Annotated in this window: 55 protein-coding genes (2 of these 55 only partly in view); 31 read left to right on the top strand and 24 right to left on the bottom strand. The window is 59.6% G+C overall.

Annotation, left to right across the window (positions count from 1 at the left end; genetic code table 11):
• Positions 1-653 carry the final stretch of a pilus assembly protein TadG-related protein gene (locus tag AC1DF8_RS19835; RefSeq protein WP_478154534.1) on the top strand. Its footprint begins 721 nt before the window's first position, so 653 of the gene's 1,374 nt are visible here — the last part of the coding sequence; its start codon lies off the left edge, out of view; its stop codon occupies positions 651-653.
• A gap of 38 nt (positions 654-691) precedes the next feature.
• On the opposite strand, the gene AC1DF8_RS19830 is transcribed toward AC1DF8_RS19835, so the two are convergent.
• From AC1DF8_RS19830 to AC1DF8_RS19820, 3 genes are all read right to left on the bottom strand, one after another.
• Positions 692-1,441, bottom strand: a complete 750-nt coding sequence (locus AC1DF8_RS19830) for a TerC family protein (RefSeq protein ID WP_113015456.1) — start codon at positions 1,439-1,441, stop codon at positions 692-694.
• A gap of 100 nt (positions 1,442-1,541) precedes the next feature.
• Positions 1,542-2,381, bottom strand: coding sequence for an AraC family transcriptional regulator (locus tag AC1DF8_RS19825; protein ID WP_183890223.1), 840 nt, complete (start codon positions 2,379-2,381; stop codon positions 1,542-1,544).
• A gap of 104 nt (positions 2,382-2,485) precedes the next feature.
• A complete protein-coding gene (locus AC1DF8_RS19820) occupies positions 2,486-3,166 on the bottom strand; it encodes a TetR/AcrR family transcriptional regulator (RefSeq protein ID WP_113211891.1) in 681 nt (226 codons plus the stop codon).
• Between the two features lie 152 nt (positions 3,167-3,318).
• On the opposite strand from AC1DF8_RS19820, the gene AC1DF8_RS19815 reads away from it, so the two are divergent.
• The 6 genes from AC1DF8_RS19815 (at position 3,319) to AC1DF8_RS19790 (ending at position 10,917) form a co-directional block, all read left to right on the top strand.
• Positions 3,319-4,521 (top strand): HlyD family secretion protein, encoded by a 1,203-nt coding sequence (locus tag AC1DF8_RS19815; protein WP_478154531.1) that lies wholly within the window; start codon positions 3,319-3,321, stop codon positions 4,519-4,521.
• A 22-nt stretch (positions 4,522-4,543) separates the two neighbouring features.
• Complete coding sequence (locus AC1DF8_RS19810; RefSeq protein WP_183890219.1) at positions 4,544-6,145, top strand: DHA2 family efflux MFS transporter permease subunit; 1,602 nt, start codon at positions 4,544-4,546, stop codon at positions 6,143-6,145.
• Between the two features lie 157 nt (positions 6,146-6,302).
• A complete protein-coding gene (locus AC1DF8_RS19805) occupies positions 6,303-7,328 on the top strand; it encodes a LacI family DNA-binding transcriptional regulator (RefSeq protein ID WP_112968732.1) in 1,026 nt (341 codons plus the stop codon).
• 21 nt (positions 7,329-7,349) lie between these two features.
• Entirely contained in the window at positions 7,350-8,804 is a 1,455-nt protein-coding gene (gene xylB / locus AC1DF8_RS19800; protein WP_478154529.1) for a xylulokinase, read from the top strand.
• A gap of 35 nt (positions 8,805-8,839) precedes the next feature.
• Positions 8,840-10,150, top strand: a complete 1,311-nt coding sequence (gene xylA / locus AC1DF8_RS19795) for a xylose isomerase (protein ID WP_112544306.1) — start codon at positions 8,840-8,842, stop codon at positions 10,148-10,150.
• A gap of 146 nt (positions 10,151-10,296) precedes the next feature.
• On the top strand, positions 10,297-10,917 hold the full coding sequence (locus AC1DF8_RS19790) for a class I SAM-dependent methyltransferase (RefSeq protein WP_478154526.1): 621 nt from the start codon (positions 10,297-10,299) through the stop codon (positions 10,915-10,917).
• A gap of 19 nt (positions 10,918-10,936) precedes the next feature.
• Here the strand turns inward: AC1DF8_RS19790 and AC1DF8_RS19785 are convergent, their stop codons facing one another.
• Positions 10,937-11,323: an ester cyclase gene (locus AC1DF8_RS19785; protein ID WP_112968735.1), complete on the bottom strand. Its 387-nt coding sequence runs from the start codon at positions 11,321-11,323 to the stop codon at positions 10,937-10,939.
• Positions 11,324-11,416: 93 nt separating this feature from the next.
• Positions 11,417-12,448 (bottom strand): LacI family DNA-binding transcriptional regulator, encoded by a 1,032-nt coding sequence (locus AC1DF8_RS19780; protein ID WP_112544300.1) that lies wholly within the window; start codon positions 12,446-12,448, stop codon positions 11,417-11,419.
• A 164-nt stretch (positions 12,449-12,612) separates the two neighbouring features.
• On the opposite strand from AC1DF8_RS19780, the gene AC1DF8_RS19775 reads away from it, so the two are divergent.
• The 5 genes from AC1DF8_RS19775 (at position 12,613) to AC1DF8_RS19755 (ending at position 18,783) form a co-directional block, all read left to right on the top strand.
• Positions 12,613-14,139: a sugar ABC transporter ATP-binding protein gene (locus AC1DF8_RS19775; RefSeq protein WP_478154524.1), complete on the top strand. Its 1,527-nt coding sequence runs from the start codon at positions 12,613-12,615 to the stop codon at positions 14,137-14,139.
• Between the two features lie 84 nt (positions 14,140-14,223).
• On the top strand, positions 14,224-15,228 hold the full coding sequence (locus AC1DF8_RS19770) for an ABC transporter permease (protein ID WP_478154522.1): 1,005 nt from the start codon (positions 14,224-14,226) through the stop codon (positions 15,226-15,228).
• 87 nt (positions 15,229-15,315) lie between these two features.
• Positions 15,316-16,263 (top strand): substrate-binding domain-containing protein, encoded by a 948-nt coding sequence (locus AC1DF8_RS19765; protein WP_112544295.1) that lies wholly within the window; start codon positions 15,316-15,318, stop codon positions 16,261-16,263.
• A gap of 249 nt (positions 16,264-16,512) precedes the next feature.
• Positions 16,513-17,568 carry a sugar phosphate isomerase/epimerase family protein gene (locus tag AC1DF8_RS19760; protein ID WP_007817498.1) on the top strand — a complete coding sequence of 352 codons (1,056 nt, stop codon included), beginning with the start codon at positions 16,513-16,515 and terminating at the stop codon, positions 17,566-17,568.
• A gap of 27 nt (positions 17,569-17,595) precedes the next feature.
• Entirely contained in the window at positions 17,596-18,783 is a 1,188-nt protein-coding gene (locus tag AC1DF8_RS19755; protein ID WP_113204580.1) for a Gfo/Idh/MocA family protein, read from the top strand.
• 80 nt (positions 18,784-18,863) lie between these two features.
• Here AC1DF8_RS19755 and AC1DF8_RS19750 read toward each other — a convergent pair whose 3' ends face one another.
• On the bottom strand, positions 18,864-19,271 hold the full coding sequence (locus AC1DF8_RS19750; RefSeq protein ID WP_113145476.1) for a DoxX family protein: 408 nt from the start codon (positions 19,269-19,271) through the stop codon (positions 18,864-18,866).
• 243 nt (positions 19,272-19,514) lie between these two features.
• Here AC1DF8_RS19750 and AC1DF8_RS19745 point away from each other — a divergent pair, with 243 nt between their 5' ends.
• Entirely contained in the window at positions 19,515-20,888 is a 1,374-nt protein-coding gene (locus tag AC1DF8_RS19745; RefSeq protein ID WP_478154519.1) for a GH1 family beta-glucosidase, read from the top strand.
• A 38-nt stretch (positions 20,889-20,926) separates the two neighbouring features.
• Here the strand turns inward: AC1DF8_RS19745 and AC1DF8_RS19740 are convergent, their stop codons facing one another.
• Together AC1DF8_RS19740 and AC1DF8_RS19735 are read right to left on the bottom strand one after the other, a co-directional pair.
• Positions 20,927-21,391: a hypothetical protein gene (locus AC1DF8_RS19740; protein WP_478154518.1), complete on the bottom strand. Its 465-nt coding sequence runs from the start codon at positions 21,389-21,391 to the stop codon at positions 20,927-20,929.
• Positions 21,388-21,858 (bottom strand): MarR family transcriptional regulator, encoded by a 471-nt coding sequence (locus tag AC1DF8_RS19735; protein ID WP_183890204.1) that lies wholly within the window; start codon positions 21,856-21,858, stop codon positions 21,388-21,390. Before AC1DF8_RS19735 ends, AC1DF8_RS19740 begins: the two co-directional genes overlap by 4 nt.
• Positions 21,859-22,051: 193 nt before the next feature.
• On the opposite strand from AC1DF8_RS19735, the gene AC1DF8_RS19730 reads away from it, so the two are divergent.
• Positions 22,052-24,241 carry a bifunctional diguanylate cyclase/phosphodiesterase gene (locus AC1DF8_RS19730; protein ID WP_478154515.1) on the top strand — a complete coding sequence of 730 codons (2,190 nt, stop codon included), beginning with the start codon at positions 22,052-22,054 and terminating at the stop codon, positions 24,239-24,241.
• 9 nt (positions 24,242-24,250) lie between these two features.
• Here the strand turns inward: AC1DF8_RS19730 and trhO are convergent, their stop codons facing one another.
• The 4 genes from trhO to AC1DF8_RS19710 all read right to left on the bottom strand — a co-directional run bounded on the left by trhO (position 24,251) and on the right by AC1DF8_RS19710 (position 27,177).
• Entirely contained in the window at positions 24,251-25,180 is a 930-nt protein-coding gene (gene trhO / locus AC1DF8_RS19725; RefSeq protein WP_478154513.1) for an oxygen-dependent tRNA uridine(34) hydroxylase TrhO, read from the bottom strand.
• A 72-nt stretch (positions 25,181-25,252) separates the two neighbouring features.
• On the bottom strand, positions 25,253-25,729 hold the full coding sequence (locus AC1DF8_RS19720) for a VOC family protein (protein WP_478154511.1): 477 nt from the start codon (positions 25,727-25,729) through the stop codon (positions 25,253-25,255).
• A 73-nt stretch (positions 25,730-25,802) separates the two neighbouring features.
• The gene (locus AC1DF8_RS19715; RefSeq protein WP_478154509.1) at positions 25,803-26,711 is read right to left on the bottom strand and encodes a CHAD domain-containing protein; all 909 of its coding nucleotides are present in this window, start codon (positions 26,709-26,711) and stop codon (positions 25,803-25,805) included.
• A complete protein-coding gene (locus AC1DF8_RS19710) occupies positions 26,689-27,177 on the bottom strand; it encodes a CYTH domain-containing protein (RefSeq protein ID WP_037103413.1) in 489 nt (162 codons plus the stop codon). Before AC1DF8_RS19710 ends, AC1DF8_RS19715 begins: the two co-directional genes overlap by 23 nt.
• Positions 27,178-27,328: 151 nt before the next feature.
• Between AC1DF8_RS19710 and AC1DF8_RS19705 the strand changes: the two genes are divergently transcribed.
• From AC1DF8_RS19705 to AC1DF8_RS19695, 3 genes are all read left to right on the top strand, one after another.
• Positions 27,329-27,967: a 2-dehydro-3-deoxy-phosphogluconate aldolase gene (locus tag AC1DF8_RS19705; RefSeq protein WP_478154508.1), complete on the top strand. Its 639-nt coding sequence runs from the start codon at positions 27,329-27,331 to the stop codon at positions 27,965-27,967.
• 131 nt (positions 27,968-28,098) lie between these two features.
• A complete protein-coding gene (locus AC1DF8_RS19700) occupies positions 28,099-28,818 on the top strand; it encodes a tellurite resistance TerB family protein (RefSeq protein WP_113204572.1) in 720 nt (239 codons plus the stop codon).
• A gap of 105 nt (positions 28,819-28,923) precedes the next feature.
• Positions 28,924-29,130 carry a hypothetical protein gene (locus AC1DF8_RS19695; RefSeq protein ID WP_112544486.1) on the top strand — a complete coding sequence of 69 codons (207 nt, stop codon included), beginning with the start codon at positions 28,924-28,926 and terminating at the stop codon, positions 29,128-29,130.
• A 2-nt stretch (positions 29,131-29,132) separates the two neighbouring features.
• On the opposite strand, the gene AC1DF8_RS19690 is transcribed toward AC1DF8_RS19695, so the two are convergent.
• The 3 genes from AC1DF8_RS19690 to AC1DF8_RS19680 form a co-directional block, all read right to left on the bottom strand.
• Positions 29,133-30,203 carry a nickel/cobalt transporter gene (locus AC1DF8_RS19690; protein ID WP_478154507.1) on the bottom strand — a complete coding sequence of 357 codons (1,071 nt, stop codon included), beginning with the start codon at positions 30,201-30,203 and terminating at the stop codon, positions 29,133-29,135.
• The gene (locus AC1DF8_RS19685; protein WP_113205775.1) at positions 30,197-30,838 is read right to left on the bottom strand and encodes a DUF1007 family protein; all 642 of its coding nucleotides are present in this window, start codon (positions 30,836-30,838) and stop codon (positions 30,197-30,199) included. The genes AC1DF8_RS19690 and AC1DF8_RS19685 overlap by 7 nt, the downstream gene beginning before the upstream one ends.
• 101 nt (positions 30,839-30,939) lie before the next feature.
• Positions 30,940-31,833: a LysR family transcriptional regulator gene (locus tag AC1DF8_RS19680; protein ID WP_112544266.1), complete on the bottom strand. Its 894-nt coding sequence runs from the start codon at positions 31,831-31,833 to the stop codon at positions 30,940-30,942.
• A gap of 530 nt (positions 31,834-32,363) precedes the next feature.
• On the opposite strand from AC1DF8_RS19680, the gene odc2 reads away from it, so the two are divergent.
• The gene (gene odc2, locus AC1DF8_RS19675) at positions 32,364-33,497 is read left to right on the top strand and encodes an ornithine/lysine decarboxylase (protein ID WP_112544264.1); all 1,134 of its coding nucleotides are present in this window, start codon (positions 32,364-32,366) and stop codon (positions 33,495-33,497) included.
• A 96-nt stretch (positions 33,498-33,593) separates the two neighbouring features.
• Positions 33,594-34,184: a GNAT family N-acetyltransferase gene (locus tag AC1DF8_RS19670; RefSeq protein ID WP_478154506.1), complete on the top strand. Its 591-nt coding sequence runs from the start codon at positions 33,594-33,596 to the stop codon at positions 34,182-34,184.
• Between the two features lie 57 nt (positions 34,185-34,241).
• On the opposite strand, the gene AC1DF8_RS19665 is transcribed toward AC1DF8_RS19670, so the two are convergent.
• Positions 34,242-35,207: an NAD-dependent epimerase/dehydratase family protein gene (locus tag AC1DF8_RS19665; protein ID WP_478154505.1), complete on the bottom strand. Its 966-nt coding sequence runs from the start codon at positions 35,205-35,207 to the stop codon at positions 34,242-34,244.
• Positions 35,208-35,505: 298 nt separating this feature from the next.
• On the opposite strand from AC1DF8_RS19665, the gene AC1DF8_RS19660 reads away from it, so the two are divergent.
• Entirely contained in the window at positions 35,506-36,663 is a 1,158-nt protein-coding gene (locus AC1DF8_RS19660) for a GGDEF domain-containing protein (RefSeq protein ID WP_478154504.1), read from the top strand.
• 14 nt (positions 36,664-36,677) lie between these two features.
• Here AC1DF8_RS19660 and cysE read toward each other — a convergent pair whose 3' ends face one another.
• The 5 genes from cysE to AC1DF8_RS19635 all read right to left on the bottom strand — a co-directional run bounded on the left by cysE (position 36,678) and on the right by AC1DF8_RS19635 (position 41,036).
• Positions 36,678-37,490, bottom strand: a complete 813-nt coding sequence (cysE, locus tag AC1DF8_RS19655; RefSeq protein WP_478154503.1) for a serine O-acetyltransferase — start codon at positions 37,488-37,490, stop codon at positions 36,678-36,680.
• 40 nt (positions 37,491-37,530) lie between these two features.
• Positions 37,531-37,962, bottom strand: coding sequence for a GNAT family N-acetyltransferase (locus AC1DF8_RS19650; protein ID WP_478154631.1), 432 nt, complete (start codon positions 37,960-37,962; stop codon positions 37,531-37,533).
• A 56-nt stretch (positions 37,963-38,018) separates the two neighbouring features.
• Complete coding sequence (locus AC1DF8_RS19645) at positions 38,019-39,011, bottom strand: WD40 repeat domain-containing protein (protein WP_478154502.1); 993 nt, start codon at positions 39,009-39,011, stop codon at positions 38,019-38,021.
• Positions 39,011-40,102, bottom strand: coding sequence for a CobW family GTP-binding protein (locus AC1DF8_RS19640; protein WP_113205860.1), 1,092 nt, complete (start codon positions 40,100-40,102; stop codon positions 39,011-39,013). Before AC1DF8_RS19640 ends, AC1DF8_RS19645 begins: the two co-directional genes overlap by 1 nt.
• A gap of 142 nt (positions 40,103-40,244) precedes the next feature.
• Complete coding sequence (locus AC1DF8_RS19635) at positions 40,245-41,036, bottom strand: creatininase family protein (RefSeq protein WP_113205782.1); 792 nt, start codon at positions 41,034-41,036, stop codon at positions 40,245-40,247.
• Positions 41,037-41,119: 83 nt separating this feature from the next.
• Here AC1DF8_RS19635 and AC1DF8_RS19630 point away from each other — a divergent pair, with 83 nt between their 5' ends.
• The 4 genes from AC1DF8_RS19630 to AC1DF8_RS19615 all read left to right on the top strand — a co-directional run bounded on the left by AC1DF8_RS19630 (position 41,120) and on the right by AC1DF8_RS19615 (position 45,046).
• Positions 41,120-41,629: a MarR family transcriptional regulator gene (locus AC1DF8_RS19630; RefSeq protein ID WP_183890182.1), complete on the top strand. Its 510-nt coding sequence runs from the start codon at positions 41,120-41,122 to the stop codon at positions 41,627-41,629.
• Positions 41,630-41,748: 119 nt separating this feature from the next.
• Complete coding sequence (locus AC1DF8_RS19625) at positions 41,749-42,771, top strand: LacI family DNA-binding transcriptional regulator (RefSeq protein WP_112544249.1); 1,023 nt, start codon at positions 41,749-41,751, stop codon at positions 42,769-42,771.
• A gap of 24 nt (positions 42,772-42,795) precedes the next feature.
• A complete protein-coding gene (locus AC1DF8_RS19620; protein ID WP_478154501.1) occupies positions 42,796-43,752 on the top strand; it encodes a 2-hydroxyacid dehydrogenase in 957 nt (318 codons plus the stop codon).
• Between the two features lie 262 nt (positions 43,753-44,014).
• On the top strand, positions 44,015-45,046 hold the full coding sequence (locus AC1DF8_RS19615) for an aldo/keto reductase (RefSeq protein WP_478154500.1): 1,032 nt from the start codon (positions 44,015-44,017) through the stop codon (positions 45,044-45,046).
• Positions 45,047-45,100: 54 nt separating this feature from the next.
• Here AC1DF8_RS19615 and AC1DF8_RS19610 read toward each other — a convergent pair whose 3' ends face one another.
• The gene (locus AC1DF8_RS19610) at positions 45,101-45,880 is read right to left on the bottom strand and encodes a gamma-glutamyl-gamma-aminobutyrate hydrolase family protein (protein ID WP_112544245.1); all 780 of its coding nucleotides are present in this window, start codon (positions 45,878-45,880) and stop codon (positions 45,101-45,103) included.
• A 333-nt stretch (positions 45,881-46,213) separates the two neighbouring features.
• Here AC1DF8_RS19610 and AC1DF8_RS19605 point away from each other — a divergent pair, with 333 nt between their 5' ends.
• From AC1DF8_RS19605 to AC1DF8_RS19585, 5 genes are all read left to right on the top strand, one after another.
• Positions 46,214-47,380 carry a toxic anion resistance protein gene (locus AC1DF8_RS19605; RefSeq protein WP_478154499.1) on the top strand — a complete coding sequence of 389 codons (1,167 nt, stop codon included), beginning with the start codon at positions 46,214-46,216 and terminating at the stop codon, positions 47,378-47,380.
• 23 nt (positions 47,381-47,403) lie between these two features.
• Complete coding sequence (locus AC1DF8_RS19600; protein ID WP_007817429.1) at positions 47,404-48,111, top strand: TerD family protein; 708 nt, start codon at positions 47,404-47,406, stop codon at positions 48,109-48,111.
• Positions 48,112-48,123: 12 nt separating this feature from the next.
• A complete protein-coding gene (locus tag AC1DF8_RS19595; RefSeq protein WP_478154498.1) occupies positions 48,124-49,161 on the top strand; it encodes a hypothetical protein in 1,038 nt (345 codons plus the stop codon).
• Complete coding sequence (locus tag AC1DF8_RS19590; RefSeq protein WP_478154497.1) at positions 49,158-49,937, top strand: VWA domain-containing protein; 780 nt, start codon at positions 49,158-49,160, stop codon at positions 49,935-49,937. Before AC1DF8_RS19595 ends, AC1DF8_RS19590 begins: the two co-directional genes overlap by 4 nt.
• Positions 49,938-50,165: 228 nt before the next feature.
• Positions 50,166-51,272, top strand: coding sequence for a TRAP transporter substrate-binding protein (locus tag AC1DF8_RS19585; RefSeq protein WP_478154496.1), 1,107 nt, complete (start codon positions 50,166-50,168; stop codon positions 51,270-51,272).
• Between the two features lie 67 nt (positions 51,273-51,339).
• Here the strand turns inward: AC1DF8_RS19585 and AC1DF8_RS19580 are convergent, their stop codons facing one another.
• Both AC1DF8_RS19580 and AC1DF8_RS19575 read right to left on the bottom strand, forming a co-directional pair.
• Entirely contained in the window at positions 51,340-52,830 is a 1,491-nt protein-coding gene (locus tag AC1DF8_RS19580) for a TRAP transporter large permease (RefSeq protein WP_478154495.1), read from the bottom strand.
• 21 nt (positions 52,831-52,851) lie between these two features.
• On the bottom strand, positions 52,852-53,391 hold the full coding sequence (locus tag AC1DF8_RS19575; protein ID WP_113211914.1) for a TRAP transporter small permease subunit: 540 nt from the start codon (positions 53,389-53,391) through the stop codon (positions 52,852-52,854).
• Positions 53,392-53,708: 317 nt separating this feature from the next.
• Here AC1DF8_RS19575 and AC1DF8_RS19570 point away from each other — a divergent pair, with 317 nt between their 5' ends.
• Positions 53,709-56,012 carry an EAL domain-containing protein gene (locus AC1DF8_RS19570; protein ID WP_183890168.1) on the top strand — a complete coding sequence of 768 codons (2,304 nt, stop codon included), beginning with the start codon at positions 53,709-53,711 and terminating at the stop codon, positions 56,010-56,012.
• Between the two features lie 141 nt (positions 56,013-56,153).
• On the top strand, positions 56,154-56,285 hold the beginning of the coding sequence (locus AC1DF8_RS19565; protein ID WP_112544232.1) for an N-acyl amino acid synthase FeeM domain-containing protein. It continues 621 nt past the right edge of the window; 132 of the gene's 753 nt are visible here — the first part of the coding sequence; the start codon lies at positions 56,154-56,156; the stop codon falls past the right edge of the window.

The raw sequence follows: 56,285 nt of genomic DNA, 5'->3' as shown, positions 1-56,285 counted from the left end.
TGGATGACGTCACCAGTCTGCGCACCTCACCGGACCAGTTTCGCGTTGCCGCCTACAGCTTCGGCAAGGCGGCAAAGGAACCGGGTTATGGCATCATGAAGGTTTCGGCACCGACCATCGACATGGCAAGTATCGCCAATGCGGTTGGGCAGGTGACGCTGATGACGACCGACCATCATGGTTATAACGAGGATGCGCTGACGAGCTTCGATACGGCGCTGACCAATATGGGCAACGAGATCAAGGGAAATGGTGGCACCGGCACCAGTACCAGCGATCGCCAGACTGTCATTTTCTTCGTGACCGACGGCCTGGGCGACAGCCGCAAACCATCAGGCTGCACTGGTTACCTCGGATGGGCCGATGCCGACCGCTGTCTCGAACCGATCGACCTGAAGTATTGTTCGCAGCTGAAAAGCCGGAACATCAAGCTCGCGATCCTTTACACGACCTATCTTCCGATCCCGACGGACCCGATCTGGAACCGGGCGATCAATCCGACTTTCGGCACGCAGATCGGCCCGAAGCTCAAGCAATGTGCTTCCGACGATCTGTTCTTCGAGGTGAAGCCCGGCGACGATATGAAGCAGGCGATGTCGGTTCTGTTCAGTAAGGCCGCCGGTGCTGAGAAAAATCTCCGCCTCACCCAGTGAGGCGGAGCCGCTCAGCGAGGATTGAACCGAGGGGCGACCTAGTGGCCGCCTTCGCGCTTTCGTTTGCGGGCGTTTCTCGCGAACATGTTCAGCACCTCGACGAGGGCCGAGAAGGCCATGGCGGCGTAGACGTAGCCCTTCGGCACGTGGAAACCCATACCGTCTGCAATCAAGGTCGTACCGATCATCAAGAGGAAGGCGAGCGCCAGCATGACGATCGTCGGGTTGCGCTCGATGAAATTGGCGAGTGGCGTTGCGGCGACAAGCATGACCGTGACGGCGGCGATGACAGCGACGATCATGATCGGCAGGTGCGGGGTCATGCCGACGGCGGTGATGATGCTGTCCACCGAGAAGACGAGATCGAGCAGCAGGATCTGGCCGATCGCCGAGGCGAAACTCGTGCCTGTCGCGCCGGCGATGAAATTCTCCTGTTGATCCTCAGGATCGACATTGTGGTGGATTTCCTTGGTGGCCTTCCAGACGAGGAAGAGACCGCCGGCGATCAGGATGAGATCCTTCCAGGAGAAACCATGGCCGAAGAGCTCGAAAAGCGGTTCGGTGAGCTGGACGATCCAGGCGACGGTGCCAAGCAGGGCAAGACGCATGATGAGGGCTAGGGCGATACCGGTCTTGCGAGCCCTTTCCCGATGCTCAGGCGGTAGCTTGTTGGTGAGGATGGAGATGAAGATCAGGTTGTCGATCCCGAGAACAACTTCCATCACAACCAGCGTGACGAGCGCCACCCAGGCAGCCGGGTCCTGAATGAGCGTCATGATATCCTGCATCGGCATATTTCCCCTTGCGTCGCATATGGACGCGGACAATGTATCGTTGCGGACCTGTCGCGCAAGCACCGCAAGGGGATATACGAAAACGGTCGGGCTTTTATTCCTTGATCGGCAACCAGATTTCCGTCAGCCCCATTCCCGTATAGGGATCGAAACGCTCATCGTAGCGTTCGAACATGTCGGGCATGCTGCCATGTTCGAGGCCTGACGTCGGCCACCAGTTACCGAAGATCAGGTCCATCGTGGCCGGTATGCCGGAAACATGACCGCGGTGGGAGAAGACGGCGTAGCGCTGGGCCGGCAGCTTCAGTGTGGCAAAGCCTTCCGGCAGATCGTCGGCATCGGAGACCTCGGTCGCCGCCATATAGCGGAATTTCTCGGCCTCGCCGTCGATATGGGTACAGATCCCGTAGGCGACATTGCCCTTCTGGTTGGGAATATGGCCGAAATGCTGGTTGAACTTTTGCCAGAGCGAGGGGATCGCGGCATTCCCGCCATAGGCATAGGTTTCCTGGAGGCCGGCGAAAAGCATCGGCTGAAGGGTTTCGAAACGCGGCGGTTCAAGATCGTTGAGAGTTGCGGTTTTCATCCTGATGGGCTCCATCAATGCGAGATTGCGAATGTGCCCCTGTCGGCGCACCGCCTCGGGTGTCATGCCGAACTGGTCGCGGAAGGCACGGGTGAAAGCCTCGTGCGAGCCGTAGCCCGCGCCGAGGGCAACCTCGAGAATGCTCGATGAGCCCGAGATGAGCGATAGCGCGGCAACGCTGAGACGCCGTGCGCGGATATAGGTGCTGATCGAATGGCCCGTCACCAATCCGAAGACGCGGGACAGATGGTAGCGCGATAATCCGGCTGCCTCTGCGATCTCGTCGAGGGTTATTTCGGTTTCGAAATGGCTCTCGATGAACCATATCGCTCGTCCGATAGCGCTCATCTCTTCTCCCCTGGTTGCCGCTTCATTCCTAAAGGAAATGGTGCGGCCGGATTTGATCGCTATTGCGCAAATCCGGCAGAAAACCAATCAGGGTCAGGATGGGATCAGATGTTCTCGCGCTTGCGCACGCCGTAGGCGGCCATGAAGACATGGATTGCGCCGCGAATGACGCGTTCGATCTCGTTGCGCGGCGGCGGGCCTTCCATATTGCCGAAGAGGCGCAACTTGAAGAAACTGCCGCTTGCGAGGTCGAGGAACTGACCGGCGGCGAGATCGATATCGTCGATCTTCAGGGTGCCGGCTTGCACATGCCGCTCCAGGAAGTCGTGCATGATGGTGCGCAGGTTCTGCGGCCCCTTGAAGAAGCGCTGACAGAGAAGGGGCATTCGCTCACGCACACCGAGCACGGTACGCATGGCGTCGATGACCTTGTCTTCGGTCATGTGGGTAACGAAAGTTACCCCGAATTCGTACAGCCCTGCCTCGACGTCGTCGTGCTCAGCAAGGACCGTGCGCACGGCCGCGACGAAGGCGGCGCGCTCGGTCTCGACCATGGCGTGGAAGAGTTCTTCCTTGTTGGCAAAGTAGACATAGAGCGTTCCCTTGGAAACGCCGGCCTCGCGGGTCACATCATTCATGCTGGCCGCATCGAAGCCCAGTTTCAGGAACACGCGCCTGGCACCATCGAGGATCTGCTGGCGCTTGGCCGGATCCTCGCCCGCAGCAAAGCGGCCTCCCTGATTGGGTGGGCTCAATACGGCGGTATCCTCGGGCTTCAGTGTCATGTCTCCTTAACCGTCTTAGCGAATTCGTGTTTTCTTTTAAAGAAATCGAACCGATTGGTTCTATGCATCTTGATATGAAGTCAAAAACCCTTTATGTCAACTGAACCGAACCGTTCAGTTCGATTATTTTACTCCAGATCGGTAGCCTGTATATGTCGACAAACCAGAAAAGCAATGTCGCGCGCATCGTCAGCGAGAATGCCGGCGCCGAAGAGGTGAAAGCGGAAGCTGCAGCTCCTGCCGAAGCCCCGAAGGCCGAGGCACCGCAGACGGCTCCCGCGCAGCCTGCGCCTGCTGTCGCACCGGCTGCTCCAAAGAAGCGCCGCAGTTTCGTGCTGCCCGTCGTCGTGCTCGCTCTTCTGGGCGGCGCCGGCTGGTACGGCTACGACTGGTGGACCAACGGCCGCTTCCTCGTGTCGACCGACGACGCTTATATCGAGGGTGACATTGCGACGATCTCGCCGAAGGTCACCGGCTATGTCGCGAAGGTGAATGTTGTCGCCAACCAGGAAGTCAAGGCAGGCGAGGTTCTCGCTACCCTTGATAACGGTGACTACCAGAACGCCCTCGACCAGGCGAACGCGCAGATCGAAACCGAGCAATTGTCGCTCAGCCGCATCGATGCGCAGATCGAAGGCGCCAAGGCGAGCCTTGTGCAGGCCCAGGCCCAAAAGACTGCCCTCGAAGCCACAGTGCGCGGCGCGGAGATCAAGCAGAAGCGCCAGAGCGACCTGCAGGCGAAGTCGGTCGGCACTACCGCAGATCTCGATGATGCCAATACGGCTCTGGATCAGGCGAAGGCAAATCTTGCCGGCGGCGATGCCAACATCGTTTTCGCGCAGGCCAACATCACGATTCTCGAGGCTCAGCGCAAGGAAGCCGAAGGCTCCGTGCGCACGATGGAAATCCAGCGCGACAAGGCCGCCCGCGATCTCTCCTTCACCATTCTGAAGGCACCTTATGACGGCGTGGTCGGCAACCGTTCGGTTCAGGAAGGCGATCTCGTTTCGCCCGGTCAGCGGCTGATGGCGCTGGTGCCGACGCACCAGCTCTATATTGACGCCAACTTCAAGGAAACGCAGATCCAACATCTGGTTCCGGGTTCGAAGGTCAACGTCCATGTCGATGCCTACAGCGATTATCCTGTCGTCGGCACTGTCGAATCCATCGCGCCGGCCTCTGGCTCGGTCTTCTCGATGCTGCCGCCGGAAAATGCGACAGGTAACTTCACCAAGATCATCCAGCGGGTGCCGGTTCGCATCGCCCTGCCGCAGGATGCGCTTGATAGCGGCCGCCTGCGCRCCGGTCTCAGCGTTGTCGTCGACGTCGACACCCGCACGGCACCGGTGAAGTAAGCCCTAGGGCGGAGGTAGTCCCATGGCAGGGAGCGCGACAGCAACGGCGGGTTCGATCCCGGCAGCACCTGCGCACGCCGCCGATCGCATGGATCCCAAAAGGCTCATCGCTTTCTTCGCGATGGTGCTCGGCATGTTCATGTCGATCCTCGACATTCAGATCGTCTCCGCTTCGCTCGCCGAAATCCAGGCAGGCCTATCTGCCGGTTCGGACGAAATCGGCTGGGTGCAAACGGCCTATCTGATCGCCGAAGTCATCATGATCCCGCTGTCGGGCACGCTGGCGCGTATCATCTCAACACGGTATCTCTTCGCAATCTCGGCTGCCGGTTTCACCATGGCGAGCGCCCTGGCCGCAACGGCGACGAACATCGACCAGATGATCGTCTACCGTGTCATTCAGGGCTTCATCGGCGGCGGCATGATCCCCTCGGTCTTCGCGGCCGCCTTTACGATCTTCCCGCCGTCGAAGCGTGCGATCGTTTCGCCGATCATTGGCCTCATCGCCACGCTGGCGCCGACCATAGGCCCGACTGTCGGCGGTTACCTCAGCCATGCCTTCTCCTGGCACTGGCTGTTCCTGGTCAATATCGTGCCCGGTATCGTCGTCACGATCGTCACCTGGAATTTCATCGATTTCGACAAACCGGAACTGTCGCTCTTCAAGAAGTTCGACTGGTACGGCCTGCTGTCTATGGGTGTTTTCCTTGGCGCACTGGAATATGTGCTGGAAGAAGGCAATTCGAACGACTGGTTCAACGATAGCTATATCGTCATGGGAGCCGTCGCATCGGTTGTCGCCGGCATCGTCTTCTTCTATCGGGCCTTTACGGTGGAGTTCCCGGTGGTCGATTTGACGGCCTTCTCGAACCGAAACTTCTCCTTTGGCTCGGTTTTCTCCTTCGTCATGGGCATCGGCCTATACGGTCTTACCTATATCTATCCTGTATATCTCGGCCGCATCCGTGGTTACGATTCGCAGATGATCGGCGAGACGATGTTCGTGTCGGGCCTCGCAATGTTCTTCACGGCGCCGATCGCCGGCCGGTTGTCGACCAAGCTCGACCTGCGTTTCATGATGGCGATCGGTTTCGTCAGCTTTGCGGCAGGTACCTATATCATGACGCATCTGACGCAGGACTGGGACTTTTACGAGCTGTTCATCCCGCAGATCCTGCGCGGCTTCGGCCTGATGATGTGCATGGTGCCGATCAACAATATCGCGCTCGGCACCCTGTCGCCGCAGCGTATCCGAGGCGCCTCGGGTCTCTTCAACCTGACGCGTAACCTTGGCGGCGCCGTTGGCCTTGCTGTCATCAACACCGTGCTCACCACCCGGCAGGATGTGCATTACGAGCGGCTGCGCGAGAACGTTCATTGGGGCAATACGGCTGCAATCGACCAGATGAACAATATGACCGCCAATTTCAACAATTGGGGCCTGGATGGCGCTAATGTCGCGGTCAAGCAGATGGTCGGCCTTGCGACCAAGCAGGCAATGATCCTTTCCTTCAGCGATATCTTCCTGATGCTGACAGTGCTTTTCCTGGCGATGATCCTTGGCGTCGTCATGATCAAGAAACCCGCGCCGCAAGGCGGCGGGGGAGGCGGTGGCGGCCACTGACCTCCGGCCGTCATTGCAAGAAAGGCCCTCTTCGGAGGGCCTTTTTGTTTTTCTGCGCCCGGGTTTCCCCGATCCATGAGCAGGTGTTTCGCCACGCAATCATTTTTTGATTTACGTACATCAAATTTGGCGCTAATGGTCTCCTCCAGGAGGAGTGATGAGGCCAACCGTTCATGATATCGCCGCTGCGGCGGGCGTTAGTCTTGCGACCGTGGACCGGGTTCTGAACCAGAGGCCGGGTGTGCGCCATGTGACGCGGGAGAAGGTGGAAACCGCGATCCGCGATCTCGGCTATGTGCGCGACGTGGCAGCTGCAAATCTCGCCAAGGGCCGCGTCTATCCGCTGACCTTCATTTTGCCCGCCAGTGACAATTCCTTCATGCATGGCTTGAATGCCGAAATCCGCGCGGCGATTGCGCGCTCGGCCGCCGAGCGTACGGACATTCGGATCGTCGAGGTGCCCGCCTTCGACCCGCAGGCACTCGTGCGCGAGCTTGAAACAGTCGCGGCCGAAAAGCCCTCGGGGATCGCGCTGGTGGCCACCGACGCGCCTGAGGTGAAGGCGATTGTGGATCGGTTGGTCCATGACGGAATTCCCGTCGTCACACTGGTTTCCGATCTGACGGGATCGCTGCGTCATCATTATGCCGGCGTCGACAATATCGCAGCAGGGCGCACCGCCGCCCGCCTGCTCGGCCGTTTCCTTGGCGGCGCTAAAGGCGAGATCGCCGTATTGGCGGGTTCCATGTTGGTGCGCGACCATCGTGAGCGCCTGGAGGGCTTTGCGTCCGTCATGGCGCAGGAGTTTCCGGCGCTGCATCTGTTGCCGGTGCTCGAAGGCCGGGATGACCCTGAAGTTGCCCATATGCTGATTGCGGATGCACTTGGGAAGAACGACGGCATCATCGGCATTTACAGCCTCGGTGCCGGTAATCGCGGCCTGATCCGCGCACTGAAGGAAAAGGCTGCCGACAGGGCATTGACGGTCATTGCCCATGAATTGACGGCACATACTCGCGCTGCCGTTCTCGATGGCACTATCGACGCAATCCTCAACCAGGATGCCGGCCATGAGGTGCGCAGCGCGATCCGTGTTCTCAAGGCAAAGGCGGACGGGCTTGCCGTCATCGATGCGCAGGAGCGCATTCGCCTCGACATATTCCTGAAAGATAATCTGCCGTAACGGCAAAGGGAGAAACACCACATGTATCTGGGTCTCGATCTCGGAACTTCGGGCGTCAAGGCGATGCTGATCGACGGCGATCAGAAGATCATCGGCTCGGCCAATGGTTCGCTCGACGTCTCGCGCCCGCATTCCGGCTGGTCCGAACAGGAACCTGCCCATTGGGTACGCGCCACGGAAGAGGCCGTCGCCGGCCTCAAGGCCAAGCATCCGAAGGAGCTTGCCGCGGTCAAGGGCATCGGCCTCTCCGGCCAGATGCACGGTGCAACGCTGCTCGACGCTTCCGACAAGGTGCTGCGCCCCTGCATTCTGTGGAATGATACGCGCTCCTATATCGAGGCTGCCGCGCTCGACGCCGATCCGCGCTTCCGCAAGCTGACCGGCAATATCGTATTTCCCGGATTTACCGCGCCGAAGCTTGCCTGGGTTGCCAAGAACGAACCCGAGATCTTCGCCAGGGTCGCAAAAGTCCTGCTGCCGAAGGATTATCTGCGCCTCTGGCTGACAGGCGAGCATATTTCGGAAATGTCTGACTCGGCCGGTACGTCCTGGCTCGATACCGGCAAGCGCGCCTGGTCGTCCGAGCTTCTGGCTGCCACCAATCTCGATGAAAAACAGATGCCGACACTTGTCGAAGGCACGGAGCAGGGCGGCAAGCTGCGCGCCGCGCTCGCTTCGGCCTGGGGCATATCAGGCGATGTCGTCGTTGCCGGCGGTGCCGGTGACAATGCGGCCTCGGCCTGCGGCATGGGCACGGTCAGCGATGGCGCTGCCTTCGTTTCGCTCGGCACATCGGGTGTTCTGTTTGCCGCCAATGCCGCCTACCTGCCGAAGCCGGAAAGCGCCGTCCATGCCTTCTGCCATGCTCTACCGAACACCTGGCACCAGATGGGCGTCATCCTGTCGGCCACCGATGCGCTGAACTGGCATTCGTCGGTTACCGGAAAATCGGCCGCCGATCTCACCAGCGAACTTGGCGAAAGCCTGAAGGCGCCGACCGGCGTGACTTTCCTGCCCTATCTCTCGGGCGAGCGCACGCCGCACAATGATGCAGTCATCCGCGGCGCCTTTATCGGCCTCGGACATGAAAGCAGTCGTGTGGTGCTGACGCAGGCAGTGCTGGAAGGCGTGTCCTTCGCGATCCGCGACAATCTCGAAGCGCTGCGGTCTGCGGGCACGGATATTTCCCGCGTCACGGCGATCGGCGGCGGTTCGCGTTCGCGCTACTGGCTGGCCTCTATCGCCACTGCGCTCGGCGTTCCCGTCGACCTGCCGGCGGATGGCGATTTCGGTGCCGCCTTTGGTGCTGCCCGCCTTGGCCTCATTGCTGCAACAGGCGCCCATCCGATTGCCGTCTGCACCCCGCCGGTTACGGCCGGTACAATCGAGCCGGTCGCCGCACTCAGCGGCGCCTATGAGGATGCCTACAAGCGCTATCGCGCGACCTACCCGGCGATCAAGTCGCTGGTCCATTGATCCGTCCATAAGAACTGAACCCAAGGAGAACCCAAATGAGCACCGGATTTTTCGGCGACATCCAGAAAGTGAAGTACGAAGGCCCAGACAGCACCAATCCGCTGGCCTTCCGCTACTACCAGCCGGACGAAATCGTTCTCGGCAAGCGCATGGAAGACCATCTGCGCTTCGCGGTTGCCTATTGGCACACCTTCACCTGGCCGGGCGGCGACCCCTTCGGCGGTCAGACCTTCCTGCGTCCCTGGTTCGAAGACACGATGAAGGCTGCCAAGCTCAAGGCTGACGTCGCTTTCGAATTCTTCTCGCTGCTCGGCGCGCCCTACTACTGCTTCCACGACGCCGACGTGCGCCCGGAAGGCAAGAACTTTGCCGAAAACACCAAGAACCTGAACGAGATTGTCGACTACTTCGCCGAAAAGCAGGCCGCTACCGGCACCAAGCTGCTCTGGGGCACGGCGAACCTCTTCTCGAACCGTCGCTACATGTCGGGTGCTGCAACCAATCCGGATCCGGACGTCTTTGCTTTCGCCGCTGCGACGGTCAAGACCTGCATCGACGCCACGCAGAAGCTCGGCGGCGAAAACTACGTTCTGTGGGGCGGCCGCGAAGGCTATGAAACTCTGCTCAACACCGATATCGGCCGCGAGCTCGACCAGCTCGGTCGCTTCCTCAACCTCGTCGTCGAGTACAAGCACAAGATCGGCTACAAGGGCACGATCCTGATCGAGCCGAAGCCGCAAGAGCCGACCAAGCACCAGTACGACTATGACGTCGCGACGGTCTACGGCTTCCTCAAGAAGCACGGCCTCGAAAACGAAGTGAAGCTCAACATCGAGCAGGGCCATGCGATCCTCGCCGGCCATTCCTTCGAGCATGAGCTGGCGCTCGCAAATGCGCTCGGCATCTTCGGCTCGATCGACATGAACCGCAACGACTATCAGTCCGGCTGGGATACCGACCAGTTCCCGAACAACGTTCCGGAAATGGCTCTGGCCTATTACTACGTTCTGGCGGGCGGCGGCTTCAAGACGGGCGGTACCAACTTCGATTCGAAGCTGCGCCGTCAGTCGCTTGATCCGGCAGACCTGCTGATCGGCCATATCGGCGGCATGGATTGCTGCGCCCGCGGCCTGAAGGCTGCTGCCAAGATGCTCGAAGACAAGGCTCTGTCGCAGCCGCTCGCAGACCGCTATGCCGGATGGAATTCGGCTGAAGGCCAGAAGCTCTTCCGCGGCGAATATTCGCTGGAAGAGATTACACAGTGGGTCGAAGGCAAGGACGTCAACCCGCAGCCGAAGTCCGGCAAGCAGGAATTGCTCGAAAACATCGTCAACCGCTACGTCTGATTAGTGGTTGGACTTTTTGAAGAGCCGGGGAGCGAAAGCTTCCCGGCTCTTTCGTTTGCGAAGGTGAATACGGCTCATTGTGCTGGTCGGTCCCATAGAAATCTGGCATGCATCAGCGGCGATGACGAAAATGGTTGGAGCGCTTCATGTCTGACGATCGTAGGCTGCATTGGGAAAACGTCTATTCGACCAAGGGCGAGGCCGATGTCTGCTGGTTTCAGGAAAGCCCAGCACCCTCTCTAGACCTGATCCATCTCGTTCAGGCAAAGCAATCAGATGCCATCGTTGATGTGGGCGGCGGAGCTTCAAGGCTCGTCGACAGCTTTCTTGCCGAAGGGTTGGGCCATGTGACCGTACTCGATCTCTCGGCGGCTGCGCTCGACAAGGCGCGAAAGCGGCTTGGCGCGAAAGGCGATCGGGTGACCTGGATTGCTGGTGACGCTACCCAGTGGGAGCCACCGGAGGCCTATGACATCTGGCACGACCGTGCGGCCTTTCATTTTCTAACCGACGCGGTCGAGCAAGCGGCCTATATCGAGCGGTTGAAACGCGCGCTGAAGATCGGCGGGCATCTGATCATGGGAACTTTCGCCCTTGATGGACCGGAAAAGTGCAGCGGTCTGCCGGTTGCGCGACACAGCGCCGAGAGCCTCGCAAATTTGCTGGGTGCTGGATTTAAACTGATCGATAGCCGCCGCCATGATCATTCGACACCCTGGGACAGTGTGCAGAAATTCCAGTTCAGCACGTTCCAACGGGTCGCATAACCCGCGAAACCTGATAGCTTCAAAGCTGCGCTTCGATGGCGGCCTTGTCTATGACGGACCAGACGTTTTGGATTTTTCCATCCAGAAACTCGTAGAAGACATTTTCGGCGAACTGCACCTTCCTGCCGTTGACCGGGAAGCCAAAAAGCTCTCCCTTCGGTGTACAGTCGAATTGCAAGCGGCTCGCCACGCGCGGCGCCTCGCAGATCAGCAGCTGGATATCGAAGAAGAGATCGGGGATGGCGCGAAAGTCGCCTTCGAGCATCTCGCGATAGCCGGACAAGCCGATGCGCGTGCTATTGTAACGAACGTCCTCGTGGACGAAATTTCCGAGATTGGCCCAATCCTGGCCATTCAGGCAGGCAATATAGCCTTGGTATCTGTCGGCCAGTTGATCTTGCGTCATCTCGTTTGCCTCGCCTAACGAAAGGGTCCGTTGTCAACTTAGAACGGCGTGGCGTTCGGGCAATGGCAGATCGAGGGGCTTCAAGCTTCGAGGCTAGCGCTTCTGCCAGTTGCGTGGCGGTGCGGAGACGGAATTGCGCACCACGAGATCCGGCCGCAGCAAGATTTCTTTCTCGGCGGGACGGCCGTCACCCAGCAGTTCCAGGAGCAGTGCCATGGCCTGTTTGCCGATTGCCGTGCGCGGCTGGCGGATGGTGGTCAGCGACGGGCTCATGAAGACGGCTTGCGGCACGTCGTCGAAGCCGGTGACTGAAAAATCCTGCGGGATATTGTAGCCGCGGGCGTTCAAGCCGATCATGACGCCGATCGCTGTCTGGTCGTTGACGCACATGAAGGCAGTCGGCAGCGTGTCGCGCATGAAAAGCTGCTCCACAGCATGGCGGCCACTTTCGATCGTGCCATCGCCTTCCAGCACGATACGCGTGTCTTTCGGCACGCCGGCAGCATCCAGGCCCGCGTCATAGCCCTGCCGGCGGCGGCTGTAGGCAAGGCGGGTGCGGGAATCGCCGATGAAGGCGATCTTGCGGTGACCTTCCGCCAGAAGCAGGTCGACGGCTTTCCTTGCGCCCTCAATGTCGTCGACGCCGACATAGGGGATGCCACCATTGAAGACGGGTTCGAAGACGCCGACGCTCGGCGGTAGCTGCGCCGTAACCATCTGATGGCCGAACGGCAATATGCCGGTAAAGAGGATCAGGCCGGCCGCCTGGTTCGAATTGAAAAATTTCAGATATTCCAGGCCACGCTGCGCATCATTTTGCGTATGGCCGATCAGGACACCGTAGCCATGGGCCCGCGCCTCGTTTTCCAGGCCGATCAGGATGTTGGAAAAGTTGGGGTCGCCGATATCGGGCGCCACGACCAGGATCATGTTGGAGCGACCGAGCCGCAGGCTGCGCGCCATGGCATTGGTCGTATAGCCGGTGATGGCAATCGCCTGATTGACTTTCAGGCGCGTGGAATTGGCCACCTTTTCGGGCATGTGGATCGCCCGCGATACCGTCGCGATGGAAACCTCGGCGATCCGGGCGACGTCTTCGATTGTAGCGGGCGTGGAATTCGACACGTGGTCTGCCTTGGGCTGTCTTCGCCGCACACTACACAGACTTGTCCGGAGGTCAAAGGCACCGCACAACAGATCTGTGTAAATCCACGATGTAAACCTTTACATGCCTGATGTAAAGGTTTACATATGCCAACATAAGCGGATGGGAGCCGCAGGAGGAAATCATGACCGTGGATACCGCAGAGGCTGCACCGGTGGTGTTGTCCGCCAGGCGCATTTGCAAGTCTTTCAGCGGCGTGCAGGTTCTCTTCAGCGTCAATTTCGATCTCCGTGCCGGTGAAATCCATGCGCTAATGGGCGAAAATGGCGCCGGAAAATCCACTCTCGTCAAGATTCTCTCCGGCTTCGAGCAGCCAACCTCCGGCGAGATCCTGCTCGACGGCGAGCCAGTGGTGTTGCCTCCGAACGGCGCAGCCGAAGCGCTCGGCATTGTCATCATTCATCAGGAATTCAATCTGGCCGAACATCTGACGGTCACCGAGAGCCTGTTCCTCGGTCGCGAGGTCACGCATTTCGGGGTGCTCGACCGCAAATATATGCGCTCGGAGACACGTCGCGTGTTGGATGTGCTCGGTTCGCATGTCGATGAGAACGCGATGATCAGTTCGCTGCCGATCGCCGACAAGCAGATGGTCGAGATTGCCAAGGCAATCAGCCGCGATGCCCGCGTTGTCTTCATGGATGAGCCGACCGCCGTTTTGTCGCGCGAGGAAATCAATATGCTCTTCAAGCAGGTGCGTAAGCTGCGCGATCAGGGCACCAGTTTCGTCTTCGTTTCCCACAAGCTTGACGAGGTCATGGAGCTTACCGACAGGGTCACGGTCCTTCGCGATGGCCAGTGGGTGAAGACGGCTCCGACCTCCATGCTGGATGGTGAATCCATTGCGCAGCTCATGGTCGGCCGCGAGCTTTCGAGCCTCTATCCGGCCAAGGTCGAGCCCAATGTCGACGAGGAAGTCGTGCTTCGCGTCAGTTCGGTTTCGACCGGCTACGTGCAGGATGCGAGCTTCGAAGTGCGTAAGGGTGAGGTGATCGGATTTTCCGGACTTATCGGTTCGGGTCGTACCGAGCTGATGGAGGCGATCGCCGGTCTGCGTTCGCGCCTTTCCGGCGAGGTCGTCATCCACGGCGAAAGCGTGTCTTCGGGTGACGCGCGTGCCGCCAATCGCGCCGGCCTTGCTTATATGACCAAGGACCGCAAGTCCAAAGGGCTGCTGCTTGGTTCGGGCATGATCGCCAACCTGACGCTGCAATCGCTCGAACGCCATGTCAGCCATGGTTATCTGAGCCCGAACAGCGAAGCGGCAGCGCTTGCCAAGGCCAAGCGGCGCTTCGACATCCGCGTACGCGACGGCAATATCATTGCGGGCCGCATGTCGGGTGGCAACCAGCAGAAGCTGCTTCTCGCCAAGGTCATGGAGACCGAGCCGCAGATCATCATCATCGACGAGCCGACGCGCGGCATCGATGTCGGCACCAAGCAGCAGATCTATCATTTCATTTCGGCGCTCGCCCGCGACGGGCGGTCGATTATCGTCGTGTCCTCGGAAATGCCTGAAGTCATTGGGCTTTGCACGCGGGTTGCCGTGATGCGCGAAGGCCGGATCGTCGGCATCCTCGAAGGCGATGAAATTTCCGAGCAGGAAATCATGCGTTACGCCGCGGGGCTGAAGCGTCAAGCGGCTGCCTGATGCCGGCGAGGCGCGACGCGAGCGGACCGCGCGCGAGACAAACAGGATGCCCAGCAATCATGGGACGGGAGGTTGGTTTTGGACATGAGTGTTAACGAGGAGACCAGGGAGATCCGGCGCAGATCCTGGCGTGACGTCGATCTGCGCGCGGTTGCCCCCTTCGCCGCACTGGCCTTGCTCCTCATCGTGGGCGCACTGGTCAATCCGAATTTCATCGGCATCACCAATCTTACGAACGTTGCAACGCGTTGTGCCTTCATCGCCATCATCGCCGTTGGTGCGACCTTCGTGATCTCGGCAGGCGACCTCGACCTTTCCGTGGGCTCCATGGTGGCCTTCGTCGCGAGCCTGATGATCCTGCTCATCAATTCCGGCGTCATTGCCGATCCGGTGCTGATGCTGACTGCTGCCGTCGTCTTCGCCGTGGTCGCCGGTGCGCTTTGCGGTCTCGCAAACGGCCTCATCACGACGGTCGGCAAGATCGAGCCCTTCATCGCCACGCTCGGTACGATGGGCATCTATCGCGGTCTGACGACGTGGCTGTCGCAGGGCGGAGCAATCACATTGCGTTCGGCTGATATTCAGACGCTTTATCGGCCAGCCTATTTCGGCGGTATCTTCGGTGTCCCGGTGCCGATCGTCGTTATCCTGGTCGTTACCGCCATTGCGGCTTTCATTCTCTACCGTACGCGCTATGGCCGTCACGTCGTGGCGGTCGGTTCGAACAGCGATGTTGCCCGCTATTCCGGCATTGCGGTCAACCGGGTGCGCACAATCGCCTTCGTCATTCAGGGACTCTGCGTGGCGATCGCCGTGTTGCTCTATGTGCCGCGTCTCGGCTCGACTTCGGCAACGACGGGCATTCTGTGGGAGCTGCAGGCAATCACGGCTGTCGTTGTCGGCGGCACGGCCCTGAAGGGCGGTGCGGGCCGCGTCTGGGGCACGATCTGCGGCGCCTTCATTCTTGAGCTCGTTGGCAACATCATGCTGCTTTCGAACTTCATCAGCGAATATCTCATCGGCGCGATCCAGGGCGCGATCATCATCATCGCCATGCTGGTGCAGCGGTCGCTGGTGCGCAAATCGTAAGACAGGCCTGCTTCTTGGATTGGCCGGGCTATCCAGGGCACCCGGCCCGGATTGAATAAGTCCCTGATATTTTTGGGAGGAAATAGCATGCGCAAGCTCATGTTGGGTCTGGCTGTTGCGGGGGTGGCTTTTGCCGGCGCAGCCTACGCCCAGGACAAGAATTATACGATCGGCGTGTCCATTCCGGCCGCCGACCATGGCTGGACGTCGGGCGTCGTGTTTCACGCCGAGCGCATTGCCAAGAAGCTGATGGCAGAGCATCCGGGCCTGAACGTCATCGTCAAGACCTCGCCGGATGCCGCAACGCAGGCAAATGCCGTGCAGGACCTCGACACACAGGGCATCGATGCGCTCGTCATCCTGCCGTCGGATCCGGATCCGCTCGTCAACGCCATCAAGGAAGTCAAGGGCAAGGGCAAGTTCGTTGCACTCGTCGACCGTGCGCCGTCGAGCAACGACAATTCCGTGCGTGACCTCTACGTTGCCGGCAACAACCCGGCGCTCGGCGAAGTCGCCGGCAAGTACATTGCCGAAAAGACCCCGGAAGCCGAGGTCGTCATCATCCGCGGCCTGCCGATCCCGATCGACCAGCAGCGCCAGGACGGCTTTGACAAGGGCATTGCAGGCTCCAAGGTCAAGGTTCTCGACCGCCAGTACGGCAATTGGAACCGTGACGATGCCTTCAAGGTCATGCAGGACTATCTGACCAAGTATCCGAAGATCGACGTTGTTTGGTGCCAGGATGACGACATGGCTGTCGGCGTTCTGCAGGCCATCGAGCAGGCCAAGCGCACCGACATTCAGTATGTCGTTGCCGGCGCTGGCTCCAAGGACATGATCAAGAAGGTCATGGACGGCGACAAGCTGATCCCGGTCGACGTTCTCTATCCGCCGGCAATGGTCGGTACGGCCATGGAACTGACGGCTGCTGCGCTCTACGATCAGGTTCCGGTTCACGGCAACTATATCCTCGACGCAACGCTCGTCACCAAGGACAATGCCAAGAACTTCTACTTCCCGGATTCTCCGTTCTGATATCGGCTTTCATGTATGCGCCCATTCGAGAGGATGGGCGCATTTTTCATGCCTTCGGACAAGTTGAAGCCAAAATGCGGCACGTACCTCTTGCCGATCCGCGGCGAGCGTGATTAGGTCCAGACCGCGTTGATTTCGGCCCACCCGCTTAAATCTCTCGCATTGGCGGGGAGGCGCCTTTTCTTTATCGAACGGCGCGCTAAGATTTCTCGAAAACGTTTACGATCGATATTCAGGGAGGAAACTGACATGAAGACGATCAAGGGACCAGGCCTGTTCCTCGGACAGTTCGCTGGCGATACCGCGCCTTTCAATTCATGGGACGCGATCACCAAATGGGCGGCCGATATCGGCTACAAGGGCGTGCAGGTTCCGACCTGGGCAAGCCAGCTCATCGACCTCAAGAAGGCGGCGACATCAAAGGATTACTGCGACGAATTCGCAGGCAAGGCGCGTGAAAACGGCGTCGAGGTTACCGAACTTTCCACCCATCTCCAGGGCCAGCTCGTTGCCGTGCACCCGGCCTATGACGAAGCCTTCGACGGTTTTGCAGCACCCGAAGTGCGTGGCAATCCGAAGGCGCGTCAGGAATGGGCGGTGCAGCAGGTCAAGTATGCGCTGACCGCTTCCAAGCATCTCGGCCTCAAGGCGCATGCGACTTTCTCGGGCGCGCTTGCCTGGCCTTTCATCTATCCCTGGCCGCAGCGCCCGGCCGGTCTCGTCGAGACCGCTTTCGACGAGCTTGCCCGCCGCTGGAAGCCGATTCTCGATCATGCCGATGAAAATGGCATCGACGTCTGCTACGAAATCCACCCGGGCGAAGACCTGCACGACGGCATCACCTACGAGATGTTCCTGGAACGCGTCGGCAACCATCCGCGCGCCAACATGCTCTATGATCCCTCGCACTACGTTCTGCAGTGCCTCGATTACCTCGACAACATCGACATCTACAAAGACCGGATCAAGATGTTCCACGTCAAGGATGCCGAGTTCAACCCGACCGGACGTCAGGGCGTTTACGGCGGCTATCAGGGCTGGGTCGAACGAGCCGGCCGCTTCCGTTCGCTGGGTGATGGCCAGGTCGATTTCGGCGCCGTCTTCTCGAAGATGACCGCCAATAATTTCGACGGCTGGGCCGTGGTCGAGTGGGAATGTGCGCTGAAGCATCCGGAAGATGGTGCCCGCGAAGGCGCTGAGTTTGTTGCGGCCCACATCATCCGCGTCACCGAAAAGGCCTTCGACGATTTCGCTGCCGGCGGCACCGATCAGGCAGCCAACCGGCGCATGCTGGGCCTGTCGTAAGCGGATCAGGATTTCGAGGAGAAAATCATGGCAATCGAAGCATCATCCGAACAGGCCCGCGAGCCGCGCATCCGGCTCGGTATGGTCGGCGGTGGGGCAGGGGCCTTCATCGGCGCCGTTCACCGCATCGCGGCGCGTATCGACGATCAGTATGACCTGATCGCCGGTGCGCTCTCGTCGACGCCGGAAAAGGCTGCCCAGTCCGGTCGCGATCTCGGTCTCGATCCGTCGCGCACCTATTCCAGCTACCGGGAAATGGCGATCCGCGAAGCGAAACTGAAGAACGGCATCGAAGCCGTTTCGATCGTGACGCCGAACCACGTCCATTATGACGCCGCCAAGGAATTCCTGCGCCGCGGCATCCACGTCATCTGCGACAAGCCGCTGACATCGAACCTCGCCGATGCCAAGAAGCTGAAGAAGGTTGCCGACGAGAGCGGCGCGCTCTTCATCCTGACGCATAACTATACGGGCTATCCGATGGTTCGTCAGGCGCGCGAAATGGTTGCCAATGGCGAGCTCGGCGATATTCGTATCGTTCAGGCCGAGTATCCGCAGGACTGGTTGACCGAAGCGATCGAACAGTCCGGCCAGAAGCAGGCCGCATGGCGCACCGACCCGGCGCAATCCGGCGTCGGCGGCTCGACCGGCGATATCGGCACGCACGCCTATAATCTGGCTTCGTTCATCACCGGTCTCGAACTCGACAGCCTTGCGGCCGATCTCGACAGTTTCGTACCGGGCCGTCGTCTCGACGACAACGCCCATGTGATGCTGCGCTTCAAGGCCAAGGGTTCGGAAAAGCCGGCCAAGGGCATGCTCTGGTGCAGCCAGGTGGCGCCGGGTCATGAGAATGGCCTCAAGGTGCGCGTTTACGGCACCAAGGGTGGTATCGAATGGGTTCAGGCCGATCCGAACTATCTCTGGTACACGCCGTTCGGCGAATCCAAGCGGCTGATTACCCGCAACGGCGCCGGCTCCGGTGCGGCCGCTGCCCGCGTTTCCCGCGTTCCGTCGGGCCATCCGGAAGGCTATCTCGAAGCTTTCGCGACGATCTACACGGAAGCCGCACATGCCATCAACGCGCACAAGAAGGGCAGGGCGGTCGACAAGGCCGTGGTCTACCCGACCGTCGATGACGGTGTGAAGGGTGTCGCCTTCGTCGAAGCCTGTGTGGCTTCATCCAAGCGCAACGGCGCCTGGGTCAAGGTCTGAGTTTACGTGCCGATCAGGTCCGTATGATCAAAAACGCCGGGGCGGTTCGATATTGCCCCGGCGTTTACGTTTTGTGGCAATCAGGCCGCAACCTCGGTACGGCCGCGCTTCAGCAGATTATCGACGCTGAACGGGCCTGCGCCGGCGGCGACGATATAAAGCAGAACGAAGCAGAAAAGGATGGCGGCGACACCACCGTTCTGTGCCGGAAAGAAGCTCTTCGATGCGTGGCCGATGAAATAGGCAAAGGCCATCAGGCCCGAAAGCACGAAAGCTGCGATGCGGGTCTGGAAGCCGATGAGTACCAGAAAGCCGAGCGTGAGTTCGAGGAGGCCGGCGACCCAGGGCAGCGAGCCGACGGGCGGTACGCTCGCTGCAGCCGGGAAATGCAGGATCTTCTGTGTTCCATAGCTGAAAAGCACGAGGGACGAGACGATACGCAGCAGGCTCAGCAGGTGCGGCTGCAGCAGGTGAATCGAAGAGAGCATTCGGTTCCTTTCATATTGTGATGCCCTTTCCGGTGTAAGGATCAAGATCGTGACAGCAAATCACGACTGCTGACATTGGCGTTACGACGGTGAGATGCCGGGTTCCGTGGCAGGCTTATTGCTGTTTTGTCACTCTTCCTGCAACGTTGCAGTTTTTCTTTCCGTCGGCCTGTACTTTGCTATCAGGCTTGGCTAAACCCCGGGCAAACGGTCAATCCACAACCTGAGAGATGGGATTTACAGATGATCGATCCGAAAACGCTTGCCGCCCGCTTTCCCGGCGATTTCACGTTCGGCGTTGCCACCGCTGCCTTCCAGATCGAAGGCGCCAGCAAGGCCGATGGCCGCAAGCCGTCCATCTGGGATGCCTTCTGCAACATGCCCGGCCGCGTCCATAACCGTGACAACGGCGATGTTGCCTGCGACCACTATAACCGGCTGGAGCAGGACCTCGATCTGATCAAGGATATGGGCGTCGATGCCTATCGTTTCTCGATCGCCTGGCCGCGCATCATCCCCGACGGCACGGGCCCGGTGAATGAGAAAGGCCTCGATTTCTACGATCGGCTCGTCGACGGCTGCAAGGCGCGCGGTATCAAGACTTTTGCGACGCTCTACCACTGGGATCTGCCGCTGCTGCTTGCCGGCGACGGCGGCTGGACGGCACGATCGACGGCCTATGCCTATCAGCGCTATGCCAAGACTGTCATGAGCCGTCTTGGCGACCGTCTCGACAGCGTCGCCACTTTCAACGAGCCGTGGTGCATCGTGTGGCTCAGCCACCTCTACGGCATTCATGCGCCGGGCGAGCGTAACATGCAGGCCGCGCTGCACGCCATGCACTACATGAACCTGGCGCACGGCCTTGGCGTCGAAGCGATCCGTTCGGAAGCACCTGGTGTGCCTGTTGGTCTGGTGCTCAATGCTTCTTCGATCATTCCGGGCTCCGATAAGGCTGCCGATCTTGCTGCCGGCGAGCGCGCGCACCAGTTCCACAACGGCGCCTTCTTTGATCCGGTCTTCAAGGGCGAGTATCCGAAGGAATTCGTCGAAGCGCTCGGCGATCGCATGCCCGCGATCGAGGACGGCGATCTCAAGATCATCAGCCAGAAGCTCGACTGGTGGGGCCTCAACTATTACAAGCCGGAGCGCGTTGCCGACGATGCCAGCCGCAAGGGCGATTTCCCCTGGACGGTGGAAGCACCTCCGGCCAGCGACGTGAAGACCGATATCGGCTGGGAAGTCTATTCGCCGGGCCTCAAGCTGCTCGTCGAGGATCTCTATCGCCGCTACGACCTTCCGGAATGCTACATCACCGAGAATGGCGCCTGCGACAATACCGATGTCGTCAATGGCGAGGTCGATGACGTGATGCGCCTGGACTATGTCAGTGACCATCTCAATGTCGTCGCCGACCTGATCAAGGACGGATATCCGATGCGCGGCTATTTTGCCTGGAGCCTGATGGACAATTTCGAATGGGCGGAAGGCTATCGCATGCGTTTCGGCCTCGTTCATGTCGATTATGGAACGCAGGTTCGTACGGTCAAGAAAAGTGGCAAGTGGTATCGCGAGCTCGCCAGCCAGTTCCCTAAGGGCAACCACAAGCCCGTTTGAGGCCAAGGATTTCGGCAGGGCATCGATGCCCTGCCGTTTCAGATCGCGTTCAACTTCTCTGCTGCAGCGAGACGTTTTCCTCTGCTCAATTTCCGCCCGTCGCGGAAATTGAGGGCAAGTAGCGTCAGCTGCGTAGAGCCGGCCAGCAGTTCAAGGGTCTGCATGGCGTAGAAAACACCGTCAAGCAGACCTTCATCCGCGCGACGGTAGAGCAGGATTGCCAGGGGCAAGAGGACCAGCAGCCCGTTTGCGGCAATGACCTTCATCCGCCAGCGCTTCCTGTCGATAGCCGGCGAATGACGACCTCGGGCGAGCGAAAAACCGCTGCCGCCAGTGATTGCGAGCGCCGGGATCAACAGACAGAGACCGGCAAGAACTGCCTTCTTGACGGCAAGAATTGCGGTCGCATCCAGAAGAAGCTCGGAAGTCAGCGTTGCGGTCAGAAAGCCCGCAATCAGGATCATGGCGATTGTGCCCGCGCCGGCATGAACGAAGGTTTTCATTTCCGTTCCTCGCTTTCCGTGGCGTCCAGCGCCAGCCTTTGGTCGAACCTGCTCAGAAGATCGAGTGCCGTCTGTAGTTCCGGTGCGTCTAGTCCGCGGGCCAGCGCATTGGCCCAGCCGGTATGAAGCGCTGATATCCTCGCGTAGCTCTCAGCGCCCTGCGGCGTCAGCACATAGAAGGGCGAGCGCTGATGGCGCGGGTTGGGCCGCCTTTCGACGAAGCCGTCTTCCTCCAGCTTGTTTACCTGCTTTTGGGCTCCCTGACGGGTCATGCCCATCATCTCCGCGATGGCGGGAACCGCGACATGACCGGAAGACAGCGAGATCGCTCCGAGCACCTGCCAGCGGGCGCTCGTGAGGTTGAGCGGTGCGCCGAGCCGGTCGCCACCGTCCAATAGTCGTCCGTTGATGCGGAAGATCATCAGCATGATGTCCGTCAGCAGGTCTGCTTCGATCGTCCGCTTCAATATGCCGTTCTCCATTTGCATTGTGGAAACCAGTTGCCATTATTGGAAACCGGTTGTCAATCTGTAAAAACATGCGGCATTCGAGTAAATCCTGAGCCGGATTCTCGATTGTTCTCATGATTTTAAGCGTTTCTTGACCCTTGACTGCGAAGATTTCTGGAACTGGGAGTTGTGTGAGTTGCCGGCAGTCTTGATGTCAAAAAACAATGGATCGGGTTTAGGCCGCCATACCACGGTCACTGGCGTGCTTTTTTCCTTCGCGGTCATTGTTGCTGTTGTCACCATCATGGTTTTGACGGCGCTGGAACGCGTCTCCGAAAATGCCAATGTGCTCGACGACGAGCGTTCGCGCGAAACCACCGTCGGCGCACTCAAGACCTTCGAAGACCAGCTTGCCGCGACGCTTGACGATTATGCCGCCTGGGATGATGCGGCTGCCAATGTCTACGCGCCGGAGGGCATGGCGTGGACGGTCAGCAATTACGGCGAGATGTCCCTCAACAGCCCTCTCTTCGACATGGCTATCGTCATTGATGACCAGAAGAAAACCGTCATGGCCTATCAGGACGGTTTGCCAATGCAGATGCCGGTAGACGATTTCTTCTCCCCCTCGCTTTGGCGGCTTCTGGACAAGGTTCGCGCACCTGATGTCGGCGAGAAGCCGCAGGCCACCGGTTTCATCAAGACTGCCAGGGGTATTGCCGCTGTCGGTATCGCGCTTGTGCGGCAGAAGTCGGGTGAGCTTGATATGCCCGACGGTCAGCATCGCTATCTGGTTTTCGCCCGGCATCTCGACGAGGACAAGATCTCCGCTCTCGGCACGACTTACGTCCTGAACGGGTTACGACTGGTGCCCGCAGATTTTGCCGCGGCCTATTCGGTGGAAATTGCAGACCCTGCTCGGGCGGTTCTCGGCAAGCTAGTCTGGGTGTCGCGTTCGCCCGGCGATATTGGTTACGCGCAGGTGAGGCCCATGGTCATCCAGGCGCTTGGTCTTGTCGGCCTGTTCTTCGTCGTCCTCCTCATAATCGGTTGGATGACCGGCCGGCGGCTGAAGGCCGAGGAAAACAGCGCGCGTGAAGAAGCACTTCGAGATCGCCTGAGCGGTCTTTCCAACCGCGACGGCCTGGGGCTTGCCGTCGACCGCTTCGTTGCGGAAGCCCGGCAGACGAAGCGGAACGTGCTGCTACTCTATCTCGATCTCGACGGCTTCAAGGAAGTCAACGACAGCTACGGGCACGGCACCGGCGACCAGTTGATCCGCGCTGTCGCGGCAGGACTGGACGTGCTGATCCCCGAGGACGCGGTGCTCGCCCGCATCGGCGGTGATGAGTTTGCAATCGCTTTCCTTTCGGATGCGGAGAATGCGGCCGCATTGCAGCTTGCGGAGCAGATCCTCGATTTTCTTGCTGAACCGCTCGAAGTCGGCCGCCGTATCGTCGTGGTCGGCGCCAGCATCGGCATTGCCATGTCATCGCTCGGTTCGATCGCCCGGGAGGAGCTGGTACGCCGCGCCGACCTCGCCATGTACAAGGCGAAGGAGGCCGGCCGCGCCCGCATGACACTTTACGATCCGGCCATGGATACCGATCGCGCGCAGCGCAACGCGCTGGAGCTCGATCTGCGCATGGCGATCGAAAGCGGCGATCTCACGCTTGCCTATCAGCCGCTCGTCGATGCCGCGACGCATGAGATGAATGGCGTGGAAGCGCTGGTGCGCTGGAACCGGCCAGGCCACGGTCCGGTTTCGCCCGAGGTTTTCATTCCGATCGCCGAGACCAGCGGGCTCATCGAATCCCTCGGCCTTTTCGTGTTGCGCAAGGCCTGCGAAACGGCAAAGCAGTGGCCGGAACTGAAGATCTCGGTCAATGTTTCACCGGGCCAGTTCCGCAATCCGGCCTTCACCGATTATGTTCGCTATGTACTGAAGCAGACGGACATCGAGGCCAGCCGCGTCACGCTTGAGATCACCGAAGGCTACATGATCCAGAACCCGCAGCGCACGCGCCAATCGATCGAGCGATTGAAGTCGCTCGGCGTCAAGGTGGCGCTCGACGACTTCGGTTCCGGCTTTTCTTCGATCGGCTATTTGCGGCAGTTCGGCTTCGATCGCATCAAGATCGACCGCTCACTCGTCACCGATATTACCGGCGACAGCCGGCAGCGGGAGATGCTGCAGGCGACAGTAGCACTTGCCCGCGCGCTGGATATTCCGGTCACGGCCGAAGGCATCGAGACGGAGGAGCAGGCGGTTGCGCTGCGCCTCTTTGGCTGCGACAGTCTGCAGGGCTATTTCTTCGGCAAACCGATGACTGCCGACCACATCAATGACCGATTGCAGGAGCACCGTGAAGCACGGGTCTTGCGCCGGATCGCCGGCTAAACCGTCGCGTTAAGTACCTATGTGCTTCTGTCCGCGCTTCTTGGCGAGTGCGATCTGGTGCTGGCGCTGACGATAGCGCAGGCGGTCTTCTTCGCTGCGGCTGTGATAGCAATTGCTGCAGGAAACGCCTTCCTCGTAATGGGGCGAGGTGACTTCTTCTGCCGTGATCGGGTTGCGGCAGGCATGGCAAAGCTTGTGTTCGCCTTGCTTCAGGCCATGCTCGACTGAAACCCGCTCGTCGAAAACGAAGCAGGCACCATCCCAGAGGCTTTCTTCCTGTGGCACTTCCTCCAGATATTTCAGGATGCCGCCCTTGAGGTGATAGACTTCTTCGAAGCCCTGTTCCTTCATGAAGGCCGTTGCCTTCTCGCAGCGGATGCCGCCGGTGCAATACATGGCGATCTTCGGCTTGTTATGGAGGCCGGGATTATTGCGCACCCAATCCGGAAACTCGCGGAAGGTCTTGGTCTTGGGGTCCACGGCGCCGCGGAAGACGCCGATTGCCGTCTCGTAGTCGTTGCGGGTGTCGATGACGATCGTATCGGGATCGGAGATCAGCGCGTTCCAATCAACGGGATTGATATAGGTTCCGACCACCTTATTGGGATCGATATTCTCGACGCCCATGGTGACGATTTCCTTTTTCAGCTTCACCTTCATCCGCAGGAAAGGCATTTTCGAAGCATGGCTTTCCTTGTGCTCGAGCACGGAAAATTCCGGCTGGGCACGCAGGAAAGCGAGCACGGTCCGAATGCCGGCATCCGGCCCTGCAATCGTCCCGTTGATGCCTTCATGGGCGAGGAGCAGCGTGCCCTTGACGCCATTCTCTTCACAGAGCGCCTGTAGCGGCGGCTGCAGGCTTTCGTAACGCGGCAGCGAGACGAAATGGTAAAGTGCGGCCACGAGGAACGGGCTTGTCTGGATCGCATTGTCGGTCATGCGCGTGGAAATACAGAATATGCCGGGCCTGCGCAATGATATTACGCAAGTCCGCTGCCGTGTCGCCATAGTCTATCGGCGCGCTTTCCATTCGGTATAGGAGCGCATGCCGAAAGCGGCATCCGGCTCGTCATTGAGCACGCTCAGGAATTCGATGGAGTGTCCGTCGGGATCGTTGAAATAGAGTGACAACGCCGGCACCCAACCGATGACGATCGGCTCGGTGACTGGCTCCCCATGAAAGCCGTGTGGCGTCAGGCCCTTGCCGACCAGCAGCGCCGGCGCCTGCATCATTTCTTCCTGCGACAGGCGGAAGGCCAAGTGCAAGCGCATCTTCAAGGGGCCGGTGCCAGTTTCCCAGAGGCCGAGCATGCCGTTCCTCTTGCCGTTCACCCAGAAGAAGGCAATGCGGCGCTCGGGAAATTCGGCGGCGAACTCCAGGCCCAGAATATCGCGATAGTAAGCAATGGAAGTCTTCAGATCGGCGACGGCGAGATGGGTTTCGTAGATGCCCTGGATTTGCGGTTTCGTGGCCTTGTCAGCAGACATATCGTCCTCAGAGGTTGATTGACCGACTGAGGCTAGGATCTCAACCAATGTTGAGGTCAACAGGCGAAATGCATCAATTGCGGATCGATACCCAGAGGATCTCGAGACGCTGCGCTTCGTCATCGGGATCATCGCCGTAGAGCGTTTCGGCGCTGAGCAACGTTTCGCGCCGATCCTCCTGCTGACGGAATATGATGGCATCCAGCAGATGGGCGAGATCGTCGTTGCGGGTGAAGAGCTGCGGCTCTGCCTCAACGAGACCCGAAAGTACGGAGAGATCGTTGATGTGTCCGAGCCGTTCGACGAGGTCCTTGGCGAAGTCGCGTTTGGCCTTCATCGCACTCGGCCAGAGATCGCGCAGAAGCGCGTGGTAGAGGCGATAGTCGTAGGTGCGCTTGCGCAGTTCGTGAAAGTCATCGGCTGTCGCATCTTCATGACAGGCATCCAGCGCTTTTCTGGCGCGCGACGCCGTCCGGCGCCAGCTCTTTGCCAGCATTCGGGCATTCTTGCGATGGCTCTTGTCGAAGGTGATATCATCGAGTGCCGCGATCGCTTCCCGTAAAGCGTCGGCAGCGTCGTGCAGGCGTTGTTCGAGGCCGCTCTCAGCCTCCGCCATCCAATCGCGCCGGGCCTCCAGGATAGAAACGATGCGACCGAGCGCCTCGGCTTCTTCCAGGTTGCGGGCATTGTCCTGCAGGTAACGCGCGGTATCGACGATCGCTGCGGCATCGCGGATGGTGGAGAGCGACCTGGCAGTGTCCCTCAACCGCGCGTTCTCTCGCTTCTGGAAATCCGGTACGTCAGCGGACACGAGGCGATAGAGCGAACGCAGTCGCTTGATGTTCTTGCGGAAAGCGTGAATCGCCTCATGGGCGCCTTCCGGCTGTTCTTGCAGAACGGTGATGGCACGCGTGAGTTGCTCCTCGGCCGCGCTTCGGAACTCGTCGGTAAAATCGGCCTCAGGCCGTATGCGATAGCCCATGCCTGTCGTGCTCGAATTCTGTAGCAAGCGCCTGATTGGAATAGCGGAAGTCGCCCGTCACTTCGCGGCCGAGCCAGGCGGGCAGGGGAGGATTGTCAGTTTCGGCCTGCATCTCGACTTCGGCGATGACCAGGCCGCGATGGGCACCGCCAAAGACATCGACTTCCCAGACGAAACCTTCATAGGGGACGCGGTAACGCGTCTTTTCGATGACGATGCCGATGGCGTTTTCCAGCAGTTCCTCGGCGTCGGAGACGGGGATTTCATACTCGAATTCGTCGCGGGTGAGGGTGCTGCGGCCGATCTTCATCGTCAGCCGCGCAGTCTTCTCGTCAAGGATGCGAATTCGTACAGAGCGGTCGTCCATCGAGGCGACGTAGCCCTGCTTCAGGACCGATTTGGACTCGACAGCGGAGCGCCATGCTTCGCCGCGTACGAGGAACTTCCGTTCGATCTCTTTCGCCATACGAATGAACCTTTTGTGACGGTCGGGGTACGCTACCCCAATTTATAGCGATTTAATACCCGTCTTGTCGCACGGGCTGGTTTTATCTCGACAAGCCCTTGTGAGGGCGTTATTCGAAAGCCGATTTCAATCGTTTAAGGGAACCGTGGCCATGGGCGAGAAGACAGAGAAACTCCTTTCTATCCTGAAACTCCAGCCCGTCGTTCCGGTTCTGATCGTCGATGATGCCAAGTCGGCCGTGTCGCTTGCCCGCGCACTCGTTGCAGGTGGTCTCAAGGCCATCGAGATCACCATGCGCACCCCGGCTGCTCTCGATGCCGTGCGCGCGGTCGCCGCTGAAGTGGAAGGTGCTGAAGTCGGCGCCGGCACGATCCTCAATGCTGCTCACTGGGAAGCCGCCGTGCAGGCTGGCTCCAAGTTCATCGTCAGCCCAGGCACGACCCAGGAGCTTCTGGATGCCGCAGCCGGTTCACCGGTGCCGTTGCTGCCGGGCGCTGCGACAGCAAGCGAAGTTATGGCTTTGCGCGAAGAAGGCTATCAGGTGCTGAAGTTCTTCCCGGCCGAGCAGGCCGGCGGTGCTGCCTATCTGAAGGCGCTGTCGTCGCCGCTCGCCGGCACGTTCTTTTGCCCGACCGGCGGTATCTCGCTCAAGAATGCCAATGACTATCTGTCGCTGCCGAACGTCATCTGCGTTGGCGGTTCATGGGTCGCGCCGAAGGAACTGGTTGCTGCTGGCGACTGGGCAGGCATTACCAAGCTTGCTTCCGAAGCTTTTGCGCTGAAGAGCTGAGTTCTCGAGGCCGTCCGGTTTTGAAAGCTTGCAGGTTTTGAACGAGGGTGGCCATGCCGCCCTCGTTTGTATTTCGGCAGTCGCAAACCTATGTTCTCCTCCAGCCTCTAAAATAGGGAGAAGCAGAGGACATGTTCGACGCGAAGAAACTACTCGACCAGTTTCTGGGATCGCAGATCCCGGGTGTGGGCGGCAGCGTACGCGACCGTGCCGGCGACGCGATCCAGATGGCGAAGGATAATCCATTAAAGACCGGTGCGCTTGCCGCTGTGCTTCTCGGTACCAAGACCGGCCGCAGTATCGCAGGCAATGCCGTTACCATCGGCGGTCTCGCAGCCATTGCGGGCCTCGGCTATCAGGCCTGGAAGAACTATCAGGCAGGGCAGGCACCTGCAGCACCCTCCGATGCGCCGACGGCAAACAATCCCGTTCTCCTGCCTCCGCCTGCAGAATCCGGCTTCGGTACGGCCTCACCAGCGACCAGCAATGAGTTCGTACTGGTTCTTATCCGCGCCATGATCGCTGCCGCCAAGGCCGACGGTCATATCGACGATGCGGAACGCGTCCTCATCATGGACAAGGTCAAGGCCGCCGACGTCAGCGGCGAGGCGGCGAGCTTCATCGAACGTGAGCTTTCGGAGCCGACCGATATCGATGCGCTTGTCGCTGCGGCGGTGACGGAGGAGCAGAAAGTCGAGCTCTACACCGCCTCGCGCCTGACGATAGAGCCGGATTCACGGGCCGAACGCGGCTATCTCGATCTGCTTGCGGGCCGGCTCGGCCTGCCTGATCAGCTGGTCGATCACATCGAAGCGACGGTTTCCTCTGCCAAGGTCACTCTCTCGCAGTGATCTTGAGAACTCGCAGCAATCTGCGGGTCCAGTGACATCAGGGCCGGTTGCCTTTGCGGGGCGGCTGGCCTATCCACTCCCGGACAAGAGGAGTGACCCATGGCCATGAGCCCGGAAAGCCGTTCGCAGGCGATTGCAGCCGCTATCATTCTGGTTTCTGCCGGGCTGGTGATCTATTTCCTGCCGACCATCGTGCTGTGGATCGGCAGTTTTTCGCCGATATTGGCAGTCATCGTCGGCGTCTGCCTGCTGATGTGTTTCTTCGGCATATTTTGGCTGCGAGCACGCTACCAGCGCAGCAGAAAGCCGTGAGGCTATCCCTGCAGGGAGGCTCCGAGCAACAATATACCCATCAGGATCACAAGAAGCGCGCCTGCTATCTCGATCGTATTGCCGATCCAGATTGAGGCGGACGAACCACGGCCGGAGAGGCGTACGGCGGTGCTCTTGGCCGTCACGGCGAGCGTCGCAAGAATCGCAACGGTAATGGCGGTGCCAAGCGACATGGCGACGACCGAGAGCACGCCGCCGAGATAAAGCCCGTTCAACAGCGAGAAGGTCATGACCAGCAATGCGCCGGAGCAGGGGCGTAGGCCCACGGCGATAACGGCAGACCACGCCTCACGGGCGCTGAACTTGTCGCCGCTGACCAGCGAGGGATCGGGCAGGTGCGAATTGCCGCAGGTCTCGCAGACCATGCCCGGCACGTAGGTATGGCCCGGGTCCACGGCCTGCGCCTTGCCGTTGAAGCTGAAACTGGCGCTCTGGCGTTCGCTCGCATTGTCCTTCCAGTCCAGCATCATGCTGACGGGGCCCGCCGGCGTTGCCATGAGCCGACGACGCGGCAGTTGACCAGCCATCGAGCGTAGCTTGCGGAAAAGCAGCCAGCAGCCAAAAAGGATGACCATCACGAAGCTTGCGATTTCCATGGCCTGTGTTGCCATGGTCAGCGTGATGCCGGTGCCGCGCAGCACCAGCCACGCGGCGCCGACGAGCACGACGGCCATGACGCCCTGGACGAAGGCTGAGATGAAGGAAATGACGACGCCACGTCGAAGCTCGACTTCGTTGGCGATCATGTAGGACGAGATGACGGCCTTGCCGTGGCCCGGGCCGGCGGCGTGAAACACGCCATAGGCGAAAGAAAGACCGATCAGCGAGGATAGTTGCCAGGGGTCTTCGCGCATGGCTTTCAGCGCGCCGGTCAGCGCGCGATAGAAGGCTTGCTGCTCGTAGTTCACGTACAGGAAAAGAGGTGCCAGCGGCCCGCCCGTCGGCTGGAAGCTCGGCTCCGCCGTGCCGATGCCAAGCGGCGATTGCGCATGGGCGGCAGTGGCCACGACGGCGATTGCAAGCAGGGCAAGGGGCAGGCGCTTTATCAGCATGTGACCTCCAGCCGTGTGGCGAAGAGCTTCGACATATTGGTGCCGGTTGGATCGTTGAAGAAAGCGTCGGTCAGTGACTGCTTGTTTTCCGAAATTACCTCGTCTGCGTCCGGGCGCACGACCGCGTGTTTGCAGGTCTTGAAGCCGTCACCGACCACGGCGAGTTCGTTGTCGGTCGGGAAGTCGATCGAGGTATAGAGCGTCGGATCATAGACGCCGAAAGTCAGCTTGCCTTTCAACGGCATCTTCTCCACCGGTTTGACGGCGAAGAACATCAGGAGTTGCCCTTCCTTGTAGTCGACATGGATGATTTCGGGCTTTTCGACTTTTATGTTTTTCCCGTCGATCGTCAGGTTCATGTAGTAGTCGTAATCCGCAAGCGAATCCCGAACGGTCTTGCCCACTTCGGCAAGCTCGTTCGGCTCCAGCTTCAGATCGGTATTCTTGTCGAAGTCCATGACGACGGAGGAGGAGAAGACCTCGTCGAAGCGCCAGACGTTGCGTAGTTCCTGAATGCTGCCGTCACGGGCTGCGACAACCTCGAGCCTTGCTTCCACGAAAATATGCGGATGAGCGAAGGCGGTGGCGGGGGCCAGTGACAAAAGCCCAGCCGTCAATAGTGTCGATCGTTTCATGCTGCCCCGCTGCCCTGTTCGGTTGGGGTGATTTTCTCACCAGAAAATGGGACGGAATTGGGACCGGACCTGCGACGCTTGGGCACGTCCATCCACTGAGGTCAGGGATGTTTCTTGAACCAGTTAGAGAGGTAGTCGACGAAGATCCTGACCTTTGCCGGTAGATAGCGCCGGTGGGGATAGACGGCATAGATGCCACGGTCAGTCGGAATATAGTCATTGAACAAGGTCACCAGCCTGCCGTCCTCGATCGGTTTGCGAGCGATGAAGTCTGGAATCAGCGCAATACCGATACCCGAGAGCGCGGCGCGCAATGTCGCGTGCGGGCTGTTGACTTCCATCGGGCCGGAAACTGCGACCGCAAAGGAGGTGCTGTCGGGATTGTAGAAGCGGATGCTTGCCTGGTTGCGGGAATTGGTATCGACGATGAAGGGCACGTTGGAGATATCGCTCGGATGCTCGATATTGGGGTAGCGTTCGAGGAATTCCGGGGTGGCGCAGATATGGACGCGGAAATCGGAGATCTTGCGGGCAATCATACCGGAATCTTCGAGTTTCGTGACGCGGACGGCGACGTCGAAGCCTTCCTCGATCAGGTCGACGAAACGGTCGTCGGCGGCGATCTCCAGTTGCAGGTTCGGATTCTCCTTGGCGAAATCGATCAGGGACTGTCCGACATCGGCATCGACGAAAGTGCGTGGCACGGAAACCTTGAGGCGCCCCTTCAGCTGCGCGTTGTTCTCGCGCACGAGATCGGCGAGGTTGTCGATCTCCTTCAGGATGTCGGAAGCGGTGCGATAATAGGTATGGCCGGCCTCGGTCATGGAGAATTGCCGGGTGGTGCGATTGAGCAGAAGCGCGCCGAGCTCATCCTCCAGTTCACGCACGTATTTCGAGAGCAGCGCCTTGGAGCGCCCGGTACGACGCGCCGCGGCGGAAAAGCCTTCTGCTTCAACAACATCGATGAAGGCACGTATACGGGTCAGGGTGTCCATGGGCGGTCCTCCAAATCTGTTGAATGAGGTTGAACAAATTGTCCTTAATCGTTCAATTATTTTTTTGGGCCGCTGGGCAAAATTTCTCTTGATTGTGAAGGCGAATATTCTTATTTCCCACTCAGCCCAAAGTCGCACGTGCCCATGGGTGTCCGCCGAACCCTCGAATTGGTGAGGAAATCGGTAAGGTACCTGGAATTAACCCCTCCAGTCGCTATTCCGGCCAACCGGAAAATGCGAGGACGCCTGAAGCAACGACGGTGCGGGCCTTTTTGTTCTCTCCCTGCTTTCCATCAGCGGGGGTTACTGAAGAGGCACACCTTCATTGCCGGAAGTGCGGCAGGGATATTCCCTCCAATCCATGGCAGACAAAGCCGAACCCATACCGCATTCGCGGCGTTGGTTCACTATCTGCGCATCAAGCGCCGTCAAGGATCCGGGGTCTCCACCGGCTGGTTCCTGAGCGGTTCTTGCATGCCCTTTGTCCTCCGGTTGACGCCGGAGCTCTGGAATTGGAAGAGGGAATCGATATGACCACCCAGCGCATCCGCGACTTTCTCGCAACCCGACGTCCCGACGGTCCCTGCCTCGTGGTTGACCTCGACGTCGTCAAAGACAATTTCCACGCCTTCCGTCACGCCATGCCGGACAGCGCGATCTATTACGCCGTCAAGGCAAACCCGGCTCCGGAAGTCCTGAAGCTGCTCGCAGGCCTCGGCTCCAACTTCGATTGCGCGTCCGTCGCAGAAATCGAAATGGCGCTCGAAGCCGGTGCGACCGCGGCCCGTATCTCCTACGGCAACACGATCAAGAAGGAACGCGACGTTGCCCGTGCGCATGCACTCGGCGTCAGCCTCTTCGCAGTCGACAGCCATGAAGAAGTCGAGAAGATTTCCCGTGCTGCTCCGGGCGCGCGCGTTTTCTGCCGCGTTCTGACCGATGGCGAAGGTGCTGAATGGCCGCTGTCGCGCAAGTTCGGCTGCGTTCCGCAGATGGCCGTCGACGTTCTCGTCTACGCTCATCAGCTCGGTCTGCAGTCCTACGGCGTGTCGTTCCATGTCGGCTCGCAGATGACCAAGGTCGATGCCTGGGATTCAGCTCTGGCCGATGCCAAGCGCGTCTTCGTCCAGCTTGCCAAGCAGGGCATCCACCTGCAGATGGTCAACATGGGCGGCGGCTTCCCGACCAAGTACCTGCGCGACGTTCCGTCGGCAGAAGCTTACGGCAAGTCGATCTACCAGGCGCTGCGCACGCATTTCGGCAACCAGATCCCGCAGACGATCATCGAGCCGGGCCGTGGCATGGTCGGCAATGCAGGCGTGATCAAGGCTGAAGTCGTTCTGATTTCGAAGAAGTCTGACAATGACGACGCTCGCTGGGTCTTCCTCGACATCGGCAAGTTCGGCGGTCTCGCCGAAACCATGGACGAGGCCATCCGCTACCCGATCCGCACCGAGCGTGACGGCGACGAGATGGAGCCCTGCGTGATCGCCGGCCCGACCTGCGACTCGGCCGACGTGCTGTACGAAAAGAACCTCTATCCGCTGCCAATGTCTCTGACGATCGGCGACGAGGTTCTGATCGAAGGCACCGGCGCTTACACGACGACCTATTCGGCGGTCGCTTTCAACGGCTTCGAGCCGCTGAAGGCTTACGTCATCTAAGGTCTTGTTTCCGCCAGCCCCGTGACCAGCCGGGGCGGCAAATTCACAATTCTCCGAAGTCACCGCTGATAACGGTATTGGGTACGGGAGGCCAAGATGGCCGCTGTTCTTGATTCTGTCCGCGCATTCTTTGCGCCTGTTACTTTCTCCATCGACGCGGAAAATCCGTCCGACGTCGTCGCTCGCGAAACCCTGCTCGATCGCGTCATGGGTCCGGACCGCCGCAAGAAGTCGTCGGAAGCGATCCGTCGCAACCGCGTGCCGGCCGACGGCCTGGCGCTCGTCGCCCGCGATCGCGACGGCCGTGTGATCGGCACGGTTCGTCTGTGGAATGTCGAGGCCGGCATCAACCAGGAAGGCTCGGCCCTCGACGCACTGCTGCTCGGCCCGCTCGCGGTCGACGGCAAGCATGGCGGCAAGGGCATCGGCTCGGCGCTGATGCGCGCAGCACTTCTCGAAGCAAAGAACCGTGGTCACGGCGCAGTCCTGCTCGTCGGCGATGCGGAATATTACGAGCGTTTCGGCTTTTCCGCCGAGAAGGCTCGTCACCTCGTCATGCCCGGCCCGTTCGAACGCTCGCGCTTTCTGGCGCTTGAGCTCGTCGAGGGCTGGCTTGGCGGCGCAGCCGGTATGATCGTCCCGTCGGGGCGCATGCTGGCCAGTGCACCGGTCAGGAAGGCGGCCTGACCGGCAAGCCCCTCCCATCTCCGGGAGGGGCTTTTTTGTTTCAGGCGTTCTGATCGCTCAGGGAGCCTTTGCGTCGACCCTGCCATCGTCGATCAGCCAGCGGACAGCTTCCTGCACCGCTTGCAGCGAGCTGTGCCGCGGCGTGAATCCGAGTAGCCGGCGGGCTTTTTCCATCGAGCAGTTGGGGCTGCGGGCAATATGTTCCCAGGTGGCTTTCGCCTCTTCCGGGTACTGTCTTTCCGCCCAGGCTTCGTAAGGGAGGAACTCCAGCCTGGCTTCCTTGCCGAACCAGGCGGCCATGGCTTCGGCATAACCGCGCAGCGTTACCGCTTTTTCCGAAACTGCATGGAATGCCTCGCCGAATGCGGCCTGCGGTTTTGCGATGGCCGCCATGAAGAGTTCGGCAATGTCGTCGGCATGGACGTGATGCACGGTTTCCATGCCGAAATTTGGCAGAGCCAGTATTTCGCCGCGCGCCAGCGTCGCGAAAACGTCGGGATTGAAATGACCTGCCGGGTTCAGCGGGTTCCAGCCAGGGCCGACAATATGGCCCGGATGGATAAGGGTTACAGGGAAATTTCTCTCCCGCGCCATCCCGAGCAGATAGGATTCGATCGCGGCTTTATTCACGCCATAGTCACCAAATGGCTTCTTCGGCGCCTCCTCCGGGGTCGGCACCACAGTCGAGAAACCGTGCGTCCAGATCGTGCCGGTATGAAGAAAATGGCTGACATGGCCTTCGAGGGCAGTCACGAGCTGTTTGTTGCTGTCAGGCGTGAAGCAGATCATGTCGATGACGATCTCGCCTCCCAGCGCGCGAACCTCGTGGCCGAAGCGGCCCTCCGCCTCGAGTGCCGCGCGATCCATGCGCCTGATATCGACACGGTTCCACGCTTCGTTCGCCTTGTAGGGCGTGGCTGCGCCCCGGCTAATCGCCACTACCTCATGGCCGGCCTCAACAAGGCGGGGCACGAGATAGGTGCCAACATGTCCTGTTGCTCCAATGACGACGACGCGAGCCATGCTGTCTCCTCCAGATGCGCGTTTGGGCTTGTGCTGCACTATGTCGTGCCGCTTCGGCGGACTGCAAGTGGCCAGTACGCGGATCATGAAGTTCCCCGTCCGTGTGAATCGCCGAGCCGGCCTTCGGCGTGCAATGGCAGTCGGGATTTGCTGCATTGCCCGATGGCGGAGATCACCGGTATGGTGTGYGCCGCCTGACGCAAAAAGCTGGCGGTCGCTAAATTTTTAGCGAAGCGTCCAATCAAACTGCAAATCGCTTCCTGTAGGGTTCGCGGCGTGGGACTTCGGGACGGGCTCGATGCTGCTGGATCTGCGGACAATTTATTTCATCGTTGCGGTGAGCTGCGTTGTTCTGAGCGCGCTCCAGTTCGCCGCCTATGCGACCGGCCGTTTCGAACGCTGGCCGCTGTGGTGGGGCGCCAGCAACCTGCTCGTCGGCATCGGCTCCTTCCTCGTCGCGCTGCGCAATCTCGTTCCCTATTATGTCTCCATCGATGCGGGCAACGTGCTGACCATCGTTGGCTACATGCTGATGTTCTTTGYTGTCCGCGCCTTTGCGGGACATCCGATCGACCGGCGCTATTCCTGGATCGTGATCGTCTTCGGCAGCCTGCCGGTAGCCCTCTTTATCAGCGATCCGGCGGCGATATCCGAACGCCTGCTCTATGTTTCGGTAATCTGCTGTCTTTGCGACCTCACCATCGTCAGGGAGGCAGCAGGTATCGCCCGCCGTGAGAAACTCTATTCGGCTGCTATTCTTTGCGGACTTTATGTTGCGACTGCAGCCATCTTCGCGGTTCGTAGTTTTCTGGCCGCCACCGGTGATATCGGTGGGCCGGACCCATTCGGGGGCAGTATCATCCATAGCTGGATGGCAGTATCGGCCGTGGCCTTCATCATGCTGCGCAGTATGGCCATGGTGCTGATGGCGGCCGAGCGGAGCCGTAATCAGCTTATCGAGCTTGCTCATCACGATCCGCTCACCGGGACGCTCAACCGCAGCGGCCTTGCCCAGCATGTGCCGTCGCTTGCCAGTGAGCCGGTCTCATTGCTCATCATCGATGTCGACAATTTCAAGCAGTTGAACGACCGGCACGGTCACGCCGCCGGTGACGAGGTCTTGCGGCTTTTCGCGAACGTGTCGAAGGCCATCCTGCGGTCAGCCGATCTGCTTGCGCGACAGGGTGGGGATGAGTTCCTGGCTGTGCTGCGGAATGCCGATCGGGACGAGGCAGTCGCAATTGCCAATCGCATCCGTCTTTCCTTCGCGGCAGCGGTGATGCAGCTGCCGGATCTTGCGATCTTTCCGACGCTCAGCATTGGTGTTGCGACGCGCTGCGAGAACACCGTGGATTTCGAGCGACTGACGCAAATGGCGGATGAGGCGCTCTATCGCTCGAAGCGCGAGGGTCGCAACCGGGTCGAAGTGTCAAGCGAAAGCCAGCAGGCTGCTTAAACTCGGTCGGTTTGTCAGATGTTCTGGTCCATGGTCTCAGCCGGGATCTCATCATTGCGATGGATGCGCACGACGACCGCCGGAACGCCTGCGACCGTGCAATGGGCCGGCACCGGCTTCAGCACGACACTGCCGGYCGCGATCTTGCTGAAGGCACCGATCTCGATATTGCCGAGGATTTTTGCACCAGCGCCGATCATGACGCCATGCCGGATCTTCGGATGGCGGTCTCCCGTTTCCTTGCCCGTGCCGCCGAGCGTGACATTCTGAAGGATCGAGACCTCGTCCTCGATGACAGCTGTTTCGCCAATCACAATGCCCGAGCCGTGGTCGAGCATGATCGAGGAACCGATCCTTGCAGCCGGATGGATATCGGGACCGAAGACCAGTGAAGCAAGGTTGGAAAGCCAGCTGGCGATCTCGAAGCGGCCATTGATCCAGAGCGCATGGGCGATGCGGTGCGTCTGCAGGGCGTGGAAGCCCTTGAGGTTCAGCAGCGCATGCAGATAGGTGGTGCAGGCCGGGTCGCGTTCGCGCACAGCCAGAAGATCGGCTTCGATGGCGGCGCGGATATCGACATGGTCCAGCAAGATGCCGTGAAACAGGCTGAAGAGATCTTCGGAATCGACCTTCGCCACTGCAAGGCGCGCGGAGATCACGCGGGCGATGATGTCAGCGTCGCTTTCTGCACCGATGATCTGCATTTCGAGCAAAGTCCGCAGCGTAGGTTCGCGTGCGGCGAGATCGACTGCTTCGGCACGGATTGCCGACCAGACCGAAGCGAATGCGCCCAACTCTTTGGCGGCGGCGTTGTTCGAAGCTTGCATTCTCGGATCCCTGTTCCTGCAATCGGTGCGCAGCCAAGTGTCAGTTGCGGAGGCTATCAGCACTATACACTGGTTCCGGCAGGCGATGCCAATGGTAGAGCATGTCAGGCTCTCCTTCCTCGTTGCCACTGCCATCGGTTTCCTCGACGGATGAAAAACCACGTGCTTCGTAGAAGGCGCGAGCGCGGCGATTTTGCTGGAAGGTCCAGAGGCGGACGTCGTCCATGTCCCTTACTGCCAGGGAAAGAAGCCTTGTGCCAATTCCGATGCCCTGAACATCGGGCAGAACATAGAGCTGCTCGATCCAGCCATTTCCGTAGGCGATAACGCCAGCAAGCCGATCATCGATAAAGGCGCCGAGGACTGTGCATTTCATCAGCAAATTCGTTTGCCAGAAAGCTTCGTCTTCCACAGGCGTGTGCAAATCCGGAAGGTGCGGCAATGCGTGCCATAGTGCGATGCGCCGCACCATGGCCGCCTGATAAGCATGTCCCGCATTCAGAGCCGCGATTTCGACCACCACGGCAATCAGTCCGCCGCGATATCCACCACGCCGCAATCACCGGCTTCGGAGGCGAAGGCAAGCAACTTGCCGTTCTTGCTCCAGCTCATGCCGGTGATGGCGCCCTTGCCGGGGCGACGCAGCAGTGCTTCCTTGCTGTCAGCGAGACGGACGGCGAGGATCATGCCGTCGATGAAACCGATGGCGAGGATATCCTCGGCCGGATGGAATTTCACCGAGGTCGCCATGATGTTGGCCCGGGTGCCGAGCTCCAGCGGCGCCTTGCCCATGGGGCCGTCCTTGCCCTGGAAAGGCCAGACGATGGCGGCCGGCGCTCCGGAGGAGGCTAGCCACTTGCCCTTGGCGGACCAGGACAGCGACTTCACCTTGGCCGGATAGCCTGTCATGCGCATATGACGGGCTTCGGTGCCGGATTTGACGTCGAGCTTCCAGCCGTGCAGCGCATTTTCCTGCATGGACGTGACGAGGAAGTTGCCGTCTGGCGAGAAGGTTACGCCGGTATGGGCGCCCTTCCATTCGAGATCGACAGGTTTGGCGTTTGTGCCCACCCAGTGCAGCGAGACGCCGTTATAGCGGGTGGCTGCAATGCGCATGCCCTTCGGCGCGAAGGCGATGCCTTCGACTGTGCGCTCTTCGGGGAATTCCTTGGTCATGCCGTCGACGAGACGTACGAGCGTACTCTTGCCGTAGGAATAGGCCACCGCACCTTGCGGGCCAGCCGCGACCTGCGAAATCCATTTGCGCGGCGCCGACGCGATCTCGCTGACATTGCCGCCGGCATCGATGCGCAGCACCTTGCCGTCCTCGCCGCCCGAAATCAGGCTTTCGCTGTAGGGATCGCGGATCGCCGTCAGCATGCCCTGATGGGCTTCGATGACCTTGTCGCTGCCTTCGAGCCGGTGAAAGGTACCGCTGGCATTCGCAAAGAAAGGGACATCACCTAAAAATTCGACGGCCAGAACGTGGCCGTCGAGATCAAGCGGTGCAACTGTTGGCATCAGGCGGCAGCCTCGCAGGCCTTGAAGGATTCTTCGAGCTTTGCGCGATCGAGATCGCGGCCAATGAAGACGAGACGGGTCTCGTGCTTTTCACCATCCTTCCAGGGACGCTGATGGTCGCCTTCGATGATCATGTGTACGCCCTGGACGACATAACGCTCGGCGTCGTCCTTGAAAGCGATGATGCCCTTGAGACGAAGGATGTTCGGACCCTGCGTCTGGGTGATCTTCTGGATCCAGGGGAAGAAACGCTCGGGGTTCATCTCGCCGCCGCGCAGCGAAACGGACTGCACCGTCACGTCGTGGATGGCCGACATCTGGCCATGGTGATGGTGGTCATGGTCATGGTCATGATCGTGATGATGATGGTCATGATCATGGTGATGGTGATCGCAATCCGGGCCGCAGACATGATCGTCATGACCGTGCTCGAGGAAATGCGGATCGTTTTCCAGTGCGCGCTCGAGGTTGAAGGCGCCCTGGTCCAGGACGCGGGCGAGATCGACGCCGGAGCGGCTCGTCTTGTAGACGCGGGCGGCGGGGTTGATTGCGCGCACGATATCCTCGATCAGCGCCAGTTCCTCCGGCGTCACGAGATCGGTCTTGTTGATGATGACGACGTCGGCGAAGGCGATCTGGTCTTCGGCTTCACGGCTGTCCTTCAGGCGCAGCGGCAGATGCTTGGCATCGACAAGGGCAACAACGGCGTCGAGCTCGGTTTTGGCGCGGACATCGTCATCCATGAAGAAGGTCTGGGCAACCGGTACCGGGTCGGCAAGACCAGTGGTTTCGACGATGATGCCGTCAAAGCGGCCGGGACGGCGCATCAGGCCTTCGACGACACGGATCAGGTCGCCGCGGACCGTGCAGCACACACAGCCATTGTTCATTTCGTAGATTTCTTCGTCGGATTCGACGATCAGGTCGTTGTCGATGCCGATCTCGCCGAACTCGTTGACGATGACCGCATATTTCTTCCCGTGATTTTCGGAAAGGATGCGGTTGAGCAGCGTCGTCTTGCCCGCGCCGAGATAGCCGGTGAGCACGGTAACGGGAATGGGCTTCTGCTGTGTCTGGATCGCGTCGGTCATGAGAACCTCTAGGAATAGGGCCTTGACCCCGAGGGCAACGTCGGGGCCGGAATTGGTCGGTTTCATATAGGCGCTTGGAAGCGGCAGTTCAAAGGGTTTTGTATGTTATAAGATCACATTGCCCGATGGGAAAGTAGGACGGTCAGCGCAGCGTCTGCGCGTCGAAGGCATCGACATCCTGCAGCAGTTCCACGAGCCCGCTGACGGCATGGGCAATCAGAGCCTCGCCCTTGGCTGCGGTCGCCTTTGCGGCATTGCCGGTCACGCCCTGCGGATTGAGATCGGACATTTTCCAGCCGAAGGCATGCGGGCCGTAGGCACGCAGATGTTTGAAGCGTTCGGTAAACTCCGTTTGACGGGATGGGAAGACCGCCGCCTTGTCCATGTCCACTTTATCGGGATAGAGAGCCAGCATGACCGATGTTTCAACATCGCCGCCGTGGATGTCGATTGCCTTTTCGCCGGGAGAAATCACATCGTCAGGGACGCCGAAGCGGGTCCAGCTGGTCGCGACCGCGAGCATGTTGAAGCGCACCCGCGCTTCCGTAGCCACGATGGTCATCAGTGGCGAGTTGCCGCCATGGGCGTTCAGCATCACGAACTTCTGGATTCCGATCGTTGAAAGCTCATCCGCGATCTTTAGCCAGCGTTTGACGGCTGTATCGAAAGCGAGCGTCTTCGTTCCTTCAACATCCATGTGCTCTAAGGAGTAGCCGACCGATTCGACAGGGAGTACGGTAACAGGCAGGCCGGCCGGCAGGGCGGTTTTCAGCCGGTTGACGATACCCTGCGCGATCAGTGTGTCGGTTTCGAAGGGCAGATGCGGGCCGTGCTGTTCATGGGCGCCGAGCGGCAGGACCGCGATCCAGTGGTGGCGGGCCTCAGGAGCTAGCGCCGGATCATTGTCCTCGAAACGGAACGACGGAACCAACACGGGCGTTGCCTCTTGTTTATGACGAGATGATGGGCAATGTCATAGCGCAGCCTGGGCAGTGCTTAAAGATCAAAGGGATGGCAATGGGCAAGAAGCATAAGGACGGCAAGAAGCACAAGAAAAAGAAGGATCAGACCGAATACACGATCGTCGATCTTTCGCCGGCCTTGACGCAGGCTGCCCGCTCCATGCGCACGGTTCTGTCGCGCAACCTGCTCGAAAGCGGTCTCTATGCCGGTCAAGACGGCGTGATCCTTTCCCTTGCGGAAAGCGACGGGATGACCGCCGGCGGGCTTGCCCAGAAGCTTGGCGTGAAGGCACCGACCATGACGCGCACCATCGGCCGCATGGAGGCCCAAGGCTTCCTCGAGCGCAAGCCCGATGCCGAGGATGCCCGGCTCACGAAGGTCTATCTCACCGAACTCGGCCGCGGCAGCGTGCAGGCGATCGAGCTCGCCGCCTCCTCCTGCGACAAGCTTGCGACGCTCGATTTCTCCGAAAAGGAGATCCGCAATCTGGTGCGACTGCTGAAGGCGATCGATGCCAATCTGCAGGCGGAAGCCGTACATGTCGACGAAGATGAGGAAGATTGAAAATTTCCTCAAAAGGCGAATTGCCTGCGCCGCTTAAATCTTTTAATTAAACTTTTTAAGGCTGTCGCTGCACCGCGGCAGTCTCTTATCGGCTTCACGCGTTGCCTGGAGGAGGAGACGTGGCGCAGAAGATCAAGCTTTCGACGATCGCCGAAACGCTCGGCATTTCAACAGCGACCGTTTCCCTGGCCTTACGTGACAGTCCCCTTGTAGCCGGCAATACGCGGGAGAAGATCAAGGAACAGGCGCGTGCGCTCGGTTACATTTACAATCGCCGTGCCGCGAGCCTGCGTACGTCGCGCTCCGGCATTATCGGCGTTGTCGTCCACGACATCATGAACCCGTTCTATGGGGAAATCCTGAAGGCGATCGAAAGYGAACTCGACCGCAGCCGCCACACTTTCATTCTCTCCAATCACTACGATTCCGTTGAGAAGCAGCGCACCTTCATCGAAACCCTGTTGCAGCTCGGTGGTGACGGGGTCATCATGTCGCCGGCTATCGGCACGCCCCCTGAGGACATCCAACTCGCAGAAGAGAACGGCATGCCGGCGATCCTGGTCGCGCGTTCGATGGACAGCCAGGATGTGCCGACTTACCGCGGCGACGACAGCTACGGCATCTCGCTTGCCACCAACCACTTGATCGGTCTTGGCCACCGAACGATCGCCATGATCGGCGGCACGGACCAGACCTCGACCGGGCGTGACCGCTACCAAGGCTACGTCAATGCGCTGCGCAAGGCCGGTATCGAGGTAGACCCGAACCTGCGCATTCCCGGCCCGCGCTCGAAGCAGGGCGGTTTCGAGGCCGCGGTGCATTTCCTGTCCCTGCCGCAAAAGCCGACAGCCGCGGTCTGCTGGAACGATCTGGTCGCGATCGGACTGATGAACGGTATCGCCCGCGCCGGTCTCGTGCCCGGCAGCGATATTTCGGTCACCGGGTATGACGATCTGGAAGAGGCCTCGATCGCGACACCTGCACTGACCACTGTCTGGAACGGCCAGACAGAGGTTGGACGTCTTGCGGCTCGCGCCCTACTTGATCGACTTGCCGGCAGCCATGAACCTGACGGCATCCATCTCATCAAGCCGGAAATGCGTATCCGCCAGTCCACCAGCCCTTATCGGCCGCGTTCCTGACCGCCGAAGCCAAGAGGAAAAGCCATGTCCCGTATTGCCGTTCTCGTTCCCGGGAAGATACATGATCGCGTTCTCGCCCAGCTGAAGGATCGCTTCGAGGTGATCAGCGTCGAGCGTGACGAGACGCTGAAACTTGATGCCGAGACGGCGCAACGCATCCGCGGCGTGGCACTCAGTGGCGCCTTCCCGGCTGTATGGTTCGAGCAACTGCCGAACGTTGAGATCGTCGCCAGCTTCGGCGTGGGGTATGACGGTATCGATGCGAAGCTTGCAGGTTCGAAGGGCATCATCGTCACCAATACGCCTGACGTGCTCAATGATGAGGTGGCAGATACGGCAATTGCGCTTCTGCTCAACACCATACGCGAACTGCCGAAGGCTGAAGCCTGGTTGCGGGACGGCAACTGGAAGCCGGGCTCTGCCTATCCGCTGACGCGCTATTCGTTGAAAGGCCGGCATGTCGGGCTCTATGGTCTGGGTCGCATCGGCCTTGAGATCGCAAAGCGGCTGGAACCCTTCAAGGTAAAGATCAGCTACCACACGCGCTCGCGTCATGCCGATGCGCCCTATAATTATCACCCGACGCTGAAGGGGCTCGCGGAAGCTGTCGATACGCTGGTCGCGATCGTGCCGAAGACACCGCAGACGCATAAGACGGTCAATGCCGACATCCTTTCCGCGCTTGGACCCGACGGCATCGTCGTCAATGTCGGCCGCGGCTGGACGGTGAATGAGGATGATCTGATCGCGGCGCTGAATGCAGGGACGATCGGTGGCGCCGGTCTTGACGTCTTCTATGACGAGCCGAATGTGCCGGCCGGTCTGCTTTCTGCGCCGAACACGGTGCTGGTGCCACATGTCGGCTCGGCATCCATCCCAACGCGCAATGCCATGGCGGATCTGGTGGCGGAAAACCTTATTTCCTGGTTCGAGCAGGGCAAGCCGGTGACGCCGGTCGCCGAAACGCCGGTCAAACAATAGGCCTCTACGCACTCCTTTCGTGAAGGCGAAGGGAGTGTTTTCGCTTATTCCTATTTTGCCCTTGGTCTTTTTCCAGTTTCCTACTTGGTCAGCGGGGAAGGATTGGCTATGGTTAGCCCCGGCCGCGTCATTCCCAGCGACCGCGATTATCATCGGCGGCATCTCGCCGTCTCAAGCACACACATAGCGATTTGATCGGGGAGCGTCTGCTCCGCCCGGCGCATTTTGTCGTCGGCAGCCGGCACTTCTGAAGGAGGCAGAAATGGATTATCGCAAGCTCGGTCCCAGCGGGGCCATCGTCACCGCATATTGCCTGGGTACCATGACGTTCGGGAAGGAGTCCGATGAGGCAGCTTCCTTCAAGATACTCGACGATTACTTCGCCTGGGGCGGCAATTTCATCGACACGGCAGACGTCTACAGCGCGGGTGCATCGGAGGAGATCATCGGCCGCTGGCTCAAGGCCCGCCCCACACAGGCACGGCAGGCTGTTATCGCCACCAAGGGCCGCTTCCCGATGGGCGACGGGCCGAACGATATCGGCCTTTCACGTCGCCACCTCAATCAGGCGCTGAACGACTCGCTGCGCCGTCTCGGTGTCGAGCACATCGATCTCTACCAGATGCATGCGTGGGATGCGCTGACACCAATCGAGGAAACCCTTCGCTTCCTCGACGATGCCGTCCGTGCCGGCAAGATCGGCTATTACGGTTTCTCCAACTACGTTGGCTGGCACATTGCCAAGGCTTCTGAAATCGCCAAGGCACAGGGTTACACGCGCCCGGTGACCCTGCAGCCGCAATATAACCTGCTGATGCGCGACATCGAACTCGAGATCGTCGATGCTTGCCAGGATGCCGGCATGGGCCTTTTGCCCTGGTCGCCGCTTGGTGGTGGTTGGCTGACCGGCAAGTACCGGCGCGACGAGATGCCAACGGGTGCGACGCGCCTCGGCGAAAATCCCAATCGCGGCGGCGAGGCCTATGCGGCCCGCAATGCCCAGGAACGGACCTGGGATATTATCGTGGCCGTCGAGGAGATCGCCAAGACCCGGGGTGTCAGCATGGCACAGGTTGCGCTTTCGTGGGTCGCGGCGCGTCCGGCCGTGACCTCGGTCATTCTCGGCGCCCGCACATCAGAACAGCTCGCCGACAATCTCGGCGCTGCGGAATTGGTGCTTTCGGCTGAAGAGACGACTAGGCTCAATGAGGTCAGTGCGCCGACGCCGGGGCAATATCCCTATGGCGTCAATGGTACCAACCAGCGTCACCGCAAGATCGAAGGCGGTCGCTGAGCCTATAGACTGGAAGAAGAAAGGCCGTCGGAAAGATCCGGCGGCCTTTTCGCTTCAGGCGATTGCCTGCGCCGGCCGTGACGGCAGCTTGCCGGCCCCATAATCTCTGACAGCGTCGCCGAATGCCGTGAAGATCCTGTTGGACGGTTTGTCGGTTTCGGCCCAGTATTCCGGGTGCCATTGCACACCGACGGCGAAAGCCTTGGCGTCGATGACGGAGACTGCTTCTATGGTCCCGTCCTCTGCCGTGGCTTCGACCTGCAGTCGGGGCGCGGTCTTGGCAATAGCCTGGCGATGCAATGAGTTCACGCGGATTTCGCCGGCGCCAATGATGCCAGCGATGCATGAACCCTCCTTGACGAAGACACTCTGGCGGATCGCATACATGCCGTCGCGGTCGGTCACATCGGGCTTGCGATGATCCCATATGCCGGGCTGTTCCTGAATTTCGCTGGCGAGCGAGCCACCCAGCGCAACATTAAGCTCCTGAATGCCGCGGCAGATCGCCAGAAGCGGGATGGCGCGGTCGATTGCGCGGCGGATCAGCGGCAGGCTCGTTGCGTCACGGGCCGGGTCAAAGGGGCCATCGGCCTCGGTGGCTTCGATGCCGTAGAGCGAGGGATGCACATTGCTGGCCGAGCCGGAAACCAGTACGCCGTCGACACGATCCAGAATTGCGTCCGTATCATAACCTTCCTCGAAGGCCGGGATGATGAAGGCCATCACACCGGCAGCATTCAGCGCTGCGCGCAGATACTGATGCTGGGCGGCATGCCACGTCGCGCCATCTAGACTGCGGATATCGGCAGGAATCGCAACGATCGGTTTCGTCATTTTCGCCCCGGAGAAATTATAATGGACGTTTCTGCGGCCAGAATGGCCAGCAAGTCAACGTTTTGATGCAGGCGGTGGCCAAATTGCGGCGGCGGGAATGTCCAGCGCTTGTTCGGATCTGGCTAAGTAATTGAATATAAAGTTTTCTGGTTTCTTCAAGTTTCAGGTGCGACGATTTTTGGAATGTCTGCAAACGCATCCGATATTCTGAGAGATCGTGTTGCCGAGTGTCATCCCTTGAATTACATTCCAGCCGATTTATGCAACCTGTGTTCGTAACTTTCGCGCGACCTCTTGGGTCGTATCGGCAAGGGGACTAAGAGGACTGACGCCATGTCGGAACCGAAGACGACGGCACTCGAGACGAAAACTGACCTGATGCCCTCGGTCGCGGCGGGTGGCCCGCCCGCTATCGTCACGGTCGTTCTTCCGCCGGAAAAGGCAGGCGATGTCAGTGATCTGGCAGAACGTTATCGGTTGGCAACTGCAGAGCCCCATACGCTGATCACTTTCGGCCAGGAGGCGATCGGCAGCTTCGGCGCCAAGCTTGATACGATCCTCTCGCAGATTACCAACGCCCAGTCGCCAGTGCTTTTCGAACTCTTCCGAACGATCAGGGAAGGTGTGAAAGATGCGGATCTGAAGGAGCTCGAAGCAAGCATCCGGGAGAAGTTGAAGGGCGGCTTCTTCGAACGCCTGCTGATGGCGATCGGCCTCGGTGATCCTGCCAAACGGCTGAAGACGGTGACGGACGAAGTGCGCGGCATGCTGCAGAGCAAGGCCAAGTCGCTCGGCGATCTCATCAAGCCGATGGAAGCACAGATCGACGAGGAGAGCGGCAAGCTTATCCTCGAAGTGTCGCGCATGAGCACGCTGGCAGAAGGCTATCGCGATACCATCGTGTCACTCGGCGTTTTTGTCGAGGCGGGCCGACATATCCTCGCAGACGCACTGCGGGAGCTCGAACGGCTGAAGCAGGAGGCCGTCTCCGGGGATCCGCTGAAGGTTCAGGAAGCCCGCGACTTCTCGCAGAAGCTCGATATCTTCCAGAACCGTGTGCTCGTTCTCGAAACGGCTTATGCCAAGGCGCCGACGGATCTCGACTCGATCGGTATTGCGCGGGGTGCGGCCCTGGCGACGCTTGCGGATACTGTCACTTCCGCCAATGCCGAGTTCAACGATATCAAGTCGATCCTCATCAGGCTGCACGCGCTTTTCCAGATGCAGTCGATTCAGCAGATCAATGCCATGCGGCGCGAATTGCGCGCTTCGTTGCAGCAATACGGCTCGCAAGTGCTCGAAGATGTTTCGGTCAATGCCGTCAAGGCGGCCGGTGAAACCCGGCTTGCCGATGCCGATCTCGTGCTCGGGACCGCGCAGCGACTTCGAGCAATCGCCGACAAGGTCGTCGCCGAAGGCGAACGCAACAAGGAGCGCTATGCCGCTGCCCGCACCAAGCTTGAACAAGCACGCCAGATCGTGACTGCCCGCCCGATCTGAGATCTCAGGAGAAAGACAAGCGCATGGCAACCTTCAATCTCAACAAGGGTCAGTCGTTCCAAATCCAGAAGGAGATCCAGCTCGTTCATTCCGGACTGGTCTGGGATCCGCCGGAAGGTTCCGGCCCGGCCTTTGATCTCGACGTGCATTGTTTCGCGCTGGTTCATCCCGGCGGCGATTCCAACCGGGCACGGCTCTATAATGATGGGTCGCATGCGCTGTGTTACGCCTTCGTGCGCAGCTCCAGCAATCCCGAGGGTTCGCTTTCCAAGAATGCCGATGGATCCTTCCAGACGGATGACGGCTCGATGTGGCATGAGCGCGACGACCGCACCGGACGCGGCGCTCTCACGAAGCCGGAGCCTGATGACGATGATGGTGACGAAGACCATCATGGCGGCGGCCATCACGACGAAGGTTTTCGCGAGGAGTTCAAGATCGTGCTGGCGAAGTTGCCGCGCGAAATCTCCGAACTCGCCGTCTGGGCAACAATTCATGACGCGGCGCGCAAGAAGCAGGATTTCGGCAAGGTCAAGAACGCCTATATCGAAGTCTGTGATGCGATGGACGACGAACTTTGCCGCTATCAGCTGACGGCGGAATTTGCCGGCAAGACGACGATCCAGGTCGCATCCTTCCTGAAGCAGGCGGATGGATCCTGGAAATTCTATGCCGTCGGCGCGGGATCGAACGCGGGTCTCGGCGACGTCATCCAGGCCTATCTCGGCTGAGCGGAGGCCCGCTTGACCAGCGGCAAGGCAGATGAACCGCCGGAGAAAAAGCCGGGCGGATCACCCAGGGTGCTTTTTCCGGAAAGCGCCGCGCCCGAGCCTGTTGCCGATCAGAAGGGCGGGAGCCGGCAGCCGAAAGTGCTGTTCGGTGCGCCCCGAGCCCCGACACCCAAGGGCGACCGCCCTCGGGTTCTTGCCGCGGGAGAGATCAGGCGCCGCATCTCCTGCAGCGTGGCTGAGCTTCAGGACATGGATGTGAGCGTAACGGAGGCGGCTGCGAAAGCGGCATTGCGGATCGTCGACAGCATCAATCTCGACGATCATTATTTCGATGACGTGGTTCGTTTCGGTGCTTTTCTGCAGACCGAGCATGGGAGGCTGGCGGACGGCGAACTCAAGATCGTCAGCAGTGACGTCTTGGCGCGGGGACGGCAGCTCTCCGCTGACCTGCTGCAGCGCCTGACGGAACTCGATCCCGACAGGGTATTTGCGGTCCGTGGCGGTTTTCTCGACACTGTCAAAGCTCTTGCTGCGCCCCGTGACCCGGCAGGCCTCTTTTCGCGCCTCTATCCGGAGGTGCGAAAATCGGTGGCGGAGCTCGATGCGCTTGCGCCCGACATCGTTGCCGTTGCCAATCAGGTGCGCGCTGTCGGCAAGGCCTATAAGACGCTCGCGAACAATCTTGCTGCGCATATTCTTGCCGGTCGATTCCTCGTCCATCACATCGGCAGCCTTCAACTGCCCGAGCGCGAGCGGCAGGCTCATTATGCCTCGCAGTCTGAAGCACTGGAAACGCGGACATCAAGCCTTTCAGCGACGAAAGCGACCGTCGAGATGAGCATCTGGACCGTTGCAGCTGTCTCGCAGGAAATCGAAGCGCTCGCCCGCGCAGCCGAGGGAGTGCTGCAGGAAGACCTGCCGGCCTGGCATGCGGCCTACTCCGCGGCGCTGACGGCTCAATCGGCGGAACTGGCAAGCACAAGCACGCCGCTTCGCAATCTTCACACCCGGATACTTGGAAAATTCAAACTGGAGAGGAACAGGCCGTGACGACATTCAAATTGCAGAAACCGGAGGAAGAGGTTCGCCGTGTCGGTTTCGTTTTACAGAAGCAGGGCATTCACGAGCGTATACCGGCGCAGGTCGGCATCAACATCGACGTCTCTGGCTCCATGAGCGAGCTTTTCAAATCCGGCGCTGTGCAGGCCGCGCTGGAGCGCATCCTTCCCGTTGCTCTGTATTTCGACGATGACGGGCGTATCGATACCTGGGTGTTTTCCAACAGGCAGAACATGGCATCTCTGACGCCAGCCACGGCCAAGAATTACGACGGTTACGTTCAGCGTGAGATCGTCGCCAACAAAGAACTGGAGACTATCCTGTGGGGCGGCACGGACTACGGTCCAGTCATCCGGTCGAATCTGATGACCTATGGTCTGATGGAAGAAGAATGGGCAGGCGGCCTGCTGGGCATGATCTTCGGCATGCAACGTGATGCCTTCGGTGAAGAAACGCGATCAGGCACGCCGGCAATCAACTATTTCCTGACGGACGGGGAAAATGCCGACCGGGACGCTGCCTGGGAATTGCTGCAGAAGGCCGAGCGGGCTGAATCGCAGATCTACTACGTGATGGTCGGTATCGGCGATGAGAAGTTCGAATTCCTGCGCAACGCCGCCGAGCATTTCCCGAATGTCGGCTTCGTCAGCGTCCGGGATCTCGGAAAATTTGTCGGCAGCGATGATGCCTACGAAAAACTGCTTCCGGCCGAACTCTGCACCTGGCTGAAACATGAGCATGACGACGAGGATGACGATCATCATTGATCGTTTGCCCTGAAGGCAAGCCCGGTCGCTTCATCGCGCAAGCGGCCCGGCACGAAGCAGCTAAGCTGCTGATTCTGATGGATGTGTGGCTTGCGCCACAGAAGCGTCGTGATCCCAAAGACTAATAGACTAAAGCTTGAAACGCTTCTTCCGCCATGCTTAGCTTTGCCATTACTGCGGGTAGGGTGAGGATTGACCACGCAGTGCCATCTATACGGGAGGTTTTTGATGGATCGTCGTTCATTTATGAAGAAGGCGGGAACAGCCAGCGCCGGCGCCGTTGCCGCGACTGCTTTGGCAGCACCTGCAATTGCGCAGGAAAACCCGAAGATCGCCTGGCGTATGACCTCGTCGTTTCCGAAGAGCCTGGACACGATCTATGGCGGCGCCGAAGATATTGCCAAGCATGTATCCGCTGCCACTGACGGTAATTTCACGATCCAGCCTTTCGCAGCCGGCGAAATCGTCCCCGGCCTGCAGGCCGTCGATGCGGTGGCGGCCGGTACTGTCGAGGCAGCCCACACCACCTCCTATTATTTCGTCGGCAAGGACCCGACCTACGCCATCGGAACGGCCATTCCGTTCGGACTGAACAGCCGCCTGACCAATGCCTGGTTTTACCAGGGCAACGGCAACACGCTGATGAATGAATTCTATGCCACACAGGGAATGTATGCCCTGCCGGCCGGCAATACCGGTGCGCAGATGGGCGGCTGGTTCCGCAAGGAAATCAATACGCTCGACGATCTCAAGGGCGTCAAGATGCGCATTGCCGGTCTCGCCGGTCGCGTCATGGAGAAGGTCGGCGTCATCCCGCAGCAGATCGCCGGCGGCGACATCTATCCGGCGCTGGAAAAGGGAACGATCGATGCGGCCGAATTCGTCGGCCCCTATGATGACCTGAAGCTCGGCTTCCACAAGGTGGCGAAGTACTACTACTATCCGGGCTGGTGGGAAGGCGGTCCGACGGTGCATGCCTTCTTCAATCTCGATAAATGGAGCAGCCTGCCGAAGCACTATCAGGCAGCGCTCAACGACGCCTGCGCTTTCGCCAACACCAACATGCTGGCAAAATACGACACGAAGAACCCGAGCGCGCTGAAGCAGCTCGTTGCGGAAGGCGCAACGCTGCGGCCGTTCAGCCAGGAGATCATGGAAGCCTGCTTTCAGGCCGCGATGGGCATCTACAGTGAAATCTCAGGTACGAACCAATATTTCAAAAAGATCTACGATGACCAGACTGCTTTCAAGCGGGATGCCTATCTCTGGATGCAGCTCTCGGAATACACGTTCGATACGTTCATGATGATCCAGCAACGGGCCGGTAAAATCTAAGAGATTTTCTTTTATCAGCGATATCAAAAAGATAGCCCCGGATGAAGATCCGGGGCTTTTGTTTTCCTTATTGTGCGGGGGGAGGCGGCGGCGCGCTCGGCAAGGCCGGCAAGGTCAGACCCGGAATCTGCGGGGAACCGCCGCCGCCTGGTGCTCCCAATGGCGGCAGGCCGAGCTGACCGCCGAAGGCCGGGACTTCAATCTTGATCGAGTTCGGGTCGACCTTCGGGCCGTGGTCCAGCCAGTAGGTCACCGATTGCGGCCAGAAGATCACGATCGCTACCAGGATCAGCTGCATGCCGACCCAAGGGAGCGCGCCCATGTAGATATCCGAGGTCTTGACCTCGCGACCGGCGATCGAACGCAGATAGAAGAGCGCGAAGCCGAAAGGCGGGTGCATGAAGCTCGTCTGCATGTTGACGCAGATCAGCACGCCGAACCAGATCAGGTCGATGCCGAGATTGGAGGCGACGGGGGCGAGCATCGGGATGACGATGAAGGCGATCTCGAAGAAATCGAGGAAGAAGGCGAGCACGAAGATGAAGATGTTGACAAAGATCAGGAAGCCGACCGGGCCGCCTGGGATGCCCGATAGCATGTGCTCGATCCAGCGCGAACCATCCATGCCTTGGAAGACCAGGCTGAAACAGGTGGAGCCGATCAGGATCATCACCACCATGGAGGTGATGTGCGTGGTCGATGTCATCGCCTCGCGGATCAGCGGCCAGGTGAGGCGCCGGTTCATGGCCGCGAGCGCCATGGCGCCGACGACGCCGAGCGCGCCGGCCTCCGTTGGCGTCGCAAGGCCCATGAAGATCGTGCCGAGAACCAGGAAGATCAGCACGATCGAGGGCACCATGCCCATTAGCACCTTCATGAGCAGCGCCCAGTTGAAATCGCCACGCACCTCCTTTGGCAGCGGCGGCATCGATTTCGGTCGAACGATCGACAGCACGAGAATGAAGAGGACGAAGATCGCCACCTGCAGGATCGAGGGGCCGATCGCGCCGCGATACATGTCGCCAACCGATTTGCCGAGCTGGTCGGCGAGAACGACAAGGACCAGCGAGGGCGGGATCACCTGGGTGATCGTGCCGGAGGCGGCGATGACGCCGGTGGCAAGGCGCGGATTGTAGCCGTAGCGCAGCATGATCGGCAGCGAAATCACGCCCATGGTGATGACCGAGGCGGCAACCGTGCCGGTGATAGCGCCAAGCACGGCGCCGACAAGGATGACAGCATAGGCCAGGCCACCGGGGACACCACCGAAGAGCTTGCCGGTACCTTCGAGCAGATCTTCGGCCAGCCCACAACGCTCCAGCACCGCGCCCATGAGGGTGAAAAAGGGAATGGCAAGCAAGAGATCGTTGGAGACGATGCCGAAGAAGCGCAGCGGCAGGGCCTGCAGCAGGGCCTCGTCGAAATGGCCGGTAACGATGCCGATGATGCCGAAAAACAGGCCGACGGCGGCCAGAGAAAAGGCGACCGGAAAGCCGTAGAGCATGAAAATGACCATGCCCAGGAACATGGCCGGCGGAATGATGCCGAAATCAAACAAATCTGTTCCTCCAGGCGCGCGTTACTGCAGCGGCTTTTCGTATTTCGTATCGATGCTGATATGGCCGGTAACGGCTGCGATCCGCTTGATCAGCTCCGAAACGCCCTGAAGGGAGAGCAGCGCGAAACCGGCGACAAGGACGAGCTTGACGGGCCAGCGGATCAGTCCGCCAGCGTTGCCCGATATTTCGCCCTGCCGGTAGGAAAGCGCAAAGAAGGGCCACGAGACCCAGGTGAGGAAGATGCAGACGGGAATGAGGAAGAGGATGAGACCAACGATGTCGATCCAGATCTTCCCTCTTTCGGAAACCGACCCATAGATCAAATCGACGCGGACATGCTCGTTATTGCGCAGCGCATGCGAGGCACCGAGCACCACGACGAAGGCGAAGAGATACCACTGGATCTCGAGCCAACCGTTCGAGCTATAGTTGAATGCATAGCGTACAATCGCATTGCCGGCGCTGATCAGGCAGCAGAGAAGCACCATGTATTCTGATAGTTTTCCAAAGAATTCACTGATCGAGTCGATCAGCCGGCTGACGGCCAGGAATACCGACATTCGCCTCCCCTTATTGTCTTGCCGTTTTCGGCAGTTCTCCCCTTCAATCGGTGTAAACTAGGGTTTTTGAAATTGGAAGGATAAATGGCCCGCCTTGGAGTATAGTCTTATGCGGCCAGCGCCGGTGATGCCGATGAAAATTCCGGCAACTCAGGCTTGGATATATTTTTCAAAATCCTCGCCGTAAAGCTGCAATATCGCGCCATGGATGAGTAGTTCATCCTATGGTTTTAGAAAAATTGACCAAATGTTTGAGCCGTTTGAAATCAATTTTTAAAGGGTTCGGTTTACATTTCCCGCGCACAGGGAAAGTATGGATGAAGCCACATAACCCGAATAGGGTCCCTAAGGATGTGTATCTGTCGTTTGTGAATTCCCTGTCCGGGAATCGCATGACGCTTCTGGCTGGCGTCATCGTACACTCCGCCACTTTCCTGGCTGTCGCCGCCAAGACCGAGTCTCCCGTCTATATATTCCTGGCTGTTGCCGTCATCGTGGTATTCTGCGCCCGCATGGCGATTTTCCGCCTCTTCGACAAGGTGGACAAGGAGAAGCTCTCTTTTGCCGAGATCGAGCGCTGGGAGAAGATTCTCGTGGTCGGCGCAGCCGGCATCACCACGCTTCTCGGCATCGGCAGCGGGTATGCCATCTTTTTCACGCGTGATTCCTTTGCCGAGCTCGCCTGCATTGCAGTGACCATGGCGACGATGGTTTCGGTCGTCGGCCGCAACTATGGCTCACGCATGGCGGTCGACCTGCAGACCTTCTCCTGCTGCCTGCCGATGATCATCTGCAGCGTGATGACGCTCGATTTCTACCGCGGCATCCTTTCGGTCTTCCTCATTCCGTTCTGGCTGACGACGCGGGCCATGGCCACCGGCGTGCGCGAGTTCCTCTATGAGAACGTGATCGCACGCCGCGAGATCGCCTCGATCGCCGAGCGCTTTGATACGGCGCTGAATAATATGCCGCACGGCCTCGTCATGGTCGATGAAGAGAACCGGATCCAGGTCATCAATCGCAAGGCCTGCGAACTGTTGAAAATTGGCGCACCCGACCGACTGAAGGATCGCGATCTCGGCGCTGTGTTGCGCTATGGCGCGCGGTACAGCTTCATGGACGCTTCGCAGCCGGAGCTTATCCTGCGGCAACTGACACAGGTGGCCGAAGGCAGCCTTTCGCGTACGCTAATCCATTTTCCGGAGGGACTGTCGCTCGAATTCTCGGCAAGCCGACGCGCAGATGGTGGCGCGGTATTGATCTTCGAAGACGTTTCGAGCCGTGTGAAGGCCGAGCAGAAGATCCTGCACATGGTGCGCTTCGACGCACTGACCGGCCTGCCGAACCGCGAGCATTTCGGTCATCTTGTGCAGGACTATCTCGCGAGACATTCGAAGAAACGCGGTCCTGTCGGCTTCATGATCCTCGATATCGACGAGTTCAAGCATGTCAACGACATGCGGGGTCACGTAACCGGCGACCATCTGCTTTGCGCCATCTCCATGCGCGTCAAGGAGATGGCCGGCAGCGCCATCGTCGGCCGCCTGATGGGCGACCAGTTCATCCTCTTCTTCCCCCACGCGCGTGACCGACAGATACTGGACGCCGACATCCGCAAGCTGCATGCGACGATCCAGGGGCAATATGAAGTTGACGAAGTAACCTTCCTCGTCTCGCTCAGTGCCGGGTACGCCGTCCTCGAGAGCGACGCCTTCGCCATGGACGAATGGAGCGTCAAAGCCGACCTTGCGCTGTTCGAAAGCAAGTCACGCTTCAAGGGCGGCATTACCGGTTTCGAGCGCGAAATGGATGGCCGCTATATCGAGCAGCAGAAGCTCAAGGCGGATCTGCGCGACGCGGTGGCCGCAAATTCGCTACACCTCGTCTTCCAGCCGATGTTCAGGGCTGATGGCCTGCGCATCGAATGCGCTGAAGCACTCGCTCGCTGGGTACATCCGGAAAAGGGCTCCATTCCGCCCGACGTCTTCATCCGCCTCGCCGAAGAGATGGGCATCATCTCGCAGATTACACGCTTCGTGCTCTTCAAGGCCTGCGAAGAATGCATGAGCTGGCCGGATCATATTTCCGTTTCGGTCAATCTTTCAGCACGCGACCTGCGCGACGCGGACATCCTGTCGGTTGTTTCGGACGCGTTGGCGCATTCCGGTCTGGAGGCATCACGCCTGCATCTGGAAATTACCGAAAGCAGCCTGATCGACGAGCCGGCGGTGGTGCGCGCGATCCTCGCTGAACTGCGCAGCCGCGACATCACCATCGCCATCGACGATTTCGGTACCGGCTTCTCCAGCCTCAGCTATCTCGACACGCTGCCGCTCGACATCGTCAAGATCGATCGCTCCTTCGTGCGTAACATCGTCGAAGATACGCGTCGCCTGAAACTGTTGCGCGGCACGGTCCACCTTGCCCGCGAGCTCGGTCTCAAGATCGTTGTCGAGGGTGTCGAAACGCCGGAGCAGCTGGCGCTTCTCAACAAGCACCGCAGCACGGATCTCATTCAGGGTTACGTCTTCTCCCCGCCGGTCCCCTCGAAGGAAATCGGCATCCTCTCCCAGGCTCTCAACCGCCGCACGGCACCGCGTCGCCGCACCAAGGTCGCCTGATCCGCCGCTACCTGTCGGTGTGACCGGGGGCATAGTCGCGGCCGTTAACCTTAATAATTCAAATACGTCCAAAATTTTCTTCAAATCTTGCGCTTTATCGAGCGAGGTATGATTAATGACCCGTTAACAACGGGGTCCATCATGGCGTCTGTCCCTTTGAGTACGAGTGACTTTTCGAAGAAGGTTCTCGAAATTCTTGATAATGTCGAATATCGCCGCGTCGAAAGCACCGAGGACATGGAGGATGTCGAGAGGCTGCGTTACAAGGCCTAC

The organism is Rhizobium sp. 05N49 (genome assembly GCF_056396805.1).
The sequence above is the reverse complement of the archived record's forward strand: the minus strand, read 5'-3'. Positions and strand labels throughout refer to the sequence as shown.

What these genes read in the sequence shown, in the direction of transcription:
- AC1DF8_RS19695 (WP_112544486.1), top strand. Translation starts at nt 28,924, where the DNA reads ATGAGCCCGGAAAGCCGTTCGCAGGCGATTGCAGCCGCTATCATTCTG.
- AC1DF8_RS19665 (WP_478154505.1), bottom strand. Translation starts at nt 35,207, where the DNA reads ATGGCTCGCGTCGTCGTCATTGGAGCAACAGGACATGTTGGCACCTAT.
- AC1DF8_RS19605 (WP_478154499.1), top strand. Translation starts at nt 46,214, where the DNA reads ATGTCGGAACCGAAGACGACGGCACTCGAGACGAAAACTGACCTGATG.
- AC1DF8_RS19705 (WP_478154508.1), top strand. Translation starts at nt 27,329, where the DNA reads ATGGGCGAGAAGACAGAGAAACTCCTTTCTATCCTGAAACTCCAGCCC.
- AC1DF8_RS19750 (WP_113145476.1), bottom strand. Translation starts at nt 19,271, where the DNA reads ATGCTCTCTTCGATTCACCTGCTGCAGCCGCACCTGCTGAGCCTGCTG.
- AC1DF8_RS19630 (WP_183890182.1), top strand. Translation starts at nt 41,120, where the DNA reads ATGGGCAAGAAGCATAAGGACGGCAAGAAGCACAAGAAAAAGAAGGAT.
- AC1DF8_RS19615 (WP_478154500.1), top strand. Translation starts at nt 44,015, where the DNA reads ATGGATTATCGCAAGCTCGGTCCCAGCGGGGCCATCGTCACCGCATAT.
- AC1DF8_RS19680 (WP_112544266.1), bottom strand. Translation starts at nt 31,833, where the DNA reads ATGGACACCCTGACCCGTATACGTGCCTTCATCGATGTTGTTGAAGCA.
- AC1DF8_RS19805 (WP_112968732.1), top strand. Translation starts at nt 6,303, where the DNA reads ATGAGGCCAACCGTTCATGATATCGCCGCTGCGGCGGGCGTTAGTCTT.
- AC1DF8_RS19755 (WP_113204580.1), top strand. Translation starts at nt 17,596, where the DNA reads ATGGCAATCGAAGCATCATCCGAACAGGCCCGCGAGCCGCGCATCCGG.
- AC1DF8_RS19825 (WP_183890223.1), bottom strand. Translation starts at nt 2,381, where the DNA reads ATGAGCGCTATCGGACGAGCGATATGGTTCATCGAGAGCCATTTCGAA.
- AC1DF8_RS19610 (WP_112544245.1), bottom strand. Translation starts at nt 45,880, where the DNA reads ATGACGAAACCGATCGTTGCGATTCCTGCCGATATCCGCAGTCTAGAT.
- AC1DF8_RS19810 (WP_183890219.1), top strand. Translation starts at nt 4,544, where the DNA reads ATGGCAGGGAGCGCGACAGCAACGGCGGGTTCGATCCCGGCAGCACCT.
- AC1DF8_RS19785 (WP_112968735.1), bottom strand. Translation starts at nt 11,323, where the DNA reads ATGACGCAAGATCAACTGGCCGACAGATACCAAGGCTATATTGCCTGC.
- AC1DF8_RS19820 (WP_113211891.1), bottom strand. Translation starts at nt 3,166, where the DNA reads ATGACACTGAAGCCCGAGGATACCGCCGTATTGAGCCCACCCAATCAG.
- AC1DF8_RS19760 (WP_007817498.1), top strand. Translation starts at nt 16,513, where the DNA reads ATGAAGACGATCAAGGGACCAGGCCTGTTCCTCGGACAGTTCGCTGGC.
- xylB (WP_478154529.1), top strand. Translation starts at nt 7,350, where the DNA reads ATGTATCTGGGTCTCGATCTCGGAACTTCGGGCGTCAAGGCGATGCTG.
- AC1DF8_RS19745 (WP_478154519.1), top strand. Translation starts at nt 19,515, where the DNA reads ATGATCGATCCGAAAACGCTTGCCGCCCGCTTTCCCGGCGATTTCACG.
- AC1DF8_RS19710 (WP_037103413.1), bottom strand. Translation starts at nt 27,177, where the DNA reads ATGGCGAAAGAGATCGAACGGAAGTTCCTCGTACGCGGCGAAGCATGG.
- AC1DF8_RS19645 (WP_478154502.1), bottom strand. Translation starts at nt 39,011, where the DNA reads ATGCCAACAGTTGCACCGCTTGATCTCGACGGCCACGTTCTGGCCGTC.
- AC1DF8_RS19670 (WP_478154506.1), top strand. Translation starts at nt 33,594, where the DNA reads ATGGCCGCTGTTCTTGATTCTGTCCGCGCATTCTTTGCGCCTGTTACT.
- AC1DF8_RS19700 (WP_113204572.1), top strand. Translation starts at nt 28,099, where the DNA reads ATGTTCGACGCGAAGAAACTACTCGACCAGTTTCTGGGATCGCAGATC.
- AC1DF8_RS19740 (WP_478154518.1), bottom strand. Translation starts at nt 21,391, where the DNA reads ATGAAAACCTTCGTTCATGCCGGCGCGGGCACAATCGCCATGATCCTG.
- AC1DF8_RS19790 (WP_478154526.1), top strand. Translation starts at nt 10,297, where the DNA reads ATGTCTGACGATCGTAGGCTGCATTGGGAAAACGTCTATTCGACCAAG.
- xylA (WP_112544306.1), top strand. Translation starts at nt 8,840, where the DNA reads ATGAGCACCGGATTTTTCGGCGACATCCAGAAAGTGAAGTACGAAGGC.
- AC1DF8_RS19585 (WP_478154496.1), top strand. Translation starts at nt 50,166, where the DNA reads ATGGATCGTCGTTCATTTATGAAGAAGGCGGGAACAGCCAGCGCCGGC.
- AC1DF8_RS19650 (WP_478154631.1), bottom strand. Translation starts at nt 37,962, where the DNA reads ATGGTGCGGCGCATCGCACTATGGCACGCATTGCCGCACCTTCCGGAT.
- AC1DF8_RS19765 (WP_112544295.1), top strand. Translation starts at nt 15,316, where the DNA reads ATGCGCAAGCTCATGTTGGGTCTGGCTGTTGCGGGGGTGGCTTTTGCC.
- AC1DF8_RS19730 (WP_478154515.1), top strand. Translation starts at nt 22,052, where the DNA reads ATGTCAAAAAACAATGGATCGGGTTTAGGCCGCCATACCACGGTCACT.
- AC1DF8_RS19715 (WP_478154509.1), bottom strand. Translation starts at nt 26,711, where the DNA reads ATGGGCTATCGCATACGGCCTGAGGCCGATTTTACCGACGAGTTCCGA.
- odc2 (WP_112544264.1), top strand. Translation starts at nt 32,364, where the DNA reads ATGACCACCCAGCGCATCCGCGACTTTCTCGCAACCCGACGTCCCGAC.
- AC1DF8_RS19570 (WP_183890168.1), top strand. Translation starts at nt 53,709, where the DNA reads ATGAAGCCACATAACCCGAATAGGGTCCCTAAGGATGTGTATCTGTCG.
- AC1DF8_RS19770 (WP_478154522.1), top strand. Translation starts at nt 14,224, where the DNA reads ATGAGTGTTAACGAGGAGACCAGGGAGATCCGGCGCAGATCCTGGCGT.
- AC1DF8_RS19830 (WP_113015456.1), bottom strand. Translation starts at nt 1,441, where the DNA reads ATGCAGGATATCATGACGCTCATTCAGGACCCGGCTGCCTGGGTGGCG.
- trhO (WP_478154513.1), bottom strand. Translation starts at nt 25,180, where the DNA reads ATGACCGACAATGCGATCCAGACAAGCCCGTTCCTCGTGGCCGCACTT.
- AC1DF8_RS19575 (WP_113211914.1), bottom strand. Translation starts at nt 53,391, where the DNA reads ATGTCGGTATTCCTGGCCGTCAGCCGGCTGATCGACTCGATCAGTGAA.
- AC1DF8_RS19690 (WP_478154507.1), bottom strand. Translation starts at nt 30,203, where the DNA reads ATGCTGATAAAGCGCCTGCCCCTTGCCCTGCTTGCAATCGCCGTCGTG.
- AC1DF8_RS19600 (WP_007817429.1), top strand. Translation starts at nt 47,404, where the DNA reads ATGGCAACCTTCAATCTCAACAAGGGTCAGTCGTTCCAAATCCAGAAG.
- AC1DF8_RS19640 (WP_113205860.1), bottom strand. Translation starts at nt 40,102, where the DNA reads ATGACCGACGCGATCCAGACACAGCAGAAGCCCATTCCCGTTACCGTG.
- AC1DF8_RS19620 (WP_478154501.1), top strand. Translation starts at nt 42,796, where the DNA reads ATGTCCCGTATTGCCGTTCTCGTTCCCGGGAAGATACATGATCGCGTT.
- AC1DF8_RS19775 (WP_478154524.1), top strand. Translation starts at nt 12,613, where the DNA reads ATGACCGTGGATACCGCAGAGGCTGCACCGGTGGTGTTGTCCGCCAGG.
- AC1DF8_RS19720 (WP_478154511.1), bottom strand. Translation starts at nt 25,729, where the DNA reads ATGTCTGCTGACAAGGCCACGAAACCGCAAATCCAGGGCATCTACGAA.
- AC1DF8_RS19685 (WP_113205775.1), bottom strand. Translation starts at nt 30,838, where the DNA reads ATGAAACGATCGACACTATTGACGGCTGGGCTTTTGTCACTGGCCCCC.